Below are 44,048 nucleotides of genomic sequence, written 5' to 3' on the forward strand. Positions count from 1 at the left end.
GCATCATCGCAGAACCAATAATACCAAACGCATGCTCAATACCATGCATCTGCAATACCTTAACAAAGGCCTCTTCTGTCGTCATCTTCATCGGGATGCTCTCCAAGCTAAAGTGGAAGCTCTCAGGCATACTGCCTTGGCTTGGAGTCGGTTTTGACCGATGGGTGCGCGCGGGGTTAGGGCCAGTCGGAGCGGCGGGATATATCCAGAGTTGGACTTATGCTGAGCGAATGGCCGATGCGATCTGTTTGATTCCGGGGTGGATACGATCGGGTGCTATCGAGGAATATCCCAGTCGATAGAAGTTCGCTGGCTTGTTCGGGCCTGAGAAAAAAGGCTCACCCGGTTCGATATGAACGCTCTGTTTCTGCAGGGTTTTGGCAAGTCGAGTTGTGTCTATGTGCTCAGGCGCTTTCATCCAGATCGAAGAACCACCAAAGACACCCCGACCCGCAACCGTCAGCTTGTGCTCTGCTATGGCTTCTTCGATTGTTTTACGCCTTTCCAGCAGCGCTTTGGACATACGGCGAATCTGCGCATCGTAGTGACCGAGGGACAAAAAATAGGCAGCTGTGCGTTGAATGTGGCCCGGCGGATGGCGCAGAACCAGCGACCTTAGTGCTCTGGCTTCACGAATGAATGGCTCAGAGCCAACCATGTAGCCCAACCGCAATCCGGGAAACAGTGACTTTGAGAAGCTGCCCACGTAGATTACCCGACCATCCCGGTCGAGCGATTTCAATGCAGGCGACGGTGCGCCCAAAAAGGCCATCTCAAATTCATAGTCGTCTTCGACAATCATTGCGTCCAGATCGCGCGCACGTTTCAGCAAGTCGTGTCGGCGATCCACAGGCATGGTCGATGTGGTAGGGCACTGATGGCTGGGCGTCGTGAAAATGACGTCAGTTCCATCCGGGATGTCATCCGGCGGCAACCCGTCCTTGTCCACACGCAACGCGGTCGTTTCGCAATTCGACCGGTGCAACAACTCGCGCAAAGCATAGTAACAGGGGTCTTCGATTGCCGCTTTGCGACCGCGATCCAGCAGAATCCGGGACGCAAGCCAGAGCGCATTTTGTGCGCCCAACGTGATCAGGATTTCTTCGGGCCGGGCGGCAATTCCACGTCTGGGCAGCGTGTGGCGGGCGATGAACTCTACCAACAATGGATCATCCTGATCCACGTAGTCCCCGGTCAGTGAATCGAAATCTTTGTGACCCAGTGCCCGAACGGCACAAAGGCGCCAGTTGGCATGATCGAACAGACTTCGGTCTGCCTGACCGTAGATGAACGGATAACGATAGTCGCGCCAATCCAACGGCTTGGACAAGACATCGCCGTCCGAAAACTGACGGGCCAGTGTTCTGGTCCAGTCGACTGTTTCCTCACCGCGTTGCAACGGCGTGTACTTGGGAGGTACCGGCGCATTTTGGGAAACATAGTACCCGGACCGTCCCTTGGCTGTCAGATAGTCGTTAGCCAGCAGCTCGGTATAAGCCAAGGTGACGGTGATCCTGCTGACACCCAGATGTGCCGCCAGTTTTCGTGACGAGGGCAGCTTTTCACCTACATGAAAGCGACCTGACAAGATGCCTTCGGCTATCATCTGTTGGATTTGCGCCTGCAAGGTGCCTTGACCATCAGGCTTTAGAAAGAATGTATCGACCGAGATCCCCATGCCTCGTTATAGGGTGGACTTATGTTGGGGGCAATCTGGACTTAACCCGAAAGTCTGAGAAATCTTTGAGCGGTTCGTTGACATTGGAATTTAAAATAACTATTAAACCAGAAATCTAGTTTAATGGAGAAAGGCAATGTGGGAAACAGCTGCCGCGGGATTTTCGGCCATGGGTTCAGAAGCCAGGCTGCAGGTCCTCAAGACACTAGTGCGTGCCGGGCAAACAGGCCTGACCGTCGGCGAGATCCAAAGCCGAACGGGTATCGCACCATCAACACTGGCTCATCATCTGCGGTTCTTGGCGGCCGGTGGTGTTGTCGAACAAGAAAAAGTCGGACGCAGCACGATCAACCGTGCCTGCTTTGACGAACTGAGAAATCTGGCACAGTTCATCCTGAGCGAATGCTGCGCCGACGAAGTGGGAAAGGCCGCAAACGATGGCTGAGTTAACGCAAAACCCAAGGGCTATGTCCAAGAGTGTCCTGGATCTGCTCAAGACGCCTTGGGCATTGATCGTCGCGATCCTTACCGCAGTAGCGGTTCTTGATCCCGGCAACTGGACCGAGGTTGTGATCTTTGCGGGCAAGGCACTGGCACATACGGGTCAGTATATTCTGTTTGCCGTACTGCTACTCTCTTACCTCAAGGCCACTGGCGCCGAGGTTATGGTCGCGCGGGCTTTTGAGGGACGGGAAACGCGGATGATTTTCCTGGCTGCTCTTTTTGGCGGGCTCGCACCGTTCTGTTCTTGCGAAGTCATACCGTTCATCGCCGGCTTACTTGCGCTAGGGGCGCCGTTGTCTGCCGTTATGGCCTTTTGGCTCAGTTCACCTTTGATTGACCCGCCAACCTTGCTCATCACCGCTGGTGCGCTGGGGTGGCCGTTTGCAATCGGCAAAGCAATCGCGGCGGTAGCATTGGGATTGTTTGGCGGATTTGTCGTGCGCTTTCTGATGCGTCAGGGTGCCTTTGCTCAGCCCCTGCGCGTGTACAAACCTGCCGGTTGCTGCGGCTGTGGTCCGAAAAAGGAAGACAAACCACACTGGAAGTTTTGGCAAGAACCCGAACGTCGCGCACGTTTCCGGAGTGAGTTTGTGCACAACGGACTGTTCCTGCTCAAATGGCTTGCACTGGCCTATGTTCTTGAAGCTCTGCTTGTCAGCTACGTTCCGGCGGATCTGATCGCGAGAGTTGTCGGAGGTGAAGGCCTTGTTCCAATCGTGATCGCTGCGCTGGTTGGGATGCCTGCTTACCTCAACTCCTATGTCGCGCCGCCCTTGCTGGCTGGTCTGATGGAACAGGGCATGAGCGCAGGCGCTGCGATGTCCTTCATGGTGGCAGGCGCTGTCAGCTCCATCCCGGCAATGGCCGCGGTCTGGTCCCTGGTCAAACCTCGGGTGTTTGCGACCTATCTGGGGCTGGGTATCTCTGGCGCGATCGTGGCCGGAATTCTGTTCCAGATGATCTGAGAGTAAAAGAACGCCCGGCGCATCTGCCGGGCGTTTTTCATTTGTAGCGGTTTTGACTTAGCTCGCTTCGCAATAGCGCGGCAGTTTGAACCGATAGCGGGGTTCGCCGCTTTCAACGTAGACCCGTTTTTCGATACAGGCGCTGGTTCCAACCGTTTGCGCAATGGGTGCTTCGGTGGCGGTTATCGAAGTTGCTGTGCCGTCCGGCAGCCTGACCGATGCAATGACACCATTCTTGAGATCACCGTTGATCGGAGTGGCTGTGAGAACATCGACGGTCATGAATGCATCATGTTCATGCTTGCCGTCATCATTCAGCACCAGCAAACTAACCGCGATTACGATCAATCCCAGACCGCCAGCTATGGCAAGCCCCTTGGTCTTGACGAATGCATAGATCGAAACGGCGCGATGCGGGCCAAAGATCGCAGACAGAATGTTCAGCATGGCAATCCTGTGAAAAAAATGGCTCCGACCTGGAAAGATCAGAGCCACATAACGCGTTAGTTGCGCAGATCGTCTTCTTCGTCTTCTTCGCCGCCGCCTTTAGGCAGGTTGAAGAAGCTGTCGGCATCGATGATCGGTTCATCGTCTTTTTGCTCTTCGTCACTGTCCTCAGACAACGAGAATGTCTCCAGACCTTCGATCGCAGTCGGGATTTTTGGCGCTGCATCCATCTCGAGCGATTGCTCGGTAGATACCAGACGACGACGTTCATCATCGCTCATCACGCCACCTTCGGCAGCTTTCTTGGCAGCAGCCTTTTGAACAACCGCGTCCAGCTCGGACTGCTTACACAGGCCCAGAGCAACCGGATCGATGGGCTGCATATTGGCGATGTTCCAATGTGTGCGCTCACGGATCGACTGGATGGTCGGCTTGGTTGTGCCTACCAACTTGGCGATCTGACCGTCGCTCAGTTCCGGGTGGAACTTGACCAGCCACAGGATCGAGTTCGGACGGTCCTGACGCTTGGACAGCGGAGTATAACGCGGTCCACGACGCTTTTCTTCACCAGCGGCCGACGGGTTGAACTTGAGTTTCAGCTTGTGCAGCGGGTTGCCCTGCGCAGAGTCGATCTCTTCCTGCGTCAGCTGGTTGTTGGCAATCGGGTCGAAGCCTTTCACGCCAGCGGCCACGTCGCCATCGGCGATGCCCTGCACCTCAAGCTCGTGCATGCCCACGAAATCCGCGATCTGCTTGAAGCTGATCGTGGTGTTGTCCACCAGCCATACGGCTGTTGCCTTGGCCATAAGCGGTTTTGCCATCAGCCCGTCTCCTATAAATACATCTGTCCCGTCGCCGGAATTCGGCGGCCCCGTGGTTTTGGGGCAGGTTTCCGTTGTCGGGGAACTTGGGCTGTATATAGTCGCGCCAAGGCAAGAAGGGAAGAGGCGAATGCGTCAGGTGTTTTGCGGGCTCGTTTTAGGGGCGTTCAGCGCAATGTCTGCGCTGGCAGATGGCGAAAAGGCTGGCGAGTTCGACTACTATGTCCTGTCGTTGAGCTGGTCGCCCAACTGGTGCGCCCGTGAAGGGGATGCGCGAGGATCTGATCAATGCGACGACCGGCATGATCACGGTTGGATCCTGCACGGTCTCTGGCCGCAATACCACCAAGGCTGGCCTGCGTTCTGTCGCACGCCCGAGGCGCCGCCAACCCGGCGCATGACGCGGGAAATGGAAGACATTCAGGGAAGTTCCGGTCTTGCCTGGCATCAGTGGAAGAAACACGGCACATGCTCCGGTCTCAGCGCAACCGACTATTTTGCCCTGTCTCGTCAGGCCTATCAGGGCGTCGAGCGCCCGCCCGTGTTCCGTAAGCTGGACAACTCAGTCAAACTTCCGGCATCAGTCGTCGAAGATGCGTTTCTGAAATCCAACCCGGATTTGGAGCGCGACATGATCACGGTCACCTGCAAGCAAGGCTATATCGAAGAGGTCCGCCTGTGCTTCTCGCGCGATCTTGAGCCGGTACCCTGCGGCCGCGATGTCATCCGCGACTGCACGGCCAAGGATGCGCTGTTCGATCCGATTCGTTAAAGCTTCTTGTTTTGGCAGTCGCGTGCGTAGTCCAGCGCCTTGGCTGTCCCTTTGAGGTCGATTGCCATCACACGTTCACCCGCCGGGTTGAAAACGGTCATCGTCTTGTTCTGCGCAATTGCATTGACGAAATTCCGGTCGGTGAAGAATACCGTCGCGCCCGGCACACGATCCTGTTTGAATCCGATGGCGGTGGCGTCAAAGCTCTTACCGTCCAACTCGAACCGGATCGGGTAGCTCTGCCCCGGCTCAATATCGCCCCAGGCCTTGTTGTAGACGGTGAAATACCCGCGATTGTCCAGTGCGTCATAGCCCAAGCGCACCACCGAGAGATCCTGATAGATCGTCTGGATCAGGCACCCGTTCCCAAGCGCGGGATCCATCATGATGTTCCAGCCTTCGACAAATCCCTTGTCGATGAGTTCTTGTGAAAGAGCGGCGGTTGCGGTGAAAGCGGCGAATGTGAGGGCGAGAAGGCGGGTCATAACAGAATCAAGATATTTCCATGTTTTAGTGCAATCTGGCATGTGTGTTTGGTTCCACCAAGAGAATATTGAACTCGTGGTTTAGTCTTCTTTCGGAATAGGTATTTGATACGAAATTTGTATCGCTTAAAAGTTTGCAGCCTAAGTCGAAGTTTTGAGTTGAGCGATGAGCACCAATAACGTTTCGGAACAGGTCGGTCTGATCTCAAGATTGATGCGAGAAAGGTGGGATAAACTAGGATTTTTTGAGTCCGAGATGGGTGGTTTTGCTACCGGGCATACGCCGCAAATCGCTCCTGATGCTTACCTATGCCGTTGTTACTCGGGTTTGTCCAAAGAAGGACTCGTGCACGCGGAAGAGGAAAGTGGGAGATATGTCCCTGAACCGTACAAAGACTTTTTAACTGCTTTCAACGGCGCAAATGTCATGGGCATTTGCTTGTTGGGCACCACGGGTGCCGTGAACCAAAGAAATTCAGATGATCCGATTGGGCAACCTATTAGCATTAGATATCAAAACGAGCGTTACCTGAGGCCTGAGTACATTCCCAATGGACATTTCGGTATCGGATCCATGAATGGAGATTGGTATTCACAAGGACATCTTTACCTGACTAGTTCCGGAGAAGTTGAGCTTTTTCACCGTGACTACGATCTGATAGGCGCTCGCTGGCCTTCGCTTTCGAACTTTCTTAAGACTGAAGTCAATAGACAGATGACGCGGTATCGAGACGATGGAACGGAGATTGATCAAGTCCCTCGACTCCCGGGGGATACCAACGACTGGGAGCGTCTTGCCAAGCACGCGAAAGAGGGCATGAAAAACAACAATGGATTGCTGGACCGACTGCGGAGATACTTTTCGAGCCGATGATCAGTTACCTACAGCTCCTTCCGCGCCCTCAGCGCTGCCGTAATCGTCCCGTCATCCAGATAATCCAGCTCTCCGCCAATCGGTACACCCTGTGCCAGTGAAGTCAGGCGCACCTGACCCTCCAATTGGTCCGCGATGTAGTGGGCGGTGGTCTGGCCATCTACGGTGGCGTTCAGCGCCAGAATGACTTCGGAAATCCCCTCGGCCAGAACCCGGTCCTTGAGGCGGGGGATGCGCAGTTCGTCCGGGCCGACGCCGTCCAGTGCAGAAAGAGTTCCGCCCAGAACGTGATAGCGGCCTTTGAATACCCCGGCTCGCTCCATCGCCCAGAGGTCGGCGACGTCCTCGACCACACAGAGCTCTCCGGTCGCGCGGTCTTCGCTGTCGCAGATATCACAGATATCTGTGGTGCCCACATTGCCGCAATTCAGGCATTCACGCGCAGTGACGGCCACTTGCTGCATGGCGTCCGAGAGGGGGGTGAGCAGAAGGGCGCGCTTGCGGATCAGATGCAGGACTGCACGACGGGCCGAGCGTGGCCCAAGGCCTGGCAGTTTAGCCATCAGGTCGATCAGATTGTCGATGTCGCTGTTCGAGCTCATGGCTTGCGCTCCTGCAAAAGGGCCGGGCAGGGGTGCCCGGCCTTTGGGTCGTCAGGAGTGTCTATCAGAACGGCAGCTTGATGTCTGCGGGCAAACCCATGCTTTCGGTTAGCTTGCTCATTTCTTCCTGCGAACGTTCGGTCGCTTTGGATTGAGCGTCCTTGATCGCAGCCAGGATCAGATCCTCGACTACTTCCTTGTCGTCGCCGTTAAAGATGGACGGGTCGATGTCCAGACCTTTCAGCTCACCCTTGGCCGAAGCGGTCGCTTTCACCAGGCCGGCGCCGGATTCGCCAACAACCATGATGTTGTTTAGCTCTTCCTGCATTTCGGTCATCTTGGTCTGCAGATCCTGCGCGGATTTCATCATCTTGGCCATGTCGCCCAGACCGCCAAGGCCGCCGAGTCCTTTGAGCATCGGTAATCTCCTGTAAATCGGTTTGACGCTTAAATACGGATGCCGACTGAGCGACACAAGAGGCCAGCGCGCCTCCCACCCATTGTTAAGGCCTTTTGCAGGACAATGGCCCTGCTACTTGCGAATAGCAGGTCCGGGCTTCAGTCTTCCTCGAACGGGTCCCATTCGTCTTCGACTTCGGGCAACGCCTCGGTTTCGACCTGAGCTGCACGTTGTTCGGGGGTTTCGATCTTGGTGATCTTCGCCTTGGGAAACTGTGCAAGGACCGCCTGAACCAGGGGGTGCGCCTCTGCCTCTGTTTTCAGAGCCAGTTCTGCCGCATCCCTCAGTTCGGCGATTGTCGGCGCCTCTCCGTCGGATACAATGGAAACAGCCCAGCGATTACCGGTCCAGCGTTGCAGAGACGATCCTAGCCTGGCGGCAAGATCGGCAGGTGCTTGCGATGCTGGCGTGAATTCTATTCGGCCGGGTTGGTAGGATACCAGCCGAACCCCATTTTCCACCTCGACCAGCAATTTGACATCCCGGTTCGACCGGATCAGTTCGACCACATGCTCGAAGCTCGGATAGCGCGCCAGCGCTGCCTGAACATCCTGCGCCAACGCGGCTGAAGGCGCGCCGCCGTTGCCACGCGGTGGCGATGCATAGGCAGGTGTCGCGGGGGTGTGTGCTTGCGCAACCGGGGCACCATTGCTAGGCACCGGTACGCCACCACCCGGCCCACCAACTGGCGGTGGAGGAGCATCCTGCAGCCGTTTAATCAGTTCTTCGGGGCTTGGCAGGTCGGCAACATGGGTCAGACGGATGACAGCCATCTCCGCTGCCATCATCGCATTGGGCGCGGCGGCAACTTCCTCGAGCGCTTTCAACAGCATTTGCCACATGCGCGTCAGCACCCGCATCGGCAGGGCTTCGGCCATTTGCTGGCCACGTGCGCGTTCGTCTGGCGAAACGGTTGGGTCTTCGGCCGCGTCCGGTGTGATTTTAACGACGGAAACCCAATGAGTAATTTCGGCCAGATCCCTCAGTACCGCCAGCGGATCAGCCCCTTCGGCATATTGGGCACCAAGCTCAGTCAGTGCACTTGCCGCATCGCCGCGCAAGATCATGTCAATCAGATCAAGAACCCGTCCCCGATCCGCAAGGCCCAGCATTGCGCGAACCTGATCCGCACTGGTTTCGCCAGCGCCGTGCGAAATCGCCTGATCCAGCAGTGACGTCGCATCGCGCGCGGAACCTTCTGCAGCGCGGGTGATCAAAGCCAGCGCATCTTCGGCGATCTGAGCGTTCTCTGACCCGGCAATTTTTTTCAGCAGGCCAATCATGTCTTCTGGCTCGATACGCCTCAGATCGAAGCGCTGACACCGGGAAAGAACGGTGACCGGGACCTTGCGAATTTCGGTCGTCGCAAAGATGAACTTTACGTGCTCGGGTGGTTCCTCGAGCGTCTTGAGCAGCGCGTTGAATGCACTGGTCGAAAGCATGTGAACTTCGTCGATGATGTAAATCTTGTAGCGGGCACTGGCGGCGCGGTAGCGCACGCTGTCGATGATTTCCCGGATATCATTGACGCCGGTCCGACTTGCGGCGTCCATTTCCATCACGTCGACGTGGCGGCCTTCCATGATCGCAACGCAGTGTTCGCATTTCCCGCAAGGTTCAGTCGTTGGTCCGCCATTACCATCGGGGCCAATGCAGTTCATGCCCTTTGCAATGATCCGAGCGGTGGTCGTTTTGCCCGTTCCGCGAATGCCGGTCATGATAAAGGCCTGCGCGATCCGGTCGGCCTCGAACGCGTTTTTCAGCGTGCGCACCATGGCATCCTGGCCGACGAGATCAGCAAAGGTTTCTGGGCGGTATTTTCGGGCTAGGACCTGATAGGCGGGGCTGGGTGTGTCGGTCATGTCTGCTCTGGCGGATTCGTATCAAGGATGCAGCGTAGTTGTCCCCGCGGCTTACGTCCACAGCGCACAGGCACGAATTTCGTTTGGGAATACCAGCCGATGCGCATAAGCTGGCCGGACCGATTTCGAAAAACTGAGTTCTGTTGCATGCCATTTCTTAGGAGGAGTAATTTGTGTCTCAGCTGGTGATCTATGCTCTGCAGGTTGGAAATGGCACGCTCGCGCTGACGTCGATACCCGGCAAAGACGGCGACTATTCCGGCGATTTGGATCTGATAGCGAACTGGAAGCCAGGTCTTGTCATTTCGATGACAACTGAGGCCGAGATGGTGCAGCTCGGCGCAGGTGATTTCGGCAGCGATATTCAAAGCCGGGCTAGTCGATGGGCGCATTTGCCGGTGACCGATTTCGGTGCGCCGTCACCAGAAATCAATGAGCTGTGGACCGAGACCAGCGCAGCAGCTCGACATGCACTCTCGGGCGGAGGACGGGTACTGGTTCATTGTCGCGGTGGCTGCGGACGGTCGGGGATGATTGTGCTTCGTCTGATGATCGAATGCGGTGAAAGACCCGAAAACGCACTCCAGAGGTTACGCAAGGTGCGGCCATGTGCAGTTGAAACTGATGATCAGCTAAACTGGGCGACATCGGCAGCTCAGCCGCAGCTCGAGCACTGAATCATGCAGCCGCGTGCTGGCTGATATCGACATTTTGCCTTGGGACGAGCGCATTGGCCTCAAGTAGCGCATATGGTGGACTGGATAGAATGCTGGAAGGCAAAGCGGTATTTGCTGAGCCAAACATCATGTCTGCATATTCATCCAGCGCGTTGGTCTCGACGGACGTATCTGAACCGCAAAAAAACCTGATCTGATCAGGTCCCGCGCGAAAGCGGGCGGTGCAACCATCCGGGCAGTGGGTCAGCTCGCTGCTGCCTTCGATTTCGAATTCTCGCGTTGCTATTGGTCCAGCTGTTGTCATGGCCTGCGCCATAGCACGGGCCATCCTGGCCAGCGCGGGGCAGGTTTTGCCTGTCCGTTGGCAAACTGTAGCCGTAAATTCGTGTGTCTCGTTCTTCCAGATCATGTTGCGCCCTCCGCGCGTGAGACGGGGGCTTGGTACAGGCTGGACTACGCAATGCGGTCAGACCCTGCCCGGACACCCCGCCCGAGTTTCGGTTTCAGTTCCGATGGCAGGTCTCCTGACTTGCGGGTCATCGCTTCGCCGACCTTCCCAGCCAATTGGCCAGTGGCATTTCGGCATTGCTCTCCGCCTACAGTTGCGGGGGCAGTCGCGGCATAGGTCCATTCCAACGTTTCGGGCAGGACCGCACCGTGTTCCCTTTTCATCCCGTACCAGTCCGATACGAGAACCATCGCCTAACCGCTAATGCTTGTGGTCGGCTTGAGTCAAGCTGCATTCCGCCGCGTTCAGTACGCTTCAGAGAACGTTGGCGGGCAGAAACCTCGGCAGGTTGCGCAATACATCCGAATTTCGACGCGCGCGGGCCAGTTGCCATCCGCCCTGAAGCATAATGAACAGTGTATCGGCGGTTTCCTGAGGATGATCGACGCCAAAGCGTTCGGCATGCCCGCGGACCTGCGCAATCCAGCTTTCGTACAGGCGGTATGCGTGATCCCTGAAAAGTTGGTTCTCCGGCCCCTCGAACAGGGTGGCGGATATAGGGCAGGTCTCCCAGCGACCGGATTTGTCAAAGAGCTTTGCGATCTTGTGGCACAGGGTTTCAATACCATCGCGAAAGTCGCGTGCGTCTTTGAAAGAGACCGCAATCAGTTCCAGCATTCCGTCTGACGCCCAGCTTGCCGCAGCAAGGGCCAGATCGGACTTTCCCTTTGGAAAATGATGGTAAAGCGAGCCTTTGGGGGCCTGCGCCTCTGCCAGCAATTCGGACAACCCAACGCCGTTGTACCCCGAGCGCTGGAACAGCTCGGCGGCGGTCTGGATCAGGCGATCTCGGGTTGGTAGCGGACGTTTGGTCATCTTTCATCGATATTGACAGCACTAGACCAAATGGTCCAGATGGAATCATTAGACTGATTGGTCCAGACTTGGTTGGAGGATGCAATGTTGGACAGCCAGCAGAATGCGCTCATCGAGGATTTTCAGTTTCCGGCTGGTTCAGCGACGCTGTCTGCCCGTCTGTTCCTGCCTGCGACCGAGCCTGATACAGTTGTGGTTCTGAACAGCGCCACCGGCGTGCCACGCGATTACTACAGGCATTTTGCACAGTGGCTGGCTGCCGAGCAGGGTATTGCCTGCCTTACATACGACTACCGCGATTTTGGCCATTCCCTTTCGGGGCGCTTGCAGGACAGCGACGTGACCATGGCCGATTGGGCTCTTGTCGATATGCCAGCGGCCCGTGCTGAGATGCGCAGAAGATTTCCGGATGCCAAGCTCTGGGTGATTGGTCATTCGGTTGGCGGGATGTTGGGTCCGGTCCAGCCGGAAATCGAACAGATTGACCGGATGATTTGTGTCTGCTCGGGACTGGTGACCGTATCCGATCATCCCTGGCCATATCGTGCATTGGCTATGTTGTTCTGGTATGGTCACGCTCCCCTGATCGTGCGCCTGAAGGGATATCTGCCGGGTAAGTTGGTTGGGTTTGGAGCTGACCTGCCACCAAAAGTGTACTGGCAGTGGCGAAAGTGGTGTACCGCGCCTCAAAGCTATTTGCCCGAGACCGGAGTTACACTGCCTGAAGCGGATTGGTCGCGTTCGGATGCGCCCGTCGACGTTCTTACATTTGAGGATGATGAGATGGTGCCGCCGGATGCAGTTTGGCGACTTGCAGATGCCTACGGGCCTGCTGCCAGACGTCACCTGTTGAAGCCCGGCGATTTTGGCCTCAAGGGTGTGGGGCACATCGGGGCGTTTGCCCGTCGCAACTCTGCGGTTTGGCCCCGGTTGATCGCGTGAAATAGGGCACCGCATGGCGGTGCCCTTTCCTTCAGAACCGTTTGCGTGATTTCTTATCCTGCATCACGGATCGCACCATTTTCCCAAAGGCTTTGTCACGTGCGCGCGACTGCGCGATTGTTTCAGAGTTACGCCGATCCTCGCGTCGCAGCTTCCTCCATCGCTCTAGACGCGCCGGGTCGAGCTCGCCGGCGCTGATGGCTTCCTGGATCGCGCAACCTGGTTCGGTTTCGTGGCTGCAATCCGCAAAGCGACAGGTTTCGGCAAGTTCGACGATATCCGAGAATACTTCATCGACCCCTTCTTGAGCATCCAGCAGACGCAGGGCGCGCATACCGGGGGTGTCGATCAGCCAACCGCCGTTACGCATCTGGTGCAGCTCGCGCGAGGTCGTCGTGTGTCGTCCACGGGCATCATCTTCACGTATCTCCGCGGTAGCTTCGTTTGCGCCAGTCATAGCGTTAGTCAGTGTGGTTTTACCTACACCTGATGAGCCGATCAGAGCCGCAGTTTGCCCTTTTGGACACCAATTCAGGACCTGTCGCACGTCATCGTCATCATGGGCATTCACTGGCACAACCGTCAGAAAGAGTGCCAGTGATTCTGCGCGTGAAACATAGTCTTTCGGATCATCGCACGTGTCTGCCTTGGTCAGCACGATCACTGGATAACAACCAGCCTGATGTGCAAGTGCCAAGTATCGTTCCAGCCGAGGCAGGTTAAAGTCTGCGTTACAGGAACTGACGATGAACAGAACGTCGACGTTGGCCGCAATCAACTGGATTCCAGCACTGGTGCCTGCGGCCCGGCGTTTTAGCAGGCTGCGCCTGTCCAGCAGTCGTTGGATACGCATGTGTTCATCGACCAAAACCCAATCACCGACAGCAAAATCACCAGTAGATTGGTTGTTACTTAGCAATGTTGCTTCGCCGTCAGGATGCATTCCGATCAGACGGTCACGGTGAACTGCGCTCACGCGATAGGGAGTGTATGTTGGATCAGCCGCATATTGCGCGGCAAAGTGAGAGGACCATCCGAGGTCCGACAGTGTAAGGGACATTGATCTGCCTGTGTTCAGAAACAGCAAGCCGCACAGATGGCGCACGCGCATCCGTGGGTGATGTGTTCAGGCAGTCGGAAGTGTCCGCTAGATCAGCGCCGCACTGCCTGAGGGATTTGTACTACAATCATCAAAGCCCTCCTTTGGCTGCGGATTGATCGCCGAATTGGCGGTAAGTGAGAGGCTGGACATCGACCCAAGCGGGACTCGTTGTGGCTGCTTCCTTCCGGACCTGACCAGGTTGGCGAGGCGCTCGCCCGCGCCAACCTCTCGAAGCCCGATATAGGGATTTGGCAGTGCAATGACAACCCATCACAGGCTTAGTCTGATCCTGAGAAATCCATCAGGGTCTTGATCGAGAATTTGCGGTTCGTATTCTGCCAGTTCTTGTAGATAATCCGCGGCGCCCGTCCCGGTTCTGAGGACCGCCAGCGATCCCGGCTGGCCGATGAACGAAAACGGGCGTTGTGCCTTCTCCAGCGGATCAGCGGGTAATTTGCCGGACACATAGTCACGCAAGATATCCTGTAATCGCAATGGAGGAAGCTTGATGGCCTTCACGTGCTCGGGAAACGGAAAATGCCCACCTCCGCTGGCTCTGTAGTTGTTGAGCGCTACGATAAATTCTTGATCCTGCTCCACCGGACTGCCGCGATGACGCAAGTTGCAGATTCGCGAATTCGTAGTATTGATCAATTGACCACCTGCGCTGAAGCGGGCGGGTTGCGACAAATCGATCTCGTATGACACGCCGTGCAATATGTCGAAGTTGTGCCCTGCCCGGTGCGGATTATTCAACTCAGCCTCGTGACATTTATCTAGCTGATTGAAGATTCCTGCAGACATCTCGATCCAGTCAAGCAGTTGGGCTCCACTGACACATATGGCTCGAAGCTCATTCGGAAATACGTGCAGGTCTGCTACATGTCTCATCGAAATTTCACCTGCCGGCACATGTGTATAATGATTAGGGCCAGCGCGTCCTCCGAATTTTGAAGGTGCTGTCGCGGACAAAACAGGAAGGGTAGCAAACTTGGTTCCGGACAAGAATGGCCGCAGAGCAGCGGCCTGTGCCGCGGCAACCAGGGCCAGCCCCCGATCATGCGCACAATAGCTGAAAAAGCTGTGCAGAGGCTTGGATGTCTGCCCTACTGGCTTGGCCATACGTGCTCTGGTGTGCGCATGCCCGTGCGAAAACACCTTCTTTAATTCAGCGTCTTCCGGAACAGGTAAGTTCTCATTGGCAGAACATATTGGCTGCAACTGGCTTGAGCTGTCTACGATGCGCCAGCGACCGGAAGGCTCACGTTCGACGGCAACATCGATGATGCCCAGGTGCGAGCCGGCGAAACCCGGCATGACAACAGGTTTGCCATGGATTCGACCGATGTGATTTTCAACATGCTCCAGTTCGTCATGGTTTTTCCCGGGTAAGGTCAGATGCGTATGGCCAGCGATGATCGCATCTATTTCATCAATCGCGGCCATCGGGATCACAGCATTTTCCAACCCCGTGGCAGCATCGGACTGTCCCAATCCGGAATGGGCCAGCGCGATGACCAGATCACACCCCATTTGACGTAGCCGGGATGCAGTTCTGCGCGCAGATGACATGATGTCGGCCACTTTCACCTGATCCATCAGGCGATGCGCCTCCCATTGCGCAGTTTGCGGTGGCAATACGGACAATACGCCGATCTGAATTGGAAACTCCCGGTTGGCGACTGTGAGAGAGCGCCGCAAGACCGCGTATTCTTGCCAGCTCTGGTCGCCCGTGCTGCGCTTCATATTGCTGCAAACCACAGGGCAGGGTGCCTGAGAGAGAATGCTGTCTAGCGCGAGCAAGCCAAAGCTGAAATCATGATTGCCGAGTCCGATGGCATCATAACCCAACAGACCAAAGGCCTTCATCAAAGGGTGTTCCGAACCCTTCTCCTCTGCCGCCCATTCGCCAAACGGAGTCCCTTGCAGAGAATCGCCATTGTCGAACAGCAATGTCAGCGCGCCACTCTCTCTGACCTGCTGCTGTGCCGTACGGATAAGTGTCGCTGTTCGAGTAAATCCGACTGCTGGGTCTGGGCGATCAGCATAATAGTCGAAGCTGGCCAGGTTCATATGAAGATCTGATGTCGCCAGAATCTGAATGCGCCCACAGATCGTTTGATTCTGGCAACGGCAGGGAACTTTATTCTTGATCAATTTGTCTTCTTTTGGTGGTGATTGAGTGAACGTTTGCACTAAAAAGTAGAATACATGTAAATACTTGAGCAACCATACGGTTATTCGAGAGTATGTCTGATTTTTTGGGGCTACGAATATCCATTGCTCTGGAGCCGAAGCCGTGGCACCCCTTGGCGAAAAGCTGAGGGGCCAGAATGAAACGCGCTGAACAGGTGACTTTTGGAGGTTCGGGTCTTGACCGGGCGGCCCTTATCCGAAGCGATGCGCAGAGACTTGCTGTCGCTCAGAACGACCCGTCGGCGCGCTGTTTGCTGCTTTGGCGGGGAAAGATCTTGGTTTGTGGCGAGGCGTTGGACAGTTTGGCTTTCGTTCCGATGACGCATGACCTGGTTCAGAAAGGCCCGGGCGGTGCGATCGAAACGCCGGTTTTCCTTGGGCTATCTGAAGCGGACTTGCCCATGTTTGCCATGGATATCTCGGAATGGGCTGCCGAGGGGCTGGATTTATCCGGTGTCGGCGAGTTTGTTGATCGAACCGAACAACAGCATCCGGATTTGCCGGATGGGTTTGTATTTGCCGAACTGCGTCGCATCATGACACGCCTTTCGCCGCGGGATGCCGAACTGGCTGCGACGGCCAAGGCTGTGATCGGATGGCATGAGACGCACCGGTTCTGTGCCAGATGTGGCGCACAGAGCGAAGTTTCGCAAGCTGGATGGCAGCGGAGTTGCCCCTCGTGTGGAGGCCAGCATTTTCCACGTACCGACCCTGTTGTTATTATGTTGATAACACATGGGGATTCCGTCCTTATGGGGCGCTCTCCGGGATGGCCCGAGGGGATGTACTCGCTGCTTGCCGGGTTCGTGGAGCCAGGCGAGACATTGGAAGCTGCGGTAAGACGCGAGGTCATGGAAGAAGCTGGCGTTCCGGTCGGTGCGGTCAGCTATCTGGCCAGCCAACCCTGGCCATTTCCGGCGTCTTTGATGTTCGGATGCGCCGGTGAGGCCTTGTCACGCGATATTAAGATTGATCCTGTTGAAATCGAAGACGCCATGTGGGTAAGCAAGTCCGAAATGATGCAGGCCTTTGCCGGTGAGCATCCGTTGCTTTTGCCAGCGCGCAAGGGTGCTATTGCGCATTTTCTGTTGCAAAACTGGCTTGCGGATACACTGGACTGAGGAAACACTGGTTCACAGGCAAGAGAAGCAAAGACCAACATGCAATTTTCAGCTCGCGAAGACATCGAAGCGCCTATTGATCGGGTGTTTGAAATGGTCTCCGATTTCGAACGTTTTGAGCGCATGGCTATGCGACGCGGGATCGAGGTGCGCCGGGTGGACGAGCATTCGCCGGTCTCTGTTGGCACGCTTTGGGAAACGGAAATCAAGGTGCGTGGTAAACCCCGTCAGGTTTCGGTCTTGATGAGCGAGTTCGCGCGTCCCGAAGTGATGAAGTTTGAAACAACCAGTAAGGGCCTGAACGGACTTACGACGATCGAGTTTCTCGCCTTGTCGCAACGCAGAACGCGTATGAGTATGGAGATTGCGCTAACCGCAAAGTCTTTGCCTGCACGTTTGTTGCTTCAGTCCCTGAAACTCGGGAAATCACGCTTTCGTCGGCAATTTCAACTTCGGTTAGGTGAGTTCGCCAGAGAGTTGGAGGAACGACACCTTCACGGTGCGTGAGGTCTGCAATACGTCCTTATTCTGAGCGAGGATATGATGAGCCCTTTGACATTCCGAAATGCAAATGAAGCAGACGCGGAAGGTATTGCTTCTGTTTTGCAAGAGCTTGTGGCGGCGGGGAAACGGCACTCGGCAAGCGATTCAGAGTTTGCTCGGGCGCACTACATTACCCACTCAAACAACTTGCGGTGCACCGTTGCCGAAGATGAAGACGGTAACATCCTCGGATTTCAGGCGCTGATTCTGGCGATTGAAGACAATCCTTATGGCGCGCCTGTTGGCTGGGGCGTGATCGGAACCCACATCAGGCCAACTGCGGCGCGGCGTGGAATCGGGCGAAAACTGTTCGAGCGCACTCATGCAGCTGCGCGGGCCAACAACCTTGAGGCCATTGACGCTACAATTGGCGCAAATAACCCTGAGGGCCTGAACTACTACGAAGCTATGGGGTTCAGGGACTATCGCGTGTCAGACGGGGCGATCTCAAAGGCATTTCGGCTCAGATAGTTCTGGAAGCGGTGCCAACCGGATGTGAACGAGAGGAAGACTTGTTATGTCGCAGATCATCTTTCTCCATGGGGCATCCAGCAGCGGTAAAAGCACAATCGCCCGCGCACTGCAGCAAAGAATAGAAAAACCCTTCTGGCACATCTCGATCGACCATCTACGGGATGCCGGAGTGTTGCCGCGGGATCGATTTCAAAGTGGAGAGTTTGACTGGAGCGAGGAGAGGGCGCGCTTTTTCGCGGGGTTTCATCAATCGCTGGCATCTTATGCAGCTGCTGGGAACAACCTGATTCTGGAACACATACTGGACACCGACGGCTGGATAGAAACCCTAGTAGAGCTGTTCGAACCACATGATGTGTTTTTCGTCGCGGTGCATTGTTCAGTACCGGTTCTGAACGAGCGAGAATTGAAGCGGGGTGACCGTCCGTTGGGTAGCGCTGAAATGGATCAGAAATCAATCCATCAGAAACGGATCTATGATCTGGAAATCCAATCTGAAGACGGAGTGGATGCCAATGTGCAATCCATACTGGAGGTCTGGCGCAGCGGACTGCGCCGGTCCGAGTTCAGTTTGCATTTGGACTAGAGGCGACTCTACTACCCACGCGGTTGCGCGGCAGGATAGACGCCCAAAATCTCGACATTGGTCGTGAAGTGTTCCAACTCATCCATTGCCAGCTTAACGTTCCGGTCTTCAGGATGCCCGACAATATCGGCGTAGAATTGAGTGGCGGTGAAGGACCCATCGACCATGTAGCTTTCCAGCTTGGTCATGTTGATCCCGTTGGTGGCAAACCCGCCCATCGCTTTGTACAGGGCAGCCGGAATGTTTCGGACCTGGAAAACGAAGCTCGTGATCATGCCATGCTCGCCACGGCGCGATTCGTCAGCCTGCCGCGACATGACAAGAAAGCGAGTGGTATTATCACCCTGATCCTCGATATGGCGGGCCAGTACATTCAGCCCATAGATTTCTCCGGCCAGTTCACTTGCCAGAGCAGCTGAATGCTTGTCGCCTGCCTCTGCCACTTCTCGGGCGGCTCGAGCATTGTCAGGGCTTACCCGACCTCGAATGCCGTGTTTTGTCAGAAAACCCGCGCATTGCGGTAGCAACACCAGATGAGAATGCGCTTCGGCGATATCCTCAAGCTTTGCGCCCGGTACGCCAAGCAGGTTGATATGAACCCGAACAAAAGCCTCATCGACAATATGCAGCCCGCTATGTGGCAGTAGCCTGTGGATATCGGCAACTCGGCCGTAGGTCGTGTTTTCGACGGGCAACATCGCAAGCTCGGCTTCGCCGGAGCGTACTGATTCGATCACGTCCTCGAATGTGCGGCACGGAAGGGCTTCCATATCGGGGCGCGCATTGCTGCAAGCCTCGTGACTATAGGCGCCGGGCTCACCCTGAAATGCGATGCGTTTGGTCATTTGGTCGATTCCATGCAACAAGTTCTTGATTTGGGCGTTTAGTCGCGGTGTCTATACCTTGCCTCTTGCAAGGGGAAGCCTTAGACACCCCGCAGACAGCTGAAATGGACAAGCGATCAATGTTCGACACGATGACAGTTACCAAGGCCGCCGCTGGCCTGTTCGGCACCTTCCTGGTGCTCCTTCTGGCAAAATGGGGAGCCGACGTTCTCTATTATGCGGGCGGGCATGGCGCCGAAGCCGCCTATATCATCGAAACCGAAAGCTCTGGCGAGAGCGCTGACGGCGAAGAAGTCGTCTTTGAGGAAATGCTGGCCGCAGCCGATCCCGAGAAAGGTGCCAAGGTTTTCCGCAAGTGCACCGCATGTCATAAACTGGAAGACGGCGCGAATGGCACAGGTCCATATCTTTATGCGATCGTTGATCGTCCTGTAGCTGCAGCCAAAGGCTTCACCGGTTACTCTGCAGCGATGCAGGCCCATGGTGGCAACTGGACACCTGAGGCTCTGGATGCCTTCCTGACACGTCCGAGCGCCTATATCTCGGGCACCTCCATGAGCTTTGCCGGTCTGAAAAAGCCGCAGGATCGGGCAGACCTGATTGCCTATCTGCAAACCATCAACTGATTTTTCAGTCAGTTTCGACAAGTTTCAAAGCCGCTGCCACGTGCAGCGGCTTTATTTTTTCCTTAGTGAATCTTCACAAAGTGTTCACGCAGTCTAAACTTGCAACTGTCAGTGCTGGACCTTTAGCTAGCACGAACAAGATTAAAGTCGTGAACGACCCAGAGGATGAGCCATATGAATCCCCGCCTGCCTGAAACGCGCGTATCAACTGTTCGGCCTTGGGCATCAGTTTTGGGAATATCGGCGGCTTTACTGCTGGGGATAGCTGGACACTCTTCTGCAGCTGAAGAGAAGATTACCAAAAGTCACGGGTATTCGTACTTTGGTAATCTGGACTACCCGGCCGACTATGAGCATCTGGGCTATGTCAATCCGGATGCGCCTAAGGGTGGAGAGCTTTCCCTCGCGGCATCAGGTACATTCGATTCATTAAACCCCTACTCGCGCAAGGGCCGCCCGGGTGCTTTGACAACACTTCAGTATGATCGCCTGATCGACAGCACTGATGACAGTGTCGGTCAGTACTACGGTGTCATAGCCGAAAGCCTCGAATACGACGAAGGGCGCAACTACGTCATTTTCCATCTGCGGCCCGAAGCGACATTCTGGGATGGTACGCCCGTTACAGCCGAGGACGTTGTCTATAGCCACAGGCTGTTCATCGAACAGGGTTTGCCGTCATATGCGCAGGCTGTCGGTCGGATGGTGACCGGTGCCGAAGCGCTGGATGATCACACCGTCAAATTCACTTTCAACCCCGACGTGACACGCCGGAGCCTTATCGAAACGGTTGGTGCGACCCCCGTGTTCTCTAAGGCTTGGTTCGAAGCGGATGAGTCCCGCCGTCTGGATGAACCCCGGCTCGAAGTTGCCGTGGGATCCGGGCCATACAAACTGGATAGCTACGACATCAATCGCCGCATCGTCTATAAACGCCGAGATGACTATTGGGGCAAAGATCTTCCCATAAATCGGGGTCGGCATAACTATGACACCATTCGCCTGGAGTATTTCGCGGACCAGACTGCTGCTTTCGAAGGGTTCAAAGCCGGCGAATACACTATGCGGATCGAAAGCGATCCGAAACTCTGGGCGTCCAGCTACGACTTCCCAAAGCTGACTGAAGGTTTTGTGGTAAGGGATGAAATCCTCGATGGCAGCCCTCCGACGCCATCCGGGTTTGTTTTCAATCTGGCCAAACCGCAGTTTGCAGACAAAAATGTGCGTAAGGCCTTGGCTTTGGCGTTCAACTTTGAATGGGCAAATGAATCGCTGATGTTTGGACTGAACGCACCGCGCAGTTCGTTTGTACAGGGTACCCCGTTGCAGGCAGAGGGTTTGCCAGAAGGCGCGGAACTGGAATTTCTTGAAACGCTTGGTGACGTTGTTCCAGCAGAGTTTCTGGCCGAGCCCGCACTGGTCGTGCACGAATCCAATCCGGCACGTTTGAATGATCGCCGCAACCTTCGCAAAGCGTCCAAACTTCTGGATGAAGCCGGTTGGCCGGTAGGCCAAGGGAATCTGCGCCGTAACGCGCAGGGGCAGACGCTGCGGGTCGAAATCCCGTATCCCTCCAACCTGCCGACATCGACGGCAACGATGATCGAAACCTTCGTTCAAAACCTGCAATCCATTGGTGTCGATGCCAAAGCTGAAAAGGTTGATCCCGCCCAATACACGCTGCGCAGCCGTGAACGGGATTACGACATGGTCTATTCAACGCGCTATGGCTCTTTCCTGTCTACGGGTGGCGGGCTGAGCCAGATGTATGGATCGGACGAAGCTGAGTTCAGTCTGTTTAACCCGGCCGGGTTAGCCAGCCCGTTGGTCGATGCAATCATTGAAGCATCATTCGAAACGGACAATCAGGCCGATCAGGATACGGCGCTCATGGCGCTCGACCGTGCTTTGCGGTATGAGTTCTTTGTGATCCCTGTCGGATACATCGCGGACTACTGGACGGCCTACTACGATATGTATGAATACCCTGAGAACCTGCCTCCCTATGCGCTCGGATACCTCGACCTGTGGTGGGTCAATCCAGAGAAAGAGGCAGAACTGAAGGCAGAAGGCGCGCTGCGATAACATGGGCGCCTATATTCTAAGACGCCTGTTGCTCGTCATTCCGACGCTGCTGGGCATTATGATCGTCAACTTCACGCTGGTGCAATTTGTACCGGGTGGACCGATCGAGCAAATCATCGCGCAGATCGAAGGACAGGGTGATGTCTTTGCCGGTTTTGCCGGCGGAGGCGATACCGGTGCCGGTGCTGAACCCGCGGGTGGAGTATTCGACGACAAATACGTTGGTGCACGCGGCCTGCCGCCGGAGTTTCTCGAAGATCTGGAAAGGGAATTCGGTTTCGACAAGCCGCCGCTTGAGCGATTTCTCGGTATGATGGGTAACTATCTGACGCTGGATTTTGGTGAGAGCTATTTCCGGTCGATCAGCGTGATTGATCTGGTGCTGGAAAAGATGCCGGTTTCGATTTCGCTGGGTCTTTGGTCGACACTGATTGCGTATCTGGTGTCGATTCCGTTGGGTATTCGCAAAGCGATAAAGGATGGCTCGAGATTTGATACCTGGACCAGTGGTGCGATTATCGTGGCTTACGCGATCCCGGGTTTCCTGTTTGCGATCCTGCTGTTGGTACTTTTTGCAGGCGGTTCTTACTGGCAGATATTCCCGCTGCGAGGTTTGACGTCGGACAATTGGGATAGCCTTAGTCTGTTTGGTAAAATAGCGGATTATGCTTGGCACATGATACTGCCAATTACGGCGTACACGATTAGTGCTTTCGCTACGCTGACTTTGCTGACTAAGAACTCGTTTCTGGACGAAATCAAAAAACAATATGTGGTTACCGCGCGCGCGAAAGGCCTAAGTGAAAAAAAGGTGCTTTATGGCCACGTTTTTCGCAACGCCATGCTTATCATAATTGCTGGATTCCCCGCCGCATTTTTGGGTGTCTTCCTGGGGCAGTCTTTGATCATTGAAACAATTTTTTCACTGGACGGATTGGGACGACTGGGCTTCGAAGCCGCGGTAGCGCGAGATTACCCGATAATCTTCGGTACTCTGTTCTTCTTTGGTTTGATCAGTTTGGTCGTCGGTATCATCAGCGACCTGATGTATGTCCTCGTCGATCCACGCATCGACTTCGAAAAGCGGGAGGGGTAAATGGCGCTTTCCCCTCTCAACCAACGGCGCTGGCGCAATTTCCGGCGCAATGGCCGGGCGTTCTGGTCGCTGATCATCTTTGGAATTCTGTTTGGCCTTTCGCTCTTTGCTGAGTTCATCGCCAACGACAAACCGATCCTGGTCAGCTACCGGGGTGAGCTCTATACGCCGATCTTCAAGTTCTACCCGGAAACGGACTTTGGCGGAGATTTTCAGACCGAAGCGATCTACCGCGATCCTGAGGTCCAGTGTTTGATCGACAGCGGTGGTCTCGAGCAGTGCTTTGATGACCCCGAAGGGATCATTGAACAGATCGACGCTGGAATCTTTCAGGCCGAAGGTTTCGAGCGTGGCTGGGCGATCTGGCCCCTTATCCCGTATTCCTTCAACACAAGTGTGGATCGCCCCGGTGCGGCCCCTCTGCCGCCCAATGGCCAGAATCTTCTGGGTACGGATGACACCAAGCGCGACGTGCTTGCTCGGGTCATCTATGGCTTCCGTTTGTCGATCCTCTTCACACTGATCGTGACCGGTGCGGCCAGCCTGATCGGGATATTTGCCGGTGCCATTCAGGGCTTTTTTGGTGGCTGGCTGGATCTGATTTTCCAGCGCATTATTGAAATCTGGTCGGCCACGCCCTCGCTCTATGTGATCATCATCATGTTCGCCATTCTGGGCCGAAGTTTCTGGCTGCTGGTGGCGCTCATGATCCTGTTTTCATGGACCGGCCTGGTCGGGGTCGTTCGGGCTGAATTCCTGCGGGCGCGAAACCTTGAATATGTGCGCGCGGCCAAGGCGCTGGGCGTCGGCAACATGACCATCATGTTCCGCCACATGCTGCCCAACGCGATGGTTGCCACGCTGACATTCATGCCATTCATCGTGACCGGAACCATTGGCGGGCTCGCAAGCCTTGATTTTCTGGGCTTTGGCTTGCCCTCATCGGCTCCGTCGTTGGGTGAACTGACCCTGCAGGCAAAACAAAACCTTCAGGCCCCTTGGTTGGCGTTCACCGCGTTTTTCACCTTTGCAATTATGCTGTCACTGCTGGTCTTTATCTTTGAAGGCGTGCGTGACGCATTCGATCCCAGAAAGACCTTCTCATGAGCCTGCTGGATGTGAACAACCTCAAGGTCTCGTTCCGTCAGGACGGGCAGGTCAGTGCAGCGGTAAAAGGTGTGTCCTTCACCGTCGATCGTGGTGAAACCGTCGCTTTGGTTGGTGAGTCCGGTTCGGGAAAGTCAGTCACAGCGCTCAGTACTGTGTCCCTGCTTGGCGACAGCGCAATTGTCGAAGGATCGGTTCAATACGACGGGCAAGAGATGATCGGCGCCTCTGAAGATCTGCTGATGGACGTTCGTGGTAACGACATCAGCTTTATCTTTCAGGAGCCGATGACCTCGCTCAACCCGCTGCATACAATCCAGAAGCAGATGGCGGAATCTCTGGCACTGCACCAGGGCGTGTCAGGAGATGTCGCGCGGGAACGGATTGTCGAGTTGCTGACCAAGGTGGGCATACGCGATCCCGAAGACCGGTTGGACAGCTATCCTCATCAGCTGTCAGGCGGGCAGCGTCAACGCGTGATGATCGCGATGGCGTTGGCCAATAAACCCGACATTCTGATCGCGGACGAGCCGACAACGGCGCTGGATGTGACCATTCAGGCGCAAATTCTTGAGCTGCTGGCTGAACTGCAGAAATCCGAGAATATGGGGATGCTGTTCATCACGCATGATCTGGGGATTGTTCGCAGGATCGCGGATCGGGTTTGCGTGATGAAGGACGGCGAGATTGTTGAAACTGGCCCAACTGCCGAGATTTTTGATAATCCGCAGCATCCTTACACACGTAAGCTGTTGGCAGCGGAACCTTCAGGACACCCGGATCCGGTTGCAGCAGATGCCGAAGAGGTGGCCCGTACGGATCACCTGAAGGTCTGGTTTCCCATCCAGCGCGGTTTTTTGAAACGGACCGTGGGGTATGTGAAGGCGGTCAACGATGCAACGCTGAGCGTCCGCGCGGGAGAGACTTTGGGCATAGTCGGAGAGAGTGGTTCAGGCAAAACCACATTGGCTCTGGCGATCATGCGTTTGATCGCATCCGAAGGCGGGATCACGTTCCGCGATCAGGACGTACGCCGCTGGTCCACGCGTGAACTGAGGCGGCTGCGCAAGGATATGCAGATCGTGTTTCAGGACCCGTTCGGCAGCCTCAGCCCAAGGATGACATGCCAGCAAATCATTTCCGAAGGGTTGGCGATCCACAAGGTAGACCCGCATCGCGCCCCGCGCGAACTGGTTGCCGAAGTGATGACAGAGGTCGGGCTGGATCCAGAGGCGATGGATCGCTACCCTCACGAGTTTTCAGGCGGCCAGCGTCAGCGTATCGCCATTGCGCGCGCGATGGTCCTGCGACCCAAACTGCTGGTTCTGGATGAGCCGACAAGTGCGCTGGACATGACAGTTCAGGTCCAGATCGTTGATCTGTTGCGCGACCTGCAGCGGAAATATGGGCTGGCCTATTTGTTCATCAGCCACGACCTCAAGGTCGTGCGGGCAATGTCGCATAATGTGATCGTCATGCGGAATGGTGATGTAGTTGAAATGGGATCGGCTGAGTCATTGTTCGAGAACGCTCAGACCGATTACACGCGCGAACTTATTGCAGCAGCAGGCTAAGCTTGGCCTGCTGCTGCAGTTCACTTAGGCGTTGGCTGTTTCGCGGGCAGCTGACTTGGGCACTGGCCCGCGCAGTTCTTCATAATGATCAAATTGCAGTTTGACCCAACCTGTTCCGCGCGTTGCACTTGCCAGGGTGCGGTGCAATTCGTCCTCGGCCACTGCGGGGAGCTGAGCATTAAAAATCTCCCAACCTGAGGCATTTGGATTGCCCTCGAAGCCTAACACCTGCCCCTGCAAAGAACTGATCGTCGGAACCAGATCACCGACAAAGGCAGAAGGCAGATGGATTTCGGCATTCAGGATCGGTTGCAGAACCACAGGCTTTGCCTGTGGGAGCGCTTCGCGCACCGCATTCTTGCCAGCAGTTCTGAAGGCGTAGTCAGAACTGTCGACGTTATGGTGCTTGCCATCGCTCAGCGTGATTTTGACATCTACAACAGGGAAACCTTCAGGCCCTTGTTCAAGCGCGTCTTTTGCCCCGTGCTCTACAGACGGGATGTAGTTTTTGGGTACAGCGCCACCTTTGACGATTTCATCAAACTGAAAGCCAGCACCGCGTGGCATTGGTGCTATCGAGATCACAACATCGGCAAACTGACCCGCGCCGCCTGACTGTTTGCGATGACGATGCCGGTGTTCGATGGTTGAACGAATAGTCTCGCGATATGCAGTCTCAACAGGTTCAGTCGCAATCTCGACGCCAAAATCCTCGTCCAGTTTGGTTGCGACGCGGCGCATATGTTGTGGGCCTTGCGATCCCAGAATTGCATGACCACTAAGCTCATCCTGAGCCAGATGAAGACCTGGATCGATCTCGACCATACGCCCAAGAGCATTCGATAGGCGCACATCGTCCCGCTCATGCGCAGGTGACACGATCTGCCGGTGGGCTGCAGGGTGCGACGATGCCCATTCGGGCAACGGAGTGGCGGAGTTGCTGTCGTAGAGATTACCCGGATTAAGATGGTCGGATTTGACGGCAAGGCCGATCTGACCCGCCTCGAGCTGATTGATCTGCGTCTTGGCATCCAAAGTGGTCAGATTTCCAACCGTCTCGCCCCCCAAAGGTTCATGCGCTTTGACACCATCACCCAAACCACGCAGGACGATGATTTTACCAACATGTTTTTTGACGTCTGCAAAGCCAGCAATTGCGCGGGCATTCTCAGCTGCTTCATCACGTCCGGCGGCGATATCGAACTCGGGTGCCTCGTGCCGCAGTGCTTTCATCAGGCGGGTCAGGCCATTCCCGTGACTGGCAGCACCCAAACAGGCAGGGATCAGTTGATGGTTCTGCAACACCTGAGCGGCAAGATCATAGACTTCATCGCTGGGCGGCTGCTTATCTTCGATCAATTGCTCCAGCAGGTTGTCATCGAAATCTGACAGTGTCTCCAACAGTTCGGTGCGGGCTTCCTGTTCCCGATCTTCCACGGATTGAGGCAGTTCGATCAGAGCCGAGGGTTGTCCTTCCTGATACTTCCATGCCCGTTCTGAAATCAGGTCAACGGCTCCAACAATCTTGTCTCCGTCGCGGATTGGTACCTGACGCAGGGCGATGTGGTGGGTGCAATAGGTTTGCAACGCCGCGATAATGTCGCGTATCCGGCCGTTGGGATTGTCCATCCGGTTGATGAACAGAAAGCAGGGAATTCCGGCTTCTTCCACCAATCTGAGATAAGGCGCACATAGGACCGCCGCGTCCGGATCGGGTGGCACAACGACGACGGCAGCATCCGAGATTGCCATTGCGGGTCCGACATATGCCAGCGAATCCCCTCCACCATCCACGTCTATCGCGCACCAAGGCTCGTCCAGATAAGAAAAACCGTGCAAGTGCACGGTTCCGGAAACATCGAATGTGGTGGGGCGTCCGTCGAGGCGGCTTATAGCCTCGACTAGGGTTGATTTGCCCGATTGACTGGGGCCGAGGACGGTGAAAACGCGCATGGGTGCTGTCCCTCTTTCAAGTTGCAGAACGGCTGCACGAAAAGGGATTGTCGAACGCGGTAGCGTCGGCACGAATTGTCTGTGTCTGGACCTGCCTCAGATGCGGAGCGGTTTGTTGTCTCGCCCGTTGAGTTTGGGGAAAACTCAAGGCGCGCGTCAAGCCCCGACGTTTTTGGAAATGGAACAGCCCGCTGGGCTGCCCCTTCAGATGGCTGAACTGTGCCCGGCCTCGTTGAGGTCGTAGGCATCAAAACTGCGGGCAATCATTCGAGTAAGTGGACGCGCTTCGACGGGGATGAACAGGCCTTCATCAGTTATCTTCAGCAGCCCGTCAAACGCATCGTTGGTTGTCCGATACATGCGCTGCAGTTCTGAAGCGGAAACATCGTAGTCCCGCAGGATTTCTGCCGAATCGATCCGAAAGTCGCACATCAGTGCTTCGATCAGGCGTGCGCGTAATACATCCTGACCCTTGAACAAGTGTCCCCGCGATGTCGAGAACTGGCCATTGCGAATGGCTTTGGTGTGCGCCGAGGTTGCTGGCGCGTTTTGTGCATAGCCCTGAGGGAAGCGTGAGATTGAGCTGGCGCCAACCCCGATCAGCACCTCGGCCTGATCGTCGGTATAGCCCTGGAAGTTCCGTTTGAGCCTGCCGGCCTTCAGCGCATGGGTCAGCCCGTCATCCTGCGTAGCAAAGTGATCAATTCCGATCTCGGCGTAGTTGTCCCAAAGGAACAGCCGACGTGCCGTATCAAAAAGATCGAGGCGCTGTTCGGGTGTCGGCAGAGCCTCGGACGGGATAAGTTGCTGACGCTTGGCCATCCATGGCACATGCGCATAACCATAAAGCGCGACGCGATCCGGGTTCAGTGACAGCAGTTTCTGGACACTTTCGGTCATCCGGGTCTTGGTCTGATGTGGCAGGCCATACAGGATATCTGCGTTCAGACTCGAAATCCCGCGTGCCCGGATCATTTCAATGGCTTCACGAGTTGTGTCGTAGCTCTGTATGCGCCCGATGGTCTTCTGAATCTCATCATCGAAGTCCTGCACGCCGATCGAGGCGCGGTTCATTCCCGCCTCGGCCAACGCGTCCAGACGCGCCTCATCAACCTCGTTCGGGTCGATCTCGACCGAAAACTCGGCATCTGGTCCCATGGGCACGATGCCGAGAATATAACTGGCCAGATCCCGCATCAGGTCCGGGTTCAGCAGGGTGGGGGTGCCGCCCCCCCAATGTAGCCGCGACAGGGTCACCCCGCTGGGCAGACGTTGCGCCAGCAGATCAAGCTCGGCCTTCAGGACGTCTACATAAGCAATGACGGGATTATCCGTTTGCGTGCCTTGCGTCCTGCAGGCACAGAACCAGCACAGCCTGCGGCAGAATGGAACATGTATGTAAAGCGAAACGGCACTTCCGGGTTTTATGTCCGAAATCCAGTCGCCAAAACGATCAGGCCCCACATCATTGCTGAAATGCGGGGCGGTAGGATAGCTCGTGTAACGCGGTACTTTCGCGTCAAAAAGTCCGAGCTTGGCCAATTGAGGTTTCACTATCATAGCGATACCGTTATGGCATGCCCCGTCTAGGTACCTTGACCGAGATCAAGTGGAAACGCGAATGACACTGACTGTTCAATTTGACCATTCTAACTGCGATGACTGCCCGATCCGTCATCGGGCTGTATGCGCGCAATGCGATCAGGAAGAGCTCGAAGAGCTGGAAGATATTAAATATTATCGCAGTTTCGAGGCTGGGCAGACCATCATCTGGTCAGGCGATCAGATGAATTTTGTCGGCTCTGTTGTGTCCGGAATCGCATCGCTGACTCAGACGATGGAAGATGGTCGCACACAAATGGTCGGCCTCTTGCTGCCCAGCGACTTTGTTGGCCGCCCGGGGCGCGAATCGGCACCATACGATGTTCAGGCGACCACCGACGTGGTCATGTGCTGCTTTCGCAAGAAGCCGTTCGAGGATCTGATGAGCCATACGCCGCATATTGCGCATCGTCTGCTGCAGATGACTCTGGACGAGCTGGATGCGGCACGGGAATGGATGCTGGTCCTTGGTCGTAAGACCGCGCGGGAAAAGATTGCCAGCCTGCTGTCGATCATCGCCCGCCGCGATGCGTCGGTCAGCCAGAAAGGTATGTCGGGTCCGATCGTATTCGACCTGCCTCTGACGCGCGAAGCAATGGCGGACTATCTGGGCCTTACTTTGGAAACCGTAAGTCGTCAGATTTCAGCCTTGAAAAAGGATCAGGTCATCCTCCTGGAAGGCAAACGTCACGTGACTATCCCGGATATGGGACGCCTGATGGAAGAGGCCGGTGACGATACTGATGGCGGCTTTCTTGTCTAACCAATCTCTTTGAGCCACCTCACAACCCTTTCGATGGGCGAACGGGGGTGCAAGGGGCGCGGGCACCAAAGGTTCAGCGTGTCCGGCAATGCGACCTTGGTTTCAAACGGTGCAACAAGCCGTCCGCTTTTGAGATGTGGTTCAACAAGTGCGCTATGGCCGATCAAAACACCTGCGCCATTCAATGCCTCTTCAACCGCGAGAGCATAGAGCGAAAATACAGGGCCTTTAGGGGCAAATCCCTGTTCGGGCATAGCTGCGGAAGTCCATTGCTGCCAATCGTTGAACCAAGTGGAATCCGACAGGCAAGTGACACTGGATAAGTCTTCTGGTGTTTTCAGACGGTTTGCAAGAGTAGGCGCGCAAACCGGGAAAATGACGTTGTCCGAGACGGATTCACCAAGTTCGCCGCCAAAGAACAGATAAATGTCATAAGGCGCACGCTTGAGGTTTGGGGGCGCCTCTTCGGCTGTTAGCGAAACCTCGATTTCCGGTTCCGCCAAACGGAGTTCGGGCAATCTGGGTGACAGCCAAAGCTGTGCGATCGAAGGCAGTGTCACGATGTGAACTACCTGCGGTCGCGCCTCGGTTCGCAAGGTTTGAGTTACCTGACCCAACATATCGAACGCTGACGTTAGGTCGGGCAAAACCTTTTGTCCCAAGGCTGTAAGGGCCACGCCCCGTGCGTTTCGATCGAACAAAGGTGCCCCCAGGTCTTCTTCCAGTGCTTTGACATGGGCTGAAATCGCGCCCGCACTGACGCCCAGTTCGATCGCGGCAGAGGAAAAGCCGCCCAGTCGTGCGGCGGCTTCAAACGCGCGTAACGCATTCAGAGGCAGTGGTTTGGGGCGCGGCGGTGCAACAGACATAATATTAGGCTCAGATTTTCTGACCCTATTTTTTCGGAAAACTGATTTGATCGCAAGCTGGGATCTTTGCACTCTGACTTTGAAAACGGAGGATCAGATGCCACAACTCGCCCGCCGCCCATGGGTCCCGACCCAATGTGAAAACCGCGTACAACAGATTGCTCAGGCCGTTGAGCCGCTCAACCCGGACGCAATCGACAAACAAATCGAGACGCTGATTGCGCGAAATTCAGAGATCCACGATGCAGAGTGTTTCAACCTGAACCCGGCAACAAATGTCATGAATCCACGGGCTGAGGCTGCCTTGGCAGCTGGCTTGGGTAGTCGCCCGTCTCTGGGTTATCCCGGCGACAAGTATGAGATGGGGCTGGAAGCGATTGAAGAAATAGAGGTTATCGCAGCGGAACTCGCAGCGAAGGTCTTCAACGCGAAATACGCGGAAATTCGTGTTGCTTCGGGTGCGTTGTCTAACCTCTACGGTTTTATGGCGCTGACCGATCCCGGGGATACAATTATAGCCCCTCCCGCGACAGTCGGAGGGCACGTGACGCACCACAAAGATGGATGTGCGGGCCTTTATGGTCTGAACACGTTGAACGCTCCGGTCGATGCGGATGGTTATAGCCTTGATCTGAACGGTTTGCGCGAGTTGGCAAAAACGCACAGACCTAAACTCATCACAGTTGGGGGGTCGCTGAACCTGTTTCCGCATCCCGTATCCGCAGTCCGGGAGATAGCGGACGAAGTAGGCGCGAAGGTGCTGTTTGACGCGGCCCATCAATGCGGGATCATCGCCAGTGGCGTTTGGTCAAATCCACTGGATGAAGGGGCGCATCTGATGACGATGAGCACCTACAAGAGCCTAGGTGGCCCTGCTGGCGGCCTTATCGTCACCAATGACGCTGAGATTGCAGAACGGCTGGACGCCATCGCCTTTCCCGGGATGACCGCCAACTTTGATGCCGCCAAATCAGCATCTTTGGCGATTTCCCTGCTGGATTGGATCGAATTTGGTCCCGCTTACGGTCAGGCTATGGTCGAGCTCGCGCAAGCGATGGCCAAGGAAATGGAAGAGATCGGATTACCAGTGTTCAAAGGTGCAAGTGGCGCAACTGAATCCCATCAGTTTGCGTTGGAGGCAGCGCGCTTTGGAGGCGGGCAGGCTGCATCGAAAACGCTGCGAAAGGCAGGCTTCCTTGCTTGCGGGATCGGATTGCCGATCGCACCGGTGGAAGGAGACATGAATGGCTTGCGCATTGGGACTCCGGAACTGGTTCGTCGTGGTGTAACACCAGATCAAGCAGGAGAGCTTTCGGCTCTGATCGCCGAGGCTTTGTCCACGGCAGATCCGGCGAGTATCGCACCGCGTGTGCGGGAACTTCGCGAACGGTTTCAGGGCATGCACTACGTTCGTACGTGACCGAACGCCCCGACCATGGTCTAATGCCTTTGAGTGAAGCAACATTCAGGAGCAAGGCATGGAATTCAGTAGCCTTTTGGCAATGCTGTTCATCGGGGCGATCGCTGGCTGGTTGTCCGGCAAGATCATGGAAGGCCGAGGCTTTGGTCTTGTCGGCAATGTAATCGTTGGGATCGTTGGGGCTTTTCTGGCGGGCCTGATCTTTCCCGCCCTTGGTTTTGCAGTCGGCGGGGGTTTGTTCTCGTCGATCTTCTTTGCGACCGTGGGCGCCGTGATCCTGCTGTTTGTAATCGGGCTGATCAAAAAAGCCTGAACAGAAGAACCGCCCCGATCGAGGGCGGTTCTTTCAATCTGGTACACGTGGTCAGTGTGCCAAAAAGACCGGAACATCAGATTGTTCCAACATATTCCGAGTTGCCCCACCCAGGATCGCTTCGCGGAAACGGGAATGTCCGTATGCACCCATGACGATCATGTCCGCATCAGTATCTGCAGCGTGTCGGTTCAGAATGTCTGAGACACGCGTCATGGTTTTGCTTAGTACATCTATTTCGCATTTCACGCCGTGACGGGCGAGCATCTGTGAAAGCATACCACCCGGGTCTGAACGGTCGGGTCCGTGGCGTGGCGGGTCAATCACCACGATGCGTGCGACATCAGCTTGTTTCAGGAAAGGAAGGGCACGGCGTATCGCCCGCATCGCCTCGACGCTTTCGTTCCAGCCAATCAGAACAGTGCGCGGCTTCGAGAACGGCTTTGCATCTTCGGGAACGATCAATACCGGTGCATGACCTTCGAACATGGCTGCTTCGACAATGGGTTCGGCCTCGGCTCCACGATCCTTGCCATAGGGTTTCGGCAGGACAACAAGGTCCGAAAAACGTGCGCGATGCGCTACGTGGCGACTCAGATCGGCTAGCTGACTTACGCCGTTTTCCGCAGACCAGCGTATGCCGGTTTTTCCCAGATACTCCTGAGCAGATGCCAGAATCTCATCAGCTTCGGCATTTGCCCGAGTCAGAGTTTCCTGCAGGATAAGCGCGTTGGCACCTGCATAGTAATACCCTGTCTGACTGCGATCGACGCCAAGGCAAAGCGCTTCGGCATGTGCATCCTGTGCTTCGGCCAATGCGGCCAGCTGCGCCAGAGCCGGTTGGGCAAACCGGGTCTCGGTCATGATTGTTAGAAGAGATTTGTAAGCCATGTCGACCTCAATTTTGGGGCGGTTAGCCGGATGTGCACAGGTAACATATTCATTTATTTATGCCTGTCACAGAAAACAGGCTATTGTCTTGATACAGATCAAAGCAGCGGCGGCTGCTGTCCGACAATACAGCAGCCAGTCAAAAAGGTTCTGCGCTACAAAAGAATCGCGCAGAGCATGGCAAAGGGACGCAATATGTCGAATTACATCAAGCTGATCGTGCTTGGGCTTATCGTGCTATTCGCAGCGATAGGGTCCAATTATGCACGGGATTTGGCGTATCAGGTGCATGCGATTCTGGTGATGATCATCGCCGGTGGGTTGTTTATCTGGACGCTAAGAAACACTGACGAGCCAGATATTCTTGTTGATCGCTCCGCCGAGTACATGGATGACGTGATCCGCTATGGCGTGATTGCGACGGCATTCTGGGGCGTTGTCGGATTTCTGGCAGGGACCTTTATTGCGTTCCAGTTGGCCTTTCCCGCACTCAACTTTGAATGGGCCGAAGGCTATCTGAACTTTGGGCGTTTGCGGCCGTTGCACACTTCAGCTGTGATCTTTGCATTTGGCGGTAACGCACTTATCGCGACCTCATTCTATGTAGTTCAGCGCACCAGCGCTGCGCGGCTGTGGGGTGGCAATCTGGCGTGGTTTGTATTCTGGGGCTACCAGTTGTTCATCGTACTGGCGGCAACCGGTTACGTATTGGGTGGAACCCAGTCCAAGGAATATGCCGAACCTGAATGGTATGTTGATCTGTGGTTGACCATTGTCTGGGTGGCCTATTTGGCGGTCTATCTGGGTACGATCATCAAGCGGAAAGAACCCCACATCTATGTGGCAAACTGGTTCTACCTGGCGTTCATCGTCACCGTCGCCATGCTGCACCTGGTCAACAACATGACCATCCCTGTCAGCATCTGGGGTTCGAAATCGGTCATCGTCTGGTCGGGTGTTCAGGATGCCATGATCCAGTGGTGGTACGGCCACAACGCTGTTGGCTTCTTCCTGACCGCGGGCTTCCTGGGCATGATGTACTACTTCATTCCCAAGCAGGCCGAACGTCCTGTGTTCTCGTACAAGCTGTCGATCATCCACTTCTGGGCGCTGATCTTCCTGTACATTTGGGCTGGTCCGCACCACCTGCACTATACCGCGCTGCCAGACTGGGCCTCGACGCTGGGCATGGTGTTCTCGGTCGTGCTCTGGATGCCTTCGTGGGGTGGTATGATCAACGGTCTGATGACCCTGTCGGGCGCATGGGACAAGCTGCGCACCGACCCGGTTATCCGGATGATGGTGATCTCGGTCGGCTTCTACGGCATGTCCACCTTTGAGGGGCCGATGATGTCGATCCGTGCCGTGAACTCCTTGAGCCATTACACCGACTGGACGATTGGTCACGTGCACTCGGGTGCGCTGGGCTGGAACGGTATGATCACCTTTGGTGCTCTGTACTTCCTGGTACCTGTCCTGTGGAAGCGTGAGCGTTTGTACTCGCTGCAGATGGTCAGCTGGCACTTTTGGCTCGCCACCATTGGTATCGTGCTCTACGCCGCGTCGATGTGGGTCACCGGTATCATGGAAGGCCTGATGTGGCGTGAAGTGGATGCCAACGGCTTCCTGGTGAACTCGTTCGCCGACACCGTGGCTGCCAAGTTCCCGATGTATGTGGTGCGTGCTCTGGGTGGCGTCATGTTCGTCGCTGGCTCGCTGATCATGTGCTACAACCTGTGGATGACTGTGCGGAAAGCGCCGGCCAAAGAGGCCAGCCTGACCGTTGCGGTCCCGGCTGAATAAGGAGGGCCGGTAGCTATGGCAATTCTTGACAAACATAAGATCCTCGAGACCAACGCGACCCTCCTGCTGATCTTCAGCTTTCTGGTCGTGACCATCGGTGGCATCGTTCAGATCACCCCACTGTTCTACCTTGAGAACACCATCGAGAAGGTGGAGGGCATGCGCCCTTACACCCCTCTCGAAATGGCCGGGCGTGAGATCTACATCCGCGAAGGCTGCTACACCTGCCACAGCCAGATGATCCGCCCGATGCGGGACGAAGTGGAGCGCTATGGCCACTACTCACTGGCGGCCGAGTCCATGTACGACCACCCGTTCCAATGGGGGTCCAAGCGGACCGGTCCCGATCTGGCGCGTGTTGGAGGCCGCTATTCGGACCAGTGGCAAATGGACCACCTGCGCGATCCGCAATCGGTGGTACCTGAATCGGTGATGCCGAAATACGGGTTCCTCGAGCGCCGTAAGATCGACGGCAGGTATATCGGTGACATCATGGCGGCAAACGCTGTAGTCGGCACGCCCTATACCGAAGAGATGCTGGAGAATGCAGTGGCGGACTTCCGCGCTCAGGCCGATCCGGACAGCGATTATGATGGTCTGCTGGAGCGCTATGGTGACAAGGTCAATGTCCGCAACTTTGATGGTCAGCCTGAGCTGACCGAAGCTGACGCCCTGATCGCCTACCTGCAGATGCTGGGCACGCTGGTCGACTTCTCGACCTTCACCCCGGACGCCAGCCGCTAGGGAGGGTTGTTATGGAAGAGTACACACTCCTCAGGCAATTCGCGGATAGCTGGATGCTGCTGCTCTTGTTTGCCTTCTTTGTTGGCATCGTCATCTGGGTTTTTCGCCCTGGTGCCAGCAAGGAATACAAGGACACCGCCAACATCCCCTTCCGGCACACCGATGCACCTGCGTCTCAGCAGGGCGACGACAAACCCGCCGAAGTTAAGGAGGCGAGGAAATGAGCAAGACACCTGAAAAACAGCCGGGCGATCCAAACACCACGGGTCACAGCTGGGACGGTATCGAAGAATTCGACAACCCGATGCCGCGTTGGTGGCTGTGGACTTTCTACGTGACGATCGTTTGGGCTGTGATCTACACGATCATGTATCCGGCGTGGCCGTTGGTTCAGTCTGCAACGGCGGGTGTGCTGGGCTGGTCGTCGCGCGAGATTGTTCAGCAAGAGATGGTTGCCTTCGAAGAGGCGAATGCTCCGTGGAATGCCAAGCTGGTGGAAACACCTCTGGACGACATTTCGAAAGATCCAGAGCTTCAGCAATACGCCGTCAATGCGGGTGGCGCGGTGTTCCGTACCTGGTGCGCGCAGTGTCATGGTTCCGGTGCGCAAGGTGCCCCGGGTTTCCCGAACCTGTTGGATGACGCTTGGCTTTGGGGCGGTACGCTGGACGATATCGTAACCACTGTCAGCTATGGTATCCGCAGCGAAGAAAGCGACGATACACGCTATTCCGAGATGCCTGCCTTTGGTGAGATTCTCGAGCATGACGAGATCACTCAGGTGGTCCAGTACGTCATGTCGCTGACCAACGCGCAGACCGATGATGCGGCGGCACAAGCGGGCAAAGTTGTTTTCGAAGACAACTGTGCATCCTGCCACGGTGAAGATGGCACTGGCGACGTTTTCCAGGGCGCGCCGAATCTGACCGATGCTATCTGGCTCTATGGCGGCGACGAAGAGGCGTTGACCGAAACGGTGACCAACAGCCGATTTGGTGTGATGCCACCTTGGGATACCCGACTGACCGAGGCGCAGATCCGTGCGGTTTCCGCCTATGTCCACCAATTGGGTGGTGGTCAGTAAAGGTTAAAGAAAACCTTCGGACGGCTCGCCGCCCGAAGGCTCTGACACCGGCTGTTCCATCTGTTCGCGCGTTTCCTGAACAGCCGGTGTCTATTTTCCGAGAATTAGGTCGATGACCTGCTCTGGTGCAAAGCACCATATCACAGATCACACAAATCGATATCACGCTTGCTCTTCAGCCACCAATGGCCTGCAGGCAGCCAACGGCGCTTGCTGGCATTTGCCTTGGGCACATCACGGATAGTCGGTGCATCAATTCGTGTCGCGGTCATGAAGGACTTGGCGAAAATCGAGAGCATGATCTTTCTCCTGACTGATTGGCGTCTGCTCTCATGATCTGCCGTTGACGGGTGAAAGGCGACTCAATTACCATTTGCTTATGTAAGATAGGATTACATATGGATTGGTTGTCTCTTCCTCCGCTAACTTCACTGCGAGCCTTTTCAGCATTTGCGGAAAAGCGAAATGTTGTTCAGGCTGGTGCGGCGCTTAATGTTAGCCATGCCGCAATAAGCCAGCAGCTACGCGCGCTCGAAGATCATATGGGGATCTCTCTTTTGGATAGAAGTGGAAAGTCCCTGACTTTGACTTCGCAAGGCGAGCATCTGGCGCGGGCCCTTCAACTCGGGTTCGGAGCAATCGGGTCAGCAGTCGACGAGCTCGTGCGGTCTGGTACGGACCGGCCCGTGCATGTGTCCTTAACTTCGTCCTTTGCCACTTCCTGGCTGATGCCCAGGCTTCCGGCATTTCGCTTAGATCACCCCGAGATCGACTTGATTCTGGATCCATCGCCGGATCTGGTTGAACTGCGCCCGGGCGGTATAGATATCGCAATCCGGTACGGTGCCGGTGGGTGGCCCGGAGTTGACGCGCAGATGCTGTTGCAGACGCCGATGGTGATCGTGGCGGCACCCGAACTGCTCAAAGGTAAATCTGACTGGTCACCCGCCGAACTCGCGCAACTACCCTGGCTGGAAGAGGTCGGAACGACCGAAGCGTCCACATGGCTGGCAGGTCGCGGGGCAGAACTGGAGCCCGGCGTAGGGCGGATTGTTGTTCCGGGAAATCTGGTGCTGGACGGTCTGCGAGCCGGGCAGGGTGTTACCGTAACAGTGCGACATTTCGTCGAGCAGGATATCGAGAACGGGAGAATTGTAGAGCTTTATGCCGAGCCCGATGGCGCAGGATACCATATTGTTACGGCCCAAACGTCACAAAGACAGGCGGTAAAGACATTTGTTAGCTGGCTGAGGCGACAGGCACTCGGGGTGTGACAAAAGGTGTCTTTGCGATACGCTTTTGACCCAAATCAAAGTTGGTGGGTGTATGATCTGGAAGAAGTCGCCTGAAAAAGAGCCAGATCCGGAGCCAGCCCGTGAGCGATTCCAACCCCGCCCCCAGCCTTTATGCCGCTAGGGAGCCGATCTTTCCCAGACGTGTGTCAGGGCCATTTCGAAACCTGAAATGGATCATTTTGGCAGTAACACTGGGTATCTATTACCTGACCCCATGGATCAGATGGGACCGGGGTCCCAGCCTGCCCGATCAGGCTGTGTTGCTGGATTTGGCAAATCGCCGTTTCTATTTCTTCTGGATCGAAATCTGGCCACACGAGTTTTACTTTGTGGCAGGTTTGCTGATCATGGCTGGTCTTGGGCTGTTTTTGTTCACATCGGCGCTTGGTCGTGTCTGGTGTGGATATGCCTGCCCACAAACTGTCTGGACCGACCTTTTCATTCTTGTTGAGCGCTGGATCGAGGGAGACAGAAACGCGCGTTTGCGACTGCACCGGCAGAAAAAGCTCGATTTACGAAAGGCGCGGCTGCGGATCACGAAATGGGTGGCCTGGCTACTGATCGGTCTGGCGACGGGCGGTGCATGGGTGTTTTACTTTGCAGATGCGCCCACGTTGGCGCGTGATCTGGTTACCGGAAATGCCCATCCGATTGCTTACACGACAATCCTGATCCTGACGGGCACGACATTCCTGTTTGGGGGATTTGCCCGAGAGCAGATCTGTATTTACGCTTGCCCGTGGCCGCGAATTCAGGCCGCAATGATGGACGAGGACACCTTGGTCGTTGGCTACCGCGAATGGCGGGGTGAGCCGAGGGGCAAAGGGAAGCGGACTGCAGACTCTGAACTGGGGGACTGCATCGACTGTATGGCCTGCGTCAATGTTTGTCCTGTTGGAATCGACATCCGGGATGGTCAGCAATTGGAATGCATCACATGCGCACTGTGCATCGATGCCTGTGACGACATGATGGCCAAGATCGGCAAACCGCGCGGATTGATCGACTACATGGCGCTAAGCGACGAAACGCGCGAGCGCGCAGGCGAACCACCCGTGAGTGTCTGGAAGCACATCTTCAGGGCGCGGACCATTATGTATACTGCCCTTTGGTCCTTGGTTGGTTTTGCGTTGCTGTTTGCACTGTTCATTCGTTCCGATATCGACCTGACGGTCGCCCCGGTGCGCAACCCAACCTTTGTGACCCTGTCAGACGGTACGATCCGCAATACCTATGATGTGCGTTTGCGGAACAAGCATGGAGACGACCGCCTGTTTAAACTCTCTTTGGTCGGTGACCCGTCGATGCGGATTGAGATCGAGGGTACAGATCTGGATACTGTGAATGTCACGGCAGATACGGCACAATTGACCCGCGTTTACATCGTGGCGTCGAAAGACACTGTGCCGGCGAGTGCCGACTCGACCCCGGTTCGCATCTGGGTCGAAGATCTGAGCAGCGGCGAGCGCGCATCAAAAGATACCACGTTCAACGGGCGGGGAGACTGATTATGGCAGAGCGTCAATTTACCGGTAAACACGCGTTAGCTGTGTTCGTTGCAGCCTTTGCCGTAATCATATCTGTCAATCTGTTGCTTGCGTATAGCGCTGTGAAGACTTTTCCCGGGCTCGAAGTCAAAAACTCCTACGTTGCGAGTCAGGAGTTTAACGAGCGCTTGCAGGAACAGCAGGCGCTGGGCTGGGACGTAAAGGCCGAAGCAAAAGGTGGTCTGCTGATTTTGCGCATCACCGATGCTCAGGGCGCGCCGGTCAAAGTGGCAGAACTGCAGGCAGTGGTTGGTCGCGCAACCCATGTGCGTGATGATTTCACCCCCGATTTCACCTTTGACGGCATTGCCTATGCGACACCTGCCACTTTGGGTGCAGGAAACTGGAATATTCGTCTGGTTGCGAAAGACCATGACGGGTCTGAGTTTTCTCAACGCATTCCGCTTTATGTAAAGGGGTAGGGGATGACGGCACAGTTCAGCTCTGGCACGGCGGCTTGTCCGGGTTGCATCGCAACACCGGCCGAACCTGCCCGGCCAATCCCCGAGGATGTGCAGATTGCGCTGTCATTGCCAGGCATCCATTGTTCGGCCTGTATTGCAACAGTCGAACGTGAGCTGAACGCCCATTCCGGCGTCGAAGATGCACGCGTCAACCTGACCCTGAAGCGGGCCATGATCAAAGCCGCGCCTAATATCCGTGCGGCCGATCTGATTCCCGTTCTGGAGCGCGCGGGTTTTGAGGCGCACGAGCTGGACCCCGGGGCGTTGTCCGCGACACAGTCTGACAAGGCTGGACGGGATTTGTTGATGCGACTGGCAGTTGCCGGGTTTGCTTCGATGAACGTGATGCTGCTTTCGGTCTCGGTCTGGTCGGGTGCGAGCGATGCGACGCGAGACATGTTCCACTGGATCTCAGCAGCCATCGCGCTGCCAGCTATCGCGTTTTCTGCACAGCCGTTCTTTGCCAATGCGTGGAGCGCACTTCGGGTTCGCCGCCTCAATATGGATGTACCGATCGTGCTGGCTATTCTGCTGGCTCTGGTTACATCCCTTTGGGAAACTGCACTGAGTGGCGAGCACGCCTATTTCGACGCAGCTCTGACGCTTACATTCTTCCTGCTTGCGGGTCGCTATCTTGATTACCGAACGCGTGCCGCGGCGCGGTCAGCCGCCGAAGAATTGACTGCACTCGAAGTGCCACGTGCCATTCGGTTGGTGGATGGTACAGAAGAAGAGGTTCCTGTCGCCGAACTGAAGGTCGGTGAGTTGATCCTTGTTCGGCCTGGTGGCCGAATGCCGGTAGATGGCCAGATTGTTTCCGGCCAGTCAGAGCTGGATCGCTCCCTGCTGACCGGTGAAACACTGCCAGTCTTTGCGGAACAGGGATTTGAGGTCAGCGCAGGTGAAGTCAATCTGACCGGACCGTTGACGATCCGTGCAACAGCCGTGGGCGAGGATACCTCTCTGCATCGCATGGCTGATTTGGTGGCCATCGCAGAGTCAGGCCGCTCGCGGTATACGTCATTGGCTGACAAAGCTGCCAAGCTTTACGCGCCGGGTGTTCACATCCTGTCGGCACTTAGTTTTGTGGGTTGGTACATTTATTCCGGCGATATCCGTACGGCGCTGAACATTGCAGCAGCGGTTCTGATCATCACCTGCCCTTGTGCGCTGGGCCTTGCGGTGCCTGCGGTGACGACGGCTGCTTCGGGACGTTTGTTCCGAAAAGGCATGCTGATCAAACATGCCACTGCGCTGGAACGTCTGGCTGAGGTCGACACAGTCGTATTCGACAAAACCGGCACTCTGACTTCGGGTGCGCCTGAACTGATTAATCTGGGGGATCATTCCCGTTCTGATCTTGAAGTGGCGCTGGCGCTGGCTGAAGCGTCGGCGCATCCTTTGTCCGCCGCGCTGGTAAAGGCGGCACGAGAGGCCGGGGTCAAGCCTGCCAAGGTTCGTGATATCACTGAGGTGCCCGGATATGGAACCGAAGGCGAGTATCGAGGCCAACGTGTTCGCCTTGGGCGTTCCGCCTGGGTTGGCGGACAGCAGGATGCGCAGACATCGGCCTGGCTCGCTGTCGGATCGGATCGACCCGTTGCGTTCCGATACTCTGACGCTTTGCGCCCCGGCGCGCAGGAAGCGGTTGAGGCCTTCAAGGCCTCCGGCAAAGAGGTGATTCTTATCTCCGGCGACACAGAGGGTGCGGTTCATGCGCTTGCTGAAAAGCTCGGGATCGAAAGCTGGGTTGCCGAGGCATTGCCTCAGGACAAGGCGCTTCGCATTCAGAGCCTCAATGAGGAGGGCAGGAATGTCCTGATGGTAGGGGATGGCCTGAATGATACCGCTGCCCTTGCTGCCGCGCATGTCTCGATCTCACCCGCTTCGGCGCTGGACGCGGCGCGTGTTGCATCAGACATCGTTTTGCTTGGGAATGATCTGTCCCCGATTGCCGATGCCTGCGATACTGCAGTGAAAGCAACGAAACGGATTCGTGAGAATTTTCAGATCGCAACGGCCTATAACGTGATTGCGGTACCGCTTGCCGTTGCCGGGCTGGCGACGCCACTGATTGCGGCCCTTGCGATGTCGACCTCGTCGATTACCGTATCCCTGAACGCCCTGCGCCTAAGGTGACCTGAATGGAAGTATTGGCCTATCTGATCCCGATCTCACTGCTTCTGGGCGGTATTGGCCTTGTGGCGTTTATTTATACCGTTCGTTCGAACCAGTATGAGGATCCCGAAGGGGACTCGCGGCGCATCCTGAGTGACGAATGGGACGACCGGCCAAAGCCCTGAAGCCCCACCTTTGTTCACGGTTACACCAACTGCCCTTGAATTTGCCGTAATGCCCGGCTATGTCCGGCCCATCCGCTAGCAGAGAGACCAAGCCTAATGGCCACCACAAACCCGATCCAGTTCATTCAGCAAGTCCGTGCCGAAGTAGCAAAGGTCGTCTGGCCGACCCGGCGTGAGGTGCTGTTGACCACGGTCATGGTGTTCATCATGGCGGCACTGACGGCCGTTTTCTTTGCACTGGTTGATCTGGCCATCCGCGGTGGTCTGCAACTGGTTCTCGGCGCATTCAGCTAAGGCGAACCGGGCCGCGCGGAAACGCCACTGCCCCCTTGCACAGCGCGCCGTGTCAGAGTAGTTGACACAGTACTATTCGGAATGGGCGTGCGGCGATTCGGGCTGCGCGCCGCTTTTTATTCCGGGTGACGAGATAGAATTTCAATGACGGGCAGGTCCGAGTGTTCGGTGGCCCGAAAGGCAAACAAGGACGACAGGTTCATGGCGAAACGGTGGTACTCGGTCAGCGTTCTTTCGAATTTCGAAAAGAAGATCGCAGAACAGATCCGCACGTCCGTGGCCGAGCAGGGCCTTGAGGACGATATCGACGAAGTACTGGTGCCCACCGAAGAGGTGATCGAAGTGCGCCGCGGCAAGAAGGTCACGACCGAGCGTCGTTTCATGCCCGGTTACGTTCTGGTGCATATGGAAATGTCGGATCAGGGCTATCACCTGATTAACTCGATCAACCGCGTCACCGGTTTCCTTGGCCCGCAGGGCCGCCCGATGCCGATGCGCGACGCCGAGGTGAACCAGATCCTCAACCGCGTTCAGGAAGGTGAAGAAGCGCCCAAGCTGATGATTACCTTCGAGGTCGGCGAGAAGGTCAAGGTCAACGACGGCCCGTTCGAAGATTTCGACGGCATGGTCGAAGGCGTGGACGACGAGAACCAGAAGCTGAAAGTGACCGTCTCGATCTTTGGTCGGGAAACTCCGGTGGAGCTGGACTTTACTCAGGTCACGAAGCAGGGCTGAATAGCTTCTCAGAGCATTTCAGAACGCCGCGTTGTCATCGACCACGCGGCGTTTTTTTGCTCTATGAGTTTTGTGATCGCTGACCAGCCAAGTTCGCGAACGTCGCAGAACTAGAGCGCGTCTGGCTCAATTGGTTTCATATCCTGCGGCCTGGAAGAAGTTGTAGCACTCGTCTGGGGTGAACATGTCGCAGACTGCGC

46 protein-coding genes, 1 other RNA gene and 1 riboswitch are annotated in these 44,048 nt (G+C 55.9%); of the genes, 29 read left to right on the plus strand and 18 right to left on the minus strand.

What is annotated here, in order from left to right; all coding sequences use genetic code 11:
• Positions 1-217 precede the first annotated feature (217 nt).
• Complete coding sequence (gene pdxR / locus ACR0CW_RS21310) at positions 218-1,678, minus strand: MocR-like pyridoxine biosynthesis transcription factor PdxR (protein ID WP_480789326.1); 1,461 nt, start codon at positions 1,676-1,678, stop codon at positions 218-220.
• Between the two features lie 136 nt (positions 1,679-1,814).
• Between pdxR and ACR0CW_RS21315 the strand changes: the two genes are divergently transcribed.
• Positions 1,815-2,123: an ArsR/SmtB family transcription factor gene (locus tag ACR0CW_RS21315; RefSeq protein ID WP_155142353.1), complete on the plus strand. Its 309-nt coding sequence runs from the start codon at positions 1,815-1,817 to the stop codon at positions 2,121-2,123.
• Entirely contained in the window at positions 2,116-3,147 is a 1,032-nt protein-coding gene (locus ACR0CW_RS21320) for a permease (RefSeq protein WP_480789327.1), read from the plus strand. The genes ACR0CW_RS21315 and ACR0CW_RS21320 overlap by 8 nt, the downstream gene beginning before the upstream one ends.
• A 57-nt stretch (positions 3,148-3,204) precedes the next feature.
• On the opposite strand, the gene ACR0CW_RS21325 is transcribed toward ACR0CW_RS21320, so the two are convergent.
• Together ACR0CW_RS21325 and ACR0CW_RS21330 are read right to left on the minus strand one after the other, a co-directional pair.
• Positions 3,205-3,594 (minus strand): hypothetical protein, encoded by a 390-nt coding sequence (locus tag ACR0CW_RS21325; protein ID WP_155142357.1) that lies wholly within the window; start codon positions 3,592-3,594, stop codon positions 3,205-3,207.
• 56 nt (positions 3,595-3,650) lie between these two features.
• Positions 3,651-4,415: a DUF1013 domain-containing protein gene (locus tag ACR0CW_RS21330; RefSeq protein WP_155142360.1), complete on the minus strand. Its 765-nt coding sequence runs from the start codon at positions 4,413-4,415 to the stop codon at positions 3,651-3,653.
• A gap of 130 nt (positions 4,416-4,545) precedes the next feature.
• Here ACR0CW_RS21330 and ACR0CW_RS21335 point away from each other — a divergent pair, with 130 nt between their 5' ends.
• On the plus strand, positions 4,546-5,187 hold the full coding sequence (locus ACR0CW_RS21335) for a ribonuclease T2 family protein (RefSeq protein ID WP_480789328.1): 642 nt from the start codon (positions 4,546-4,548) through the stop codon (positions 5,185-5,187).
• On the opposite strand, the gene ACR0CW_RS21340 is transcribed toward ACR0CW_RS21335, so the two are convergent.
• Positions 5,184-5,672, minus strand: coding sequence for a hypothetical protein (locus tag ACR0CW_RS21340; RefSeq protein ID WP_480744868.1), 489 nt, complete (start codon positions 5,670-5,672; stop codon positions 5,184-5,186). The two genes, ACR0CW_RS21335 and ACR0CW_RS21340, sit on opposite strands and share 4 nt — an antisense overlap.
• Positions 5,673-5,838: 166 nt before the next feature.
• Here ACR0CW_RS21340 and ACR0CW_RS21345 point away from each other — a divergent pair, with 166 nt between their 5' ends.
• Positions 5,839-6,546 (plus strand): SMI1/KNR4 family protein, encoded by a 708-nt coding sequence (locus tag ACR0CW_RS21345; protein WP_480789329.1) that lies wholly within the window; start codon positions 5,839-5,841, stop codon positions 6,544-6,546.
• An 8-nt stretch (positions 6,547-6,554) separates the two neighbouring features.
• Here ACR0CW_RS21345 and recR read toward each other — a convergent pair whose 3' ends face one another.
• The 3 genes from recR to ACR0CW_RS21360 all read right to left on the minus strand — a co-directional run bounded on the left by recR (position 6,555) and on the right by ACR0CW_RS21360 (position 9,470).
• Positions 6,555-7,148 carry a recombination mediator RecR gene (gene recR, locus ACR0CW_RS21350; RefSeq protein ID WP_368669643.1) on the minus strand — a complete coding sequence of 198 codons (594 nt, stop codon included), beginning with the start codon at positions 7,146-7,148 and terminating at the stop codon, positions 6,555-6,557.
• Between the two features lie 64 nt (positions 7,149-7,212).
• Complete coding sequence (locus ACR0CW_RS21355; protein WP_155142368.1) at positions 7,213-7,566, minus strand: YbaB/EbfC family nucleoid-associated protein; 354 nt, start codon at positions 7,564-7,566, stop codon at positions 7,213-7,215.
• Between the two features lie 140 nt (positions 7,567-7,706).
• On the minus strand, positions 7,707-9,470 hold the full coding sequence (locus tag ACR0CW_RS21360; protein ID WP_480789330.1) for a DNA polymerase III subunit gamma/tau: 1,764 nt from the start codon (positions 9,468-9,470) through the stop codon (positions 7,707-7,709).
• Positions 9,471-9,643: 173 nt separating this feature from the next.
• Here ACR0CW_RS21360 and ACR0CW_RS21365 point away from each other — a divergent pair, with 173 nt between their 5' ends.
• Entirely contained in the window at positions 9,644-10,147 is a 504-nt protein-coding gene (locus ACR0CW_RS21365) for a protein-tyrosine phosphatase family protein (protein WP_480789331.1), read from the plus strand.
• A gap of 1 nt (position 10,148) precedes the next feature.
• On the opposite strand, the gene ACR0CW_RS21370 is transcribed toward ACR0CW_RS21365, so the two are convergent.
• Both ACR0CW_RS21370 and ACR0CW_RS21375 read right to left on the minus strand, forming a co-directional pair.
• Entirely contained in the window at positions 10,149-10,556 is a 408-nt protein-coding gene (locus tag ACR0CW_RS21370) for a hypothetical protein (RefSeq protein WP_480789332.1), read from the minus strand.
• Positions 10,557-10,644: 88 nt separating this feature from the next.
• Positions 10,645-10,862, minus strand: a riboswitch (cobalamin riboswitch).
• Positions 10,863-10,910: 48 nt separating this feature from the next.
• Positions 10,911-11,471: a TetR/AcrR family transcriptional regulator gene (locus ACR0CW_RS21375; protein ID WP_155142375.1), complete on the minus strand. Its 561-nt coding sequence runs from the start codon at positions 11,469-11,471 to the stop codon at positions 10,911-10,913.
• 84 nt (positions 11,472-11,555) lie between these two features.
• On the opposite strand from ACR0CW_RS21375, the gene ACR0CW_RS21380 reads away from it, so the two are divergent.
• Complete coding sequence (locus ACR0CW_RS21380) at positions 11,556-12,413, plus strand: alpha/beta hydrolase family protein (RefSeq protein ID WP_480789333.1); 858 nt, start codon at positions 11,556-11,558, stop codon at positions 12,411-12,413.
• 31 nt (positions 12,414-12,444) lie between these two features.
• On the opposite strand, the gene rsgA is transcribed toward ACR0CW_RS21380, so the two are convergent.
• From rsgA to ACR0CW_RS21395, 3 genes are all read right to left on the minus strand, one after another.
• Positions 12,445-13,473, minus strand: coding sequence for a ribosome small subunit-dependent GTPase A (gene rsgA, locus ACR0CW_RS21385; RefSeq protein ID WP_480789334.1), 1,029 nt, complete (start codon positions 13,471-13,473; stop codon positions 12,445-12,447).
• Positions 13,474-13,647: 174 nt separating this feature from the next.
• Positions 13,648-13,746, minus strand: an RNA gene (gene ffs, locus ACR0CW_RS21390) — signal recognition particle sRNA small type.
• 39 nt (positions 13,747-13,785) lie between these two features.
• Complete coding sequence (locus tag ACR0CW_RS21395) at positions 13,786-15,744, minus strand: bifunctional 2',3'-cyclic-nucleotide 2'-phosphodiesterase/3'-nucleotidase (RefSeq protein WP_480789335.1); 1,959 nt, start codon at positions 15,742-15,744, stop codon at positions 13,786-13,788.
• A gap of 104 nt (positions 15,745-15,848) precedes the next feature.
• Between ACR0CW_RS21395 and nudC the strand changes: the two genes are divergently transcribed.
• The 4 genes from nudC to ACR0CW_RS21415 are packed head-to-tail and all read left to right on the plus strand — an operon-like array spanning position 15,849 to position 18,435.
• Positions 15,849-16,832: an NAD(+) diphosphatase gene (gene nudC, locus ACR0CW_RS21400; protein WP_480789336.1), complete on the plus strand. Its 984-nt coding sequence runs from the start codon at positions 15,849-15,851 to the stop codon at positions 16,830-16,832.
• 39 nt (positions 16,833-16,871) lie between these two features.
• The gene (locus ACR0CW_RS21405; protein ID WP_170337149.1) at positions 16,872-17,339 is read left to right on the plus strand and encodes an SRPBCC family protein; all 468 of its coding nucleotides are present in this window, start codon (positions 16,872-16,874) and stop codon (positions 17,337-17,339) included.
• A gap of 36 nt (positions 17,340-17,375) precedes the next feature.
• A complete protein-coding gene (locus ACR0CW_RS21410; RefSeq protein ID WP_480789337.1) occupies positions 17,376-17,846 on the plus strand; it encodes an N-acetyltransferase family protein in 471 nt (156 codons plus the stop codon).
• A gap of 46 nt (positions 17,847-17,892) precedes the next feature.
• Positions 17,893-18,435: a chloramphenicol phosphotransferase CPT family protein gene (locus tag ACR0CW_RS21415; RefSeq protein ID WP_480789338.1), complete on the plus strand. Its 543-nt coding sequence runs from the start codon at positions 17,893-17,895 to the stop codon at positions 18,433-18,435.
• 11 nt (positions 18,436-18,446) lie between these two features.
• Here ACR0CW_RS21415 and ACR0CW_RS21420 read toward each other — a convergent pair whose 3' ends face one another.
• Positions 18,447-19,280, minus strand: coding sequence for a prephenate dehydratase (locus ACR0CW_RS21420; RefSeq protein WP_480789339.1), 834 nt, complete (start codon positions 19,278-19,280; stop codon positions 18,447-18,449).
• Between the two features lie 119 nt (positions 19,281-19,399).
• On the opposite strand from ACR0CW_RS21420, the gene ACR0CW_RS21425 reads away from it, so the two are divergent.
• From ACR0CW_RS21425 to ACR0CW_RS21445, 5 genes are all read left to right on the plus strand, one after another.
• Positions 19,400-19,906 carry a c-type cytochrome gene (locus ACR0CW_RS21425; RefSeq protein WP_155142456.1) on the plus strand — a complete coding sequence of 169 codons (507 nt, stop codon included), beginning with the start codon at positions 19,400-19,402 and terminating at the stop codon, positions 19,904-19,906.
• Between the two features lie 174 nt (positions 19,907-20,080).
• Positions 20,081-21,991: an extracellular solute-binding protein gene (locus ACR0CW_RS21430; protein WP_480789340.1), complete on the plus strand. Its 1,911-nt coding sequence runs from the start codon at positions 20,081-20,083 to the stop codon at positions 21,989-21,991.
• A gap of 1 nt (position 21,992) precedes the next feature.
• A complete protein-coding gene (locus tag ACR0CW_RS21435; protein WP_480789341.1) occupies positions 21,993-23,087 on the plus strand; it encodes a microcin C ABC transporter permease YejB in 1,095 nt (364 codons plus the stop codon).
• On the plus strand, positions 23,088-24,194 hold the full coding sequence (locus ACR0CW_RS21440; RefSeq protein ID WP_480789342.1) for an ABC transporter permease: 1,107 nt from the start codon (positions 23,088-23,090) through the stop codon (positions 24,192-24,194). It abuts the gene before it with no gap.
• A complete protein-coding gene (locus tag ACR0CW_RS21445) occupies positions 24,191-25,768 on the plus strand; it encodes an ABC transporter ATP-binding protein (protein ID WP_155142395.1) in 1,578 nt (525 codons plus the stop codon). Before ACR0CW_RS21440 ends, ACR0CW_RS21445 begins: the two co-directional genes overlap by 4 nt.
• A gap of 24 nt (positions 25,769-25,792) precedes the next feature.
• Here ACR0CW_RS21445 and ACR0CW_RS21450 read toward each other — a convergent pair whose 3' ends face one another.
• The gene (locus ACR0CW_RS21450) at positions 25,793-27,721 is read right to left on the minus strand and encodes an elongation factor G (protein ID WP_170337135.1); all 1,929 of its coding nucleotides are present in this window, start codon (positions 27,719-27,721) and stop codon (positions 25,793-25,795) included.
• Positions 27,722-27,925: 204 nt separating this feature from the next.
• A complete protein-coding gene (gene hemN / locus ACR0CW_RS21455) occupies positions 27,926-29,281 on the minus strand; it encodes an oxygen-independent coproporphyrinogen III oxidase (protein ID WP_480789343.1) in 1,356 nt (451 codons plus the stop codon).
• 61 nt (positions 29,282-29,342) lie between these two features.
• Here hemN and fnrL point away from each other — a divergent pair, with 61 nt between their 5' ends.
• Positions 29,343-30,086 carry a transcriptional regulator FnrL gene (fnrL, locus tag ACR0CW_RS21460; RefSeq protein ID WP_155142398.1) on the plus strand — a complete coding sequence of 248 codons (744 nt, stop codon included), beginning with the start codon at positions 29,343-29,345 and terminating at the stop codon, positions 30,084-30,086.
• On the opposite strand, the gene ACR0CW_RS21465 is transcribed toward fnrL, so the two are convergent.
• Positions 30,083-30,955, minus strand: coding sequence for a LysR family transcriptional regulator (locus ACR0CW_RS21465; protein WP_480789344.1), 873 nt, complete (start codon positions 30,953-30,955; stop codon positions 30,083-30,085). The two genes, fnrL and ACR0CW_RS21465, sit on opposite strands and share 4 nt — an antisense overlap.
• Before the next feature lie 97 nt (positions 30,956-31,052).
• Here ACR0CW_RS21465 and ACR0CW_RS21470 point away from each other — a divergent pair, with 97 nt between their 5' ends.
• Positions 31,053-32,375 (plus strand): aminotransferase class I/II-fold pyridoxal phosphate-dependent enzyme, encoded by a 1,323-nt coding sequence (locus tag ACR0CW_RS21470; protein WP_480789345.1) that lies wholly within the window; start codon positions 31,053-31,055, stop codon positions 32,373-32,375.
• A 58-nt stretch (positions 32,376-32,433) separates the two neighbouring features.
• On the plus strand, positions 32,434-32,688 hold the full coding sequence (locus ACR0CW_RS21475; RefSeq protein WP_170337127.1) for a GlsB/YeaQ/YmgE family stress response membrane protein: 255 nt from the start codon (positions 32,434-32,436) through the stop codon (positions 32,686-32,688).
• A gap of 51 nt (positions 32,689-32,739) precedes the next feature.
• Here the strand turns inward: ACR0CW_RS21475 and ACR0CW_RS21480 are convergent, their stop codons facing one another.
• Positions 32,740-33,579: a universal stress protein gene (locus ACR0CW_RS21480; protein WP_155142406.1), complete on the minus strand. Its 840-nt coding sequence runs from the start codon at positions 33,577-33,579 to the stop codon at positions 32,740-32,742.
• 195 nt (positions 33,580-33,774) lie between these two features.
• On the opposite strand from ACR0CW_RS21480, the gene ccoN reads away from it, so the two are divergent.
• From ccoN to ccoP, 4 genes are read left to right on the plus strand one after another with little or no spacing between them, the layout of a single operon-like run.
• On the plus strand, positions 33,775-35,382 hold the full coding sequence (gene ccoN, locus ACR0CW_RS21485; RefSeq protein WP_480789346.1) for a cytochrome-c oxidase, cbb3-type subunit I: 1,608 nt from the start codon (positions 33,775-33,777) through the stop codon (positions 35,380-35,382).
• A 15-nt stretch (positions 35,383-35,397) separates the two neighbouring features.
• Entirely contained in the window at positions 35,398-36,126 is a 729-nt protein-coding gene (gene ccoO, locus ACR0CW_RS21490) for a cytochrome-c oxidase, cbb3-type subunit II (RefSeq protein WP_170337124.1), read from the plus strand.
• Positions 36,127-36,137: 11 nt separating this feature from the next.
• On the plus strand, positions 36,138-36,350 hold the full coding sequence (locus ACR0CW_RS21495) for a cbb3-type cytochrome c oxidase subunit 3 (RefSeq protein ID WP_155142413.1): 213 nt from the start codon (positions 36,138-36,140) through the stop codon (positions 36,348-36,350).
• A complete protein-coding gene (gene ccoP / locus ACR0CW_RS21500; protein ID WP_480789347.1) occupies positions 36,347-37,210 on the plus strand; it encodes a cytochrome-c oxidase, cbb3-type subunit III in 864 nt (287 codons plus the stop codon). The genes ACR0CW_RS21495 and ccoP overlap by 4 nt, the downstream gene beginning before the upstream one ends.
• 140 nt (positions 37,211-37,350) lie before the next feature.
• On the opposite strand, the gene ACR0CW_RS21505 is transcribed toward ccoP, so the two are convergent.
• Positions 37,351-37,509, minus strand: a complete 159-nt coding sequence (locus ACR0CW_RS21505) for a hypothetical protein (RefSeq protein ID WP_480789348.1) — start codon at positions 37,507-37,509, stop codon at positions 37,351-37,353.
• Positions 37,510-37,608: 99 nt separating this feature from the next.
• Here ACR0CW_RS21505 and ACR0CW_RS21510 point away from each other — a divergent pair, with 99 nt between their 5' ends.
• From ACR0CW_RS21510 to nusG, 7 genes are all read left to right on the plus strand, one after another.
• Positions 37,609-38,484 carry a LysR family transcriptional regulator gene (locus ACR0CW_RS21510; protein WP_480789349.1) on the plus strand — a complete coding sequence of 292 codons (876 nt, stop codon included), beginning with the start codon at positions 37,609-37,611 and terminating at the stop codon, positions 38,482-38,484.
• 101 nt (positions 38,485-38,585) lie between these two features.
• Positions 38,586-40,013 (plus strand): cytochrome c oxidase accessory protein CcoG, encoded by a 1,428-nt coding sequence (gene ccoG, locus ACR0CW_RS21515; RefSeq protein ID WP_480789350.1) that lies wholly within the window; start codon positions 38,586-38,588, stop codon positions 40,011-40,013.
• 2 nt (positions 40,014-40,015) lie between these two features.
• Positions 40,016-40,474 carry a FixH family protein gene (locus ACR0CW_RS21520; RefSeq protein ID WP_170337114.1) on the plus strand — a complete coding sequence of 153 codons (459 nt, stop codon included), beginning with the start codon at positions 40,016-40,018 and terminating at the stop codon, positions 40,472-40,474.
• A gap of 3 nt (positions 40,475-40,477) precedes the next feature.
• Positions 40,478-42,655, plus strand: a complete 2,178-nt coding sequence (locus ACR0CW_RS21525) for a heavy metal translocating P-type ATPase (RefSeq protein ID WP_480789351.1) — start codon at positions 40,478-40,480, stop codon at positions 42,653-42,655.
• Positions 42,656-42,660: 5 nt separating this feature from the next.
• The gene (ccoS, locus tag ACR0CW_RS21530; protein WP_155142426.1) at positions 42,661-42,819 is read left to right on the plus strand and encodes a cbb3-type cytochrome oxidase assembly protein CcoS; all 159 of its coding nucleotides are present in this window, start codon (positions 42,661-42,663) and stop codon (positions 42,817-42,819) included.
• A gap of 96 nt (positions 42,820-42,915) precedes the next feature.
• Entirely contained in the window at positions 42,916-43,113 is a 198-nt protein-coding gene (gene secE, locus ACR0CW_RS21535; protein ID WP_155142428.1) for a preprotein translocase subunit SecE, read from the plus strand.
• A 201-nt stretch (positions 43,114-43,314) separates the two neighbouring features.
• On the plus strand, positions 43,315-43,848 hold the full coding sequence (nusG, locus tag ACR0CW_RS21540; RefSeq protein WP_155142458.1) for a transcription termination/antitermination protein NusG: 534 nt from the start codon (positions 43,315-43,317) through the stop codon (positions 43,846-43,848).
• Positions 43,849-44,048 lie beyond the last annotated feature (200 nt).

This window comes from Ruegeria sp. CH6 (assembly GCF_056537005.1).

Excerpts from the sequence above, each read along its gene's own strand:
- pdxR (WP_480789326.1), bottom strand. The coding sequence starts at position 1,678 with ATGGGGATCTCGGTCGATACATTCTTTCTAAAGCCTGATGGTCAAGGC.
- ACR0CW_RS21315 (WP_155142353.1), top strand. The coding sequence starts at position 1,815 with ATGTGGGAAACAGCTGCCGCGGGATTTTCGGCCATGGGTTCAGAAGCC.
- ACR0CW_RS21320 (WP_480789327.1), top strand. The coding sequence starts at position 2,116 with ATGGCTGAGTTAACGCAAAACCCAAGGGCTATGTCCAAGAGTGTCCTG.
- ACR0CW_RS21325 (WP_155142357.1), bottom strand. The coding sequence starts at position 3,594 with ATGCTGAACATTCTGTCTGCGATCTTTGGCCCGCATCGCGCCGTTTCG.
- ACR0CW_RS21330 (WP_155142360.1), bottom strand. The coding sequence starts at position 4,415 with ATGGCAAAACCGCTTATGGCCAAGGCAACAGCCGTATGGCTGGTGGAC.
- ACR0CW_RS21335 (WP_480789328.1), top strand. The coding sequence starts at position 4,546 with ATGCGTCAGGTGTTTTGCGGGCTCGTTTTAGGGGCGTTCAGCGCAATG.
- ACR0CW_RS21340 (WP_480744868.1), bottom strand. The coding sequence starts at position 5,672 with ATGACCCGCCTTCTCGCCCTCACATTCGCCGCTTTCACCGCAACCGCC.
- ACR0CW_RS21345 (WP_480789329.1), top strand. The coding sequence starts at position 5,839 with ATGAGCACCAATAACGTTTCGGAACAGGTCGGTCTGATCTCAAGATTG.
- recR (WP_368669643.1), bottom strand. The coding sequence starts at position 7,148 with ATGAGCTCGAACAGCGACATCGACAATCTGATCGACCTGATGGCTAAA.
- ACR0CW_RS21355 (WP_155142368.1), bottom strand. The coding sequence starts at position 7,566 with ATGCTCAAAGGACTCGGCGGCCTTGGCGGTCTGGGCGACATGGCCAAG.
- ACR0CW_RS21360 (WP_480789330.1), bottom strand. The coding sequence starts at position 9,470 with ATGACCGACACACCCAGCCCCGCCTATCAGGTCCTAGCCCGAAAATAC.
- ACR0CW_RS21370 (WP_480789332.1), bottom strand. The coding sequence starts at position 10,556 with ATGATCTGGAAGAACGAGACACACGAATTTACGGCTACAGTTTGCCAA.
- ACR0CW_RS21375 (WP_155142375.1), bottom strand. The coding sequence starts at position 11,471 with ATGACCAAACGTCCGCTACCAACCCGAGATCGCCTGATCCAGACCGCC.
- ACR0CW_RS21380 (WP_480789333.1), top strand. The coding sequence starts at position 11,556 with ATGTTGGACAGCCAGCAGAATGCGCTCATCGAGGATTTTCAGTTTCCG.
- rsgA (WP_480789334.1), bottom strand. The coding sequence starts at position 13,473 with ATGTCCCTTACACTGTCGGACCTCGGATGGTCCTCTCACTTTGCCGCG.
- nudC (WP_480789336.1), top strand. The coding sequence starts at position 15,849 with ATGAAACGCGCTGAACAGGTGACTTTTGGAGGTTCGGGTCTTGACCGG.
- ACR0CW_RS21405 (WP_170337149.1), top strand. The coding sequence starts at position 16,872 with ATGCAATTTTCAGCTCGCGAAGACATCGAAGCGCCTATTGATCGGGTG.
- ACR0CW_RS21410 (WP_480789337.1), top strand. The coding sequence starts at position 17,376 with ATGAGCCCTTTGACATTCCGAAATGCAAATGAAGCAGACGCGGAAGGT.
- ACR0CW_RS21415 (WP_480789338.1), top strand. The coding sequence starts at position 17,893 with ATGTCGCAGATCATCTTTCTCCATGGGGCATCCAGCAGCGGTAAAAGC.
- ACR0CW_RS21420 (WP_480789339.1), bottom strand. The coding sequence starts at position 19,280 with ATGACCAAACGCATCGCATTTCAGGGTGAGCCCGGCGCCTATAGTCAC.
- ACR0CW_RS21425 (WP_155142456.1), top strand. The coding sequence starts at position 19,400 with ATGTTCGACACGATGACAGTTACCAAGGCCGCCGCTGGCCTGTTCGGC.
- ACR0CW_RS21430 (WP_480789340.1), top strand. The coding sequence starts at position 20,081 with ATGAATCCCCGCCTGCCTGAAACGCGCGTATCAACTGTTCGGCCTTGG.
- ACR0CW_RS21435 (WP_480789341.1), top strand. The coding sequence starts at position 21,993 with ATGGGCGCCTATATTCTAAGACGCCTGTTGCTCGTCATTCCGACGCTG.
- ACR0CW_RS21440 (WP_480789342.1), top strand. The coding sequence starts at position 23,088 with ATGGCGCTTTCCCCTCTCAACCAACGGCGCTGGCGCAATTTCCGGCGC.
- ACR0CW_RS21445 (WP_155142395.1), top strand. The coding sequence starts at position 24,191 with ATGAGCCTGCTGGATGTGAACAACCTCAAGGTCTCGTTCCGTCAGGAC.
- ACR0CW_RS21450 (WP_170337135.1), bottom strand. The coding sequence starts at position 27,721 with ATGCGCGTTTTCACCGTCCTCGGCCCCAGTCAATCGGGCAAATCAACC.
- hemN (WP_480789343.1), bottom strand. The coding sequence starts at position 29,281 with ATGATAGTGAAACCTCAATTGGCCAAGCTCGGACTTTTTGACGCGAAA.
- fnrL (WP_155142398.1), top strand. The coding sequence starts at position 29,343 with ATGACACTGACTGTTCAATTTGACCATTCTAACTGCGATGACTGCCCG.
- ACR0CW_RS21465 (WP_480789344.1), bottom strand. The coding sequence starts at position 30,955 with ATGTCTGTTGCACCGCCGCGCCCCAAACCACTGCCTCTGAATGCGTTA.
- ACR0CW_RS21470 (WP_480789345.1), top strand. The coding sequence starts at position 31,053 with ATGCCACAACTCGCCCGCCGCCCATGGGTCCCGACCCAATGTGAAAAC.
- ACR0CW_RS21475 (WP_170337127.1), top strand. The coding sequence starts at position 32,434 with ATGGAATTCAGTAGCCTTTTGGCAATGCTGTTCATCGGGGCGATCGCT.
- ACR0CW_RS21480 (WP_155142406.1), bottom strand. The coding sequence starts at position 33,579 with ATGGCTTACAAATCTCTTCTAACAATCATGACCGAGACCCGGTTTGCC.
- ccoN (WP_480789346.1), top strand. The coding sequence starts at position 33,775 with ATGTCGAATTACATCAAGCTGATCGTGCTTGGGCTTATCGTGCTATTC.
- ccoO (WP_170337124.1), top strand. The coding sequence starts at position 35,398 with ATGGCAATTCTTGACAAACATAAGATCCTCGAGACCAACGCGACCCTC.
- ACR0CW_RS21495 (WP_155142413.1), top strand. The coding sequence starts at position 36,138 with ATGGAAGAGTACACACTCCTCAGGCAATTCGCGGATAGCTGGATGCTG.
- ccoP (WP_480789347.1), top strand. The coding sequence starts at position 36,347 with ATGAGCAAGACACCTGAAAAACAGCCGGGCGATCCAAACACCACGGGT.
- ACR0CW_RS21505 (WP_480789348.1), bottom strand. The coding sequence starts at position 37,509 with ATGCTCTCGATTTTCGCCAAGTCCTTCATGACCGCGACACGAATTGAT.
- ACR0CW_RS21510 (WP_480789349.1), top strand. The coding sequence starts at position 37,609 with ATGGATTGGTTGTCTCTTCCTCCGCTAACTTCACTGCGAGCCTTTTCA.
- ACR0CW_RS21520 (WP_170337114.1), top strand. The coding sequence starts at position 40,016 with ATGGCAGAGCGTCAATTTACCGGTAAACACGCGTTAGCTGTGTTCGTT.
- ACR0CW_RS21525 (WP_480789351.1), top strand. The coding sequence starts at position 40,478 with ATGACGGCACAGTTCAGCTCTGGCACGGCGGCTTGTCCGGGTTGCATC.
- ccoS (WP_155142426.1), top strand. The coding sequence starts at position 42,661 with ATGGAAGTATTGGCCTATCTGATCCCGATCTCACTGCTTCTGGGCGGT.
- secE (WP_155142428.1), top strand. The coding sequence starts at position 42,916 with ATGGCCACCACAAACCCGATCCAGTTCATTCAGCAAGTCCGTGCCGAA.
- nusG (WP_155142458.1), top strand. The coding sequence starts at position 43,315 with ATGGCGAAACGGTGGTACTCGGTCAGCGTTCTTTCGAATTTCGAAAAG.